General features: G+C 48.3%; 55 protein-coding genes and 1 riboswitch (2 of these 56 running past the window's edge). Of the genes, 19 read left to right on the forward strand and 36 right to left on the reverse strand.

What is annotated here, in order from left to right:
* The 6 genes from BM056_RS12085 to BM056_RS12110 form a co-directional block, all read left to right on the forward strand.
* Nucleotides 1-793, forward strand: the 3' portion of a protein-coding gene (locus BM056_RS12085) for an acetyl-CoA acetyltransferase (RefSeq protein WP_092471669.1). 383 nt of this gene lie to the left of the window's left edge; the window shows 793 of its 1,176 coding nt (coding positions 384-1,176); its start codon lies beyond the left edge, outside the window; the stop codon is at nucleotides 791-793.
* A gap of 10 nt (nucleotides 794-803) precedes the next feature.
* Nucleotides 804-1,022, forward strand: a complete 219-nt coding sequence (locus BM056_RS12090; RefSeq protein ID WP_092471670.1) for a hypothetical protein — start codon at nucleotides 804-806, stop codon at nucleotides 1,020-1,022.
* Nucleotides 1,023-1,377: 355 nt separating this feature from the next.
* Nucleotides 1,378-1,824, forward strand: coding sequence for an FAS1-like dehydratase domain-containing protein (locus BM056_RS12095; protein WP_092471671.1), 447 nt, complete (start codon nucleotides 1,378-1,380; stop codon nucleotides 1,822-1,824).
* 60 nt (nucleotides 1,825-1,884) lie between these two features.
* Complete coding sequence (locus tag BM056_RS12100) at nucleotides 1,885-2,313, forward strand: MaoC/PaaZ C-terminal domain-containing protein (RefSeq protein ID WP_207648181.1); 429 nt, start codon at nucleotides 1,885-1,887, stop codon at nucleotides 2,311-2,313.
* Between the two features lie 30 nt (nucleotides 2,314-2,343).
* Entirely contained in the window at nucleotides 2,344-3,159 is an 816-nt protein-coding gene (locus tag BM056_RS12105) for an SDR family NAD(P)-dependent oxidoreductase (RefSeq protein WP_092471768.1), read from the forward strand.
* Between the two features lies 1 nt (nucleotide 3,160).
* Nucleotides 3,161-4,303: an acyl-CoA dehydrogenase family protein gene (locus tag BM056_RS12110; protein ID WP_092471672.1), complete on the forward strand. Its 1,143-nt coding sequence runs from the start codon at nucleotides 3,161-3,163 to the stop codon at nucleotides 4,301-4,303.
* Here BM056_RS12110 and BM056_RS12115 read toward each other — a convergent pair.
* The 4 genes from BM056_RS12115 to BM056_RS27260 form a co-directional block, all read right to left on the reverse strand.
* The gene (locus BM056_RS12115; RefSeq protein ID WP_238456443.1) at nucleotides 4,300-6,375 is read right to left on the reverse strand and encodes a sigma-54-dependent Fis family transcriptional regulator; all 2,076 of its coding nucleotides are present in this window, start codon (nucleotides 6,373-6,375) and stop codon (nucleotides 4,300-4,302) included. The two genes, BM056_RS12110 and BM056_RS12115, sit on opposite strands and share 4 nt — an antisense overlap.
* A gap of 111 nt (nucleotides 6,376-6,486) precedes the next feature.
* Complete coding sequence (gene deoC, locus BM056_RS12120) at nucleotides 6,487-7,158, reverse strand: deoxyribose-phosphate aldolase (RefSeq protein WP_207648189.1); 672 nt, start codon at nucleotides 7,156-7,158, stop codon at nucleotides 6,487-6,489.
* A gap of 46 nt (nucleotides 7,159-7,204) precedes the next feature.
* Complete coding sequence (locus tag BM056_RS12125) at nucleotides 7,205-7,663, reverse strand: YbaK/EbsC family protein (protein WP_207648182.1); 459 nt, start codon at nucleotides 7,661-7,663, stop codon at nucleotides 7,205-7,207.
* A complete protein-coding gene (locus tag BM056_RS27260; protein ID WP_274377542.1) occupies nucleotides 7,660-7,785 on the reverse strand; it encodes a hypothetical protein in 126 nt (41 codons plus the stop codon). Before BM056_RS27260 ends, BM056_RS12125 begins: the two co-directional genes overlap by 4 nt.
* Before the next feature lie 144 nt (nucleotides 7,786-7,929).
* Between BM056_RS27260 and BM056_RS12130 the strand changes: the two genes are divergently transcribed.
* On the forward strand, nucleotides 7,930-8,367 hold the full coding sequence (locus BM056_RS12130) for a hypothetical protein (RefSeq protein WP_092471676.1): 438 nt from the start codon (nucleotides 7,930-7,932) through the stop codon (nucleotides 8,365-8,367).
* Nucleotides 8,368-8,458: 91 nt separating this feature from the next.
* On the opposite strand, the gene BM056_RS12135 is transcribed toward BM056_RS12130, so the two are convergent.
* Nucleotides 8,459-9,688, reverse strand: coding sequence for a M48 family metallopeptidase (locus tag BM056_RS12135; protein WP_092471769.1), 1,230 nt, complete (start codon nucleotides 9,686-9,688; stop codon nucleotides 8,459-8,461).
* A gap of 91 nt (nucleotides 9,689-9,779) precedes the next feature.
* On the opposite strand from BM056_RS12135, the gene BM056_RS26230 reads away from it, so the two are divergent.
* On the forward strand, nucleotides 9,780-9,944 hold the full coding sequence (locus tag BM056_RS26230; protein ID WP_165613500.1) for a hypothetical protein: 165 nt from the start codon (nucleotides 9,780-9,782) through the stop codon (nucleotides 9,942-9,944).
* 79 nt (nucleotides 9,945-10,023) lie between these two features.
* Here the strand turns inward: BM056_RS26230 and BM056_RS12140 are convergent, their stop codons facing one another.
* Nucleotides 10,024-11,586: a cation:proton antiporter gene (locus BM056_RS12140; RefSeq protein WP_092471677.1), complete on the reverse strand. Its 1,563-nt coding sequence runs from the start codon at nucleotides 11,584-11,586 to the stop codon at nucleotides 10,024-10,026.
* A 413-nt stretch (nucleotides 11,587-11,999) separates the two neighbouring features.
* Here BM056_RS12140 and BM056_RS12145 point away from each other — a divergent pair, with 413 nt between their 5' ends.
* On the forward strand, nucleotides 12,000-13,328 hold the full coding sequence (locus BM056_RS12145) for an aspartate aminotransferase family protein (protein WP_092471678.1): 1,329 nt from the start codon (nucleotides 12,000-12,002) through the stop codon (nucleotides 13,326-13,328).
* A 144-nt stretch (nucleotides 13,329-13,472) separates the two neighbouring features.
* On the opposite strand, the gene BM056_RS12150 is transcribed toward BM056_RS12145, so the two are convergent.
* The 3 genes from BM056_RS12150 to BM056_RS12160 form a co-directional block, all read right to left on the reverse strand.
* A complete protein-coding gene (locus tag BM056_RS12150) occupies nucleotides 13,473-15,290 on the reverse strand; it encodes a monovalent cation:proton antiporter family protein (RefSeq protein ID WP_092471679.1) in 1,818 nt (605 codons plus the stop codon).
* A gap of 157 nt (nucleotides 15,291-15,447) precedes the next feature.
* A complete protein-coding gene (locus BM056_RS12155; RefSeq protein ID WP_092471680.1) occupies nucleotides 15,448-15,909 on the reverse strand; it encodes a YbaK/EbsC family protein in 462 nt (153 codons plus the stop codon).
* Nucleotides 15,910-15,929: 20 nt separating this feature from the next.
* Complete coding sequence (locus tag BM056_RS12160) at nucleotides 15,930-16,643, reverse strand: HAD family hydrolase (RefSeq protein WP_238456445.1); 714 nt, start codon at nucleotides 16,641-16,643, stop codon at nucleotides 15,930-15,932.
* Nucleotides 16,644-16,843: 200 nt separating this feature from the next.
* Between BM056_RS12160 and BM056_RS12165 the strand changes: the two genes are divergently transcribed.
* Nucleotides 16,844-17,167, forward strand: coding sequence for a hypothetical protein (locus tag BM056_RS12165; protein WP_092471682.1), 324 nt, complete (start codon nucleotides 16,844-16,846; stop codon nucleotides 17,165-17,167).
* Nucleotides 17,168-17,301: 134 nt separating this feature from the next.
* Here BM056_RS12165 and BM056_RS12170 read toward each other — a convergent pair whose 3' ends face one another.
* From BM056_RS12170 to BM056_RS12225, 12 genes are all read right to left on the reverse strand, one after another.
* Nucleotides 17,302-17,511 carry an ASKHA domain-containing protein gene (locus BM056_RS12170; protein ID WP_092471683.1) on the reverse strand — a complete coding sequence of 70 codons (210 nt, stop codon included), beginning with the start codon at nucleotides 17,509-17,511 and terminating at the stop codon, nucleotides 17,302-17,304.
* 154 nt (nucleotides 17,512-17,665) lie between these two features.
* On the reverse strand, nucleotides 17,666-18,871 hold the full coding sequence (locus tag BM056_RS12175; protein ID WP_092471684.1) for an NADH:flavin oxidoreductase: 1,206 nt from the start codon (nucleotides 18,869-18,871) through the stop codon (nucleotides 17,666-17,668).
* Between the two features lie 143 nt (nucleotides 18,872-19,014).
* Nucleotides 19,015-20,400, reverse strand: a complete 1,386-nt coding sequence (locus BM056_RS12180) for an MATE family efflux transporter (protein WP_092471685.1) — start codon at nucleotides 20,398-20,400, stop codon at nucleotides 19,015-19,017.
* 243 nt (nucleotides 20,401-20,643) lie between these two features.
* A complete protein-coding gene (locus BM056_RS12185) occupies nucleotides 20,644-20,997 on the reverse strand; it encodes a hypothetical protein (protein ID WP_238456439.1) in 354 nt (117 codons plus the stop codon).
* Between the two features lie 45 nt (nucleotides 20,998-21,042).
* On the reverse strand, nucleotides 21,043-21,522 hold the full coding sequence (locus BM056_RS12190) for a DsrE/DsrF/DrsH-like family protein (protein WP_207648183.1): 480 nt from the start codon (nucleotides 21,520-21,522) through the stop codon (nucleotides 21,043-21,045).
* A gap of 104 nt (nucleotides 21,523-21,626) precedes the next feature.
* The gene (locus BM056_RS12195) at nucleotides 21,627-22,619 is read right to left on the reverse strand and encodes a heterodisulfide reductase-related iron-sulfur binding cluster (RefSeq protein ID WP_092471687.1); all 993 of its coding nucleotides are present in this window, start codon (nucleotides 22,617-22,619) and stop codon (nucleotides 21,627-21,629) included.
* A gap of 13 nt (nucleotides 22,620-22,632) precedes the next feature.
* Nucleotides 22,633-22,932: a 4Fe-4S dicluster domain-containing protein gene (locus tag BM056_RS12200; RefSeq protein ID WP_092471688.1), complete on the reverse strand. Its 300-nt coding sequence runs from the start codon at nucleotides 22,930-22,932 to the stop codon at nucleotides 22,633-22,635.
* Nucleotides 22,932-23,174 (reverse strand): MarR family transcriptional regulator, encoded by a 243-nt coding sequence (locus BM056_RS12205; RefSeq protein ID WP_092471689.1) that lies wholly within the window; start codon nucleotides 23,172-23,174, stop codon nucleotides 22,932-22,934. The genes BM056_RS12200 and BM056_RS12205 overlap by 1 nt, the downstream gene beginning before the upstream one ends.
* Before the next feature lies 1 nt (nucleotide 23,175).
* A complete protein-coding gene (locus BM056_RS12210) occupies nucleotides 23,176-24,915 on the reverse strand; it encodes a CoB--CoM heterodisulfide reductase iron-sulfur subunit A family protein (RefSeq protein WP_092471690.1) in 1,740 nt (579 codons plus the stop codon).
* Complete coding sequence (locus BM056_RS12215) at nucleotides 24,912-27,617, reverse strand: FAD-dependent oxidoreductase (RefSeq protein WP_092471691.1); 2,706 nt, start codon at nucleotides 27,615-27,617, stop codon at nucleotides 24,912-24,914. The genes BM056_RS12210 and BM056_RS12215 overlap by 4 nt, the downstream gene beginning before the upstream one ends.
* Before the next feature lie 4 nt (nucleotides 27,618-27,621).
* A complete protein-coding gene (locus BM056_RS12220) occupies nucleotides 27,622-28,050 on the reverse strand; it encodes a hydrogenase iron-sulfur subunit (protein ID WP_092471692.1) in 429 nt (142 codons plus the stop codon).
* A 2-nt stretch (nucleotides 28,051-28,052) separates the two neighbouring features.
* A complete protein-coding gene (locus BM056_RS12225) occupies nucleotides 28,053-28,307 on the reverse strand; it encodes a sulfurtransferase TusA family protein (protein WP_092471693.1) in 255 nt (84 codons plus the stop codon).
* A 312-nt stretch (nucleotides 28,308-28,619) separates the two neighbouring features.
* Here BM056_RS12225 and BM056_RS12230 point away from each other — a divergent pair, with 312 nt between their 5' ends.
* Nucleotides 28,620-28,958 (forward strand): metal-sensitive transcriptional regulator, encoded by a 339-nt coding sequence (locus BM056_RS12230; protein ID WP_238456440.1) that lies wholly within the window; start codon nucleotides 28,620-28,622, stop codon nucleotides 28,956-28,958.
* Between the two features lie 127 nt (nucleotides 28,959-29,085).
* Here the strand turns inward: BM056_RS12230 and BM056_RS12235 are convergent, their stop codons facing one another.
* The 3 genes from BM056_RS12235 to BM056_RS12245 all read right to left on the reverse strand — a co-directional run bounded on the left by BM056_RS12235 (nucleotide 29,086) and on the right by BM056_RS12245 (nucleotide 33,365).
* The gene (locus BM056_RS12235) at nucleotides 29,086-30,687 is read right to left on the reverse strand and encodes a methyl-accepting chemotaxis protein (RefSeq protein ID WP_238456441.1); all 1,602 of its coding nucleotides are present in this window, start codon (nucleotides 30,685-30,687) and stop codon (nucleotides 29,086-29,088) included.
* A 489-nt stretch (nucleotides 30,688-31,176) separates the two neighbouring features.
* On the reverse strand, nucleotides 31,177-32,631 hold the full coding sequence (locus BM056_RS12240; RefSeq protein WP_092471695.1) for a sigma-54-dependent transcriptional regulator: 1,455 nt from the start codon (nucleotides 32,629-32,631) through the stop codon (nucleotides 31,177-31,179).
* A gap of 20 nt (nucleotides 32,632-32,651) precedes the next feature.
* The gene (locus BM056_RS12245; protein ID WP_092471696.1) at nucleotides 32,652-33,365 is read right to left on the reverse strand and encodes a sensor histidine kinase; all 714 of its coding nucleotides are present in this window, start codon (nucleotides 33,363-33,365) and stop codon (nucleotides 32,652-32,654) included.
* 328 nt (nucleotides 33,366-33,693) lie between these two features.
* Nucleotides 33,694-33,779, reverse strand: a riboswitch (cyclic di-GMP riboswitch).
* 335 nt (nucleotides 33,780-34,114) lie between these two features.
* On the opposite strand from BM056_RS12245, the gene BM056_RS12250 reads away from it, so the two are divergent.
* Together BM056_RS12250 and BM056_RS12255 are read left to right on the forward strand one after the other, a co-directional pair.
* On the forward strand, nucleotides 34,115-34,339 hold the full coding sequence (locus BM056_RS12250) for a hypothetical protein (protein WP_092471697.1): 225 nt from the start codon (nucleotides 34,115-34,117) through the stop codon (nucleotides 34,337-34,339).
* A gap of 282 nt (nucleotides 34,340-34,621) precedes the next feature.
* Nucleotides 34,622-36,475, forward strand: coding sequence for a SulP family inorganic anion transporter (locus tag BM056_RS12255; protein WP_092471698.1), 1,854 nt, complete (start codon nucleotides 34,622-34,624; stop codon nucleotides 36,473-36,475).
* A 57-nt stretch (nucleotides 36,476-36,532) separates the two neighbouring features.
* Here the strand turns inward: BM056_RS12255 and BM056_RS12260 are convergent, their stop codons facing one another.
* The 6 genes from BM056_RS12260 to BM056_RS12290 form a co-directional block, all read right to left on the reverse strand.
* Nucleotides 36,533-36,925 (reverse strand): hypothetical protein, encoded by a 393-nt coding sequence (locus tag BM056_RS12260; RefSeq protein ID WP_092471699.1) that lies wholly within the window; start codon nucleotides 36,923-36,925, stop codon nucleotides 36,533-36,535.
* Nucleotides 36,926-37,274: 349 nt separating this feature from the next.
* Nucleotides 37,275-38,387 carry a 4Fe-4S dicluster domain-containing protein gene (locus BM056_RS12270; protein WP_092471701.1) on the reverse strand — a complete coding sequence of 371 codons (1,113 nt, stop codon included), beginning with the start codon at nucleotides 38,385-38,387 and terminating at the stop codon, nucleotides 37,275-37,277.
* A 72-nt stretch (nucleotides 38,388-38,459) separates the two neighbouring features.
* Nucleotides 38,460-39,710, reverse strand: coding sequence for a uracil permease (uraA, locus tag BM056_RS12275; protein WP_092471702.1), 1,251 nt, complete (start codon nucleotides 39,708-39,710; stop codon nucleotides 38,460-38,462).
* A 55-nt stretch (nucleotides 39,711-39,765) separates the two neighbouring features.
* Nucleotides 39,766-40,407 carry a uracil phosphoribosyltransferase gene (gene upp, locus BM056_RS12280; RefSeq protein WP_092471703.1) on the reverse strand — a complete coding sequence of 214 codons (642 nt, stop codon included), beginning with the start codon at nucleotides 40,405-40,407 and terminating at the stop codon, nucleotides 39,766-39,768.
* Nucleotides 40,408-40,629: 222 nt separating this feature from the next.
* Nucleotides 40,630-42,276: a carbon starvation CstA family protein gene (locus BM056_RS12285; RefSeq protein WP_092471704.1), complete on the reverse strand. Its 1,647-nt coding sequence runs from the start codon at nucleotides 42,274-42,276 to the stop codon at nucleotides 40,630-40,632.
* 82 nt (nucleotides 42,277-42,358) lie between these two features.
* Entirely contained in the window at nucleotides 42,359-42,883 is a 525-nt protein-coding gene (locus BM056_RS12290) for a DUF8052 family protein (RefSeq protein ID WP_092471705.1), read from the reverse strand.
* 363 nt (nucleotides 42,884-43,246) lie between these two features.
* On the opposite strand from BM056_RS12290, the gene BM056_RS12295 reads away from it, so the two are divergent.
* The 5 genes from BM056_RS12295 (at nucleotide 43,247) to BM056_RS12315 (ending at nucleotide 47,319) form a co-directional block, all read left to right on the forward strand.
* The gene (locus tag BM056_RS12295; protein ID WP_092471706.1) at nucleotides 43,247-43,987 is read left to right on the forward strand and encodes a sensor histidine kinase; all 741 of its coding nucleotides are present in this window, start codon (nucleotides 43,247-43,249) and stop codon (nucleotides 43,985-43,987) included.
* Between the two features lie 38 nt (nucleotides 43,988-44,025).
* Entirely contained in the window at nucleotides 44,026-44,727 is a 702-nt protein-coding gene (locus BM056_RS12300) for a response regulator transcription factor (RefSeq protein WP_092471707.1), read from the forward strand.
* A 160-nt stretch (nucleotides 44,728-44,887) separates the two neighbouring features.
* The gene (locus BM056_RS12305; RefSeq protein WP_092471708.1) at nucleotides 44,888-46,207 is read left to right on the forward strand and encodes a Glu/Leu/Phe/Val family dehydrogenase; all 1,320 of its coding nucleotides are present in this window, start codon (nucleotides 44,888-44,890) and stop codon (nucleotides 46,205-46,207) included.
* A gap of 27 nt (nucleotides 46,208-46,234) precedes the next feature.
* Nucleotides 46,235-46,747: a hypothetical protein gene (locus BM056_RS12310; protein ID WP_092471709.1), complete on the forward strand. Its 513-nt coding sequence runs from the start codon at nucleotides 46,235-46,237 to the stop codon at nucleotides 46,745-46,747.
* A 131-nt stretch (nucleotides 46,748-46,878) separates the two neighbouring features.
* Nucleotides 46,879-47,319, forward strand: coding sequence for a GreA/GreB family elongation factor (locus BM056_RS12315; protein ID WP_165613503.1), 441 nt, complete (start codon nucleotides 46,879-46,881; stop codon nucleotides 47,317-47,319).
* 166 nt (nucleotides 47,320-47,485) lie between these two features.
* On the opposite strand, the gene BM056_RS12320 is transcribed toward BM056_RS12315, so the two are convergent.
* Complete coding sequence (locus tag BM056_RS12320) at nucleotides 47,486-48,667, reverse strand: FprA family A-type flavoprotein (RefSeq protein WP_092471711.1); 1,182 nt, start codon at nucleotides 48,665-48,667, stop codon at nucleotides 47,486-47,488.
* Between the two features lie 214 nt (nucleotides 48,668-48,881).
* Between BM056_RS12320 and BM056_RS12325 the strand changes: the two genes are divergently transcribed.
* Nucleotides 48,882-49,304 carry a gamma-glutamylcyclotransferase family protein gene (locus BM056_RS12325; protein ID WP_092471712.1) on the forward strand — a complete coding sequence of 141 codons (423 nt, stop codon included), beginning with the start codon at nucleotides 48,882-48,884 and terminating at the stop codon, nucleotides 49,302-49,304.
* Between the two features lie 63 nt (nucleotides 49,305-49,367).
* Here the strand turns inward: BM056_RS12325 and BM056_RS12330 are convergent, their stop codons facing one another.
* From BM056_RS12330 to addB, 5 genes are all read right to left on the reverse strand, one after another.
* Entirely contained in the window at nucleotides 49,368-49,565 is a 198-nt protein-coding gene (locus tag BM056_RS12330) for a cold-shock protein (RefSeq protein ID WP_092471713.1), read from the reverse strand.
* Nucleotides 49,566-49,644: 79 nt separating this feature from the next.
* A complete protein-coding gene (locus tag BM056_RS12335) occupies nucleotides 49,645-50,967 on the reverse strand; it encodes a TrkH family potassium uptake protein (protein WP_092471714.1) in 1,323 nt (440 codons plus the stop codon).
* Between the two features lie 31 nt (nucleotides 50,968-50,998).
* A complete protein-coding gene (locus tag BM056_RS12340; protein WP_092471715.1) occupies nucleotides 50,999-51,652 on the reverse strand; it encodes a potassium channel family protein in 654 nt (217 codons plus the stop codon).
* Nucleotides 51,653-51,805: 153 nt separating this feature from the next.
* Nucleotides 51,806-55,765: a UvrD-helicase domain-containing protein gene (locus BM056_RS12345; protein ID WP_165613504.1), complete on the reverse strand. Its 3,960-nt coding sequence runs from the start codon at nucleotides 55,763-55,765 to the stop codon at nucleotides 51,806-51,808.
* Nucleotides 55,740-57,671, reverse strand: partial view of a helicase-exonuclease AddAB subunit AddB gene (gene addB, locus BM056_RS12350; protein ID WP_092471717.1) — the 3' portion only. Its footprint extends 1,677 nt past the window's final position; 1,932 of the gene's 3,609 nt are visible here — the last part of the coding sequence; its start codon lies beyond the right edge, outside the window; the stop codon is at nucleotides 55,740-55,742. The genes BM056_RS12345 and addB overlap by 26 nt, the downstream gene beginning before the upstream one ends.

A 57,671-nucleotide genomic window follows, 5' to 3' on the forward strand; every position in this document is an offset into this window, starting at 1 on the left:
CGGAACCGCCCCCAACTACTCGGCTCCGGCCGCCTTTTCCCTGCTGGCCCCGGCTTACTTTAAAAAGTACGGGCTGGACCCGGAAACCGGTAAAAAGGTTTTGGCCAGAATAGCTTACAAAAACCATAAAAACGGCGCGCTAAACCCCAAAGCCCAATTCCGTCAGGAAGTGCCGATGGAAAAGATACTTAAATCACCGGTTGTGGCGGCTCCGCTGGGTGTTATGGACTGCTCCGGCGTGGCTGACGGTTCGGCGGCGGCTATTATCGTGCGGGCGGAAGACGCTCATAAGTACCGCCAAGATCCTATTTATGTCAAGGCTCTGTCGGTGGTGTGCGGGCCCGGGCACGGTGCCATGCACCAGGATTACGATTTCACCTCAATCAGGGAAACATACCATGCGGGGGTTGATGCTTACCGCCAGGCAGGGATTACCAACCCGCGTAAAGAAATTAGTATGGCCGAGGTGCATGACTGCTTTACCCCGACGGAACTGGTCATTTACGAGGATCTTGGTTTTAGCGAGCGCGGCAGGGCCTGGCAGGACGTACTGGACGGTGTATTCGACCTGGCAGGCGAACTGCCGGTAAACCCGGACGGCGGGCTGAAATCTTTCGGCCACCCCATCGGAGCCAGCGGCCTGCGCATGCTCTATGAAATGTACCTGCAGCTCAGAGGCCAGGCAGGACCGAGGCAAATCGACAATCCCAGGCTGGGCCTCACCCACAATCTTGGAGGCTTCCCATGGGAATCGGTTTGCTCGGTTTGCATTGTCGGCAAGGAACCCGGCTAGGGGGCGCACAATGAGAACCCTGGTTGAGAGCACCCGCTTATGCCCGGAGACCGGGCATAAGGTGCGGGTTGAGGAATTATACGAACTTGAGGGCACCTGCACCTGCCAGGTGGATACCCGGCTGCTTTCCTGGCGGTGCCTGGACGAGGCGAACTGCCGGGCCAAAGCGGCCTGCCCCCTGCACCGGGAGTACGCCGGTACGGGGGGAAAAACTATGTTGGACCGGTAAGGCTGGCATTTGGTAAGAGGATACACCTACTTATTAGGAATTTTTTAACGATACTTGTATCTGGCGCTCCGGCGGTTCCCTCCGTGCGCTCCGCAATTTTCATTGTAGTTCGTGTAGTTACTTGTATTTAACGCTTGCAACAATCTGTCTGGCGTAACTTTACGCCCTTCCGGGGTCAAAGCTTTGGGGATTTGACGGGCTACTAACCGCATCCAGTGCTCCGCTTACTCCGGGAAGCCACCGGATCGCCTTGCCTACGGTATCTATTTTAACTTACTGGTAAGGGGCAGATTGCCCCCACTAATTTAGCTTAGTCAAGCACATGTATATTACCGCACAAAGGAGGTATGAAAAAATGAGCGACCGCAGTTCTTTGGTCGGCACCGAACTTTCCCGCTATACTTTTACGGTAGAGCGTGGAAAAATCAGGGAGCTGGCCTTGGCCATCGGCGACGACAACCCCGTGTATACCGACCCGGAATACGCCCGCTCCCTTGGCTACAAGGACGTTATCGCACCGCCCACCTTCGGTACCTGTATTGAGTTCTGGGGAGGGTCCGACTTCATGGAACTCTGCCGCAAGCTGCAGCTTAACCCGGTGCAGGTTTTGCATGGAGGCCAGGACTATGTTTACTCCGGAGTAATTTACCCGGGCGACGTGATCGAGGCCGGCAGCGTTTTGAAAAAACAACTTCAAAAAAGCAAAATGAGTATCCTTGTTTTGGAAACCACCTACCGCAACCAGAACGGTGATACCGTTTTAACCTGCCGCAGCACCATCATCGAACGGGGTCAGGCTTAACCTAACTATAATAACTGCGATAACCACATACGAGAATTACTTGATAAAGAGGTGGTAACTTTGAAAACCGAACTGTATTTCGACGATTTCCAGGTGTCGGAGCAGCTGCCCCCGCTCACCAAGCCTCCGATTGACCAAATACAGCTTGTTAAATACGCCGGCGCATCGGGCGATTTTAACCCGCTGCATTATATGCCGGAAATCGGTCAGATGGCCGGAACAGGCGGCGTTATTGCCCATGGGATGCTGATCATGGGCATTGCCGGCCAGGCGGTGGCGGGCTGGATACCCAACCGCTACCTCACCCGCCTTTCCGTGCGGTTTGTAGATATGACCAAGCTGGGAGATAAAATCACCGTAACCGGCACAATAACCGGCAAACGCGAAGAACAAGGTTCCGGAGTTATTACCGGTGAGGTAATAGCCGCCGACCAAAATGGCGGAGTAAAACTTAAGGGCACCTTTGAAGCGTCACTGCCGAAAAGGTAAAAACTAAAGGGGGAATAGTTAGTGGATTTAATGCTGAAAGATAAATGCTGCATTATTACCGGAGCGGGGCGGGGCATAGGCCGCGAAACAGCGCTGCTTTTCGCCCGTGAAGGCGGCAGGGTAGTGGTCAGCGACCTGGACGAAGCGCCGGCGCTGGAGGTTGTTGAGCAAATCAAAGCCGGCGGCGGCCGGGCCGTGGCCTGCGTGGGCGACGTAACCGCCGACGGCTTTGCGGAAAAAATTGTTGCAACCGCAGTTGAGTCCTTCGGGCCAAGTATTGATGTTATAGTCAACAATGCCGGCTATACCTGGGACGGCGTTATTCATAAAATGACCGACCAGCAGTGGGAAGCCATGTTAAAAATTCATCTAACCGCTCCTTTCCGCATCATCCGCGCAGCGGCACCGTACATCCGGGATGCCGCCAAGCAGGATAAAGAAGCAGGCAGAAGAGGAACCCGCAAGATTATTAACATTTCATCCATTGCCGGTCTGGACGGAAACGCAGGCCAGGCCAACTATTCCAGCGCCAAGGCGGCAGTCGTGGGCCTTACCAAAACGCTGGCCAAGGAATGGGGCTCCTTTAACGTTTGCGTAAATACCGTGGCCTTTGGTTTTATTGAAACCCGGCTGACTCAGGCCAAGGAAAAGGGGGAAGCTATTAAAGCGGAAGACAAAGATGTTTCCATCGGTATACCGGAAAGCGCGCGCCAGATGTTTAAAGCCATGATTCCGTTAAGACGGGCCGGCACACCCGAAGAGGCCGCCGGCGCGATACTGTTAATGGCTTCGCCCCTTGCCGATTATATCAGCGGAGAAGTATTAAGGGTTACCGGAGGTCTGTAATATGGCCCTTGATTTAAATGCCGGCGATTATAAAATTTTTCGTGACGCCTTTAAAAGATTTCTGCAGGCGGAAATAATACCTAATTACCCCAGGTGGGAAAAAGAGGGCATCATACCCCGGGAAGTATGGCATAAGGCCGGGGACAACGGTTTTCTGTGCCCCTGGGTGGAAGAGGAATTCGGCGGGGCGGGCGCCGGTTTTGAATATTCTGTGATCATCACTGAAGAACTGGCCCGGGCCGGAACCCATGTAATGTTCCCCCTGCACAGTGACATAGTAGTTCCTTATATCCACTCCTACGGCACTCCCGAGCAAAAACAAAAATGGCTGCCCGGGTGCGTTTCCGGTGATATTATCGCAGCCGTGGCCATGACCGAGCCCGATACCGGCTCCGACCTTGCCGCCATTCGCACCACCGCCGTTCGGGACGGTGATGAATACGTAATTAACGGGGCCAAAACGTTTATTTCCAGCGGAATCCTGGCTGATTTAGTAATCGTGGCCTGTAAGACAGACCCCGGGGCGAATCCCCCACACCGGGGCATGAGCCTGATTGTGGTGGAGCGGGATACCCCCGGCTTTCTCCGGGGCCGCAAGCTGGATAAAATGGGACTGCAGAGTCAGGACACCTCGGAGCTGATTTTTACCGACTGCCGGGTGCCGGCGGGCAATATCCTGGGCCGGGAAAACGCCGGGTTTACCTGCCTGATGGAAAAGCTGCAGCAGGAGCGCCTGGTCTGTTCGGTAATGGCCCAGGGTGTAGCCGAAAGAATGCTTCAGTACACCGTTGAATACTGCCGGGACCGTAAAATCTTTGGCCGGCCGGTAGCTTCTTTCCAGCATAATTCCTTTAAAATCGTGGAAATGGCCACGGAAATAGAGCTGGGCCGCACTTTCCTCTACCAGTTGGTTGAAAAACACCTGGCCGGGGAAAGAGTTGTTAAGGAAGTCTCCATGGCCAAGTGGTGGATTACCGAAATGGTCAACCGGGTCGCCTACCACTGCCTGCAGCTGCACGGAGGTTACGGTTTCTGCGATGAGTACCCCATCAGCCGGGACTTCAGGGATGTGCGCATATTCAATATTTTTGCCGGCACCACTGAAGTAATGAAAAGCATTATTGCCAAAGAACTGGGGCTTTAAATCCCCAGTTTTTTTAACTTTTCGTATAACCGGGAGCGGCTGATACCCAGCATGCGTGCAGCTTTGGTTTTATTCCCCCCGGAAGCCTTGAGCGCGGAAACAATGATTTCCCTTTCGGCACCCCCCAACCGGTCGCGGTAATTTCCTCCCGGGGGCGGGCCTTCTTGCCCGGGCTTGTCTCCGCGCAGATAGGCCGGCAGGTCTTTTACCTGGATTACACCGCCGGAGGCAAAATTTACTGCCCGCTCGATGATGTTTTCCAGTTCGCGAACATTTCCCGGCCAGTGGTAGCCGCTTAATATCCCCAGTGTTTCCGCAGTGATATCCGTAACCCTGGTTCCAAATATTTCATTATATTTGCGTAAAAAATAATGCACCAGGGGCAGAATGTCTTCCGGACGTTCCCGCAAGGGAGGTATGGTAAGCTGTATCACGTTGAGCCGGTAAAAAAGATCTTCCCGGAACTCGCCCCTGGACACCAGGCCTTCCAGGTCGCGGTTGGTTGCCGCAACCACCCGCACGTCCACCTGAATTGGACGCGTACCGCCCACCCGGTCAAACTCTTTATCCTGCAGCACCCGCAGCAGTTTGGCCTGCAGTCCCGGACTCATATCACCGATCTCGTCAAGAAATATCGTACCCCCATTGGCCAGTTCAAAGCGCCCCGGTTTGCCTCCCCGCTGCGCCCCGGTAAAAGCACCCGGCGCATAGCCAAAAAATTCAGATTCCAAAAGGTGCTCCGGAATTGCAGCGCAATTAACTTTAACAAAAGCGCGGCTCCGCCTGGGACTGGCCGCGTGAACAGCCTGGGCAAAAAGCTCTTTTCCCGTGCCGCTTTCCCCCTGGACCAAAATGGTTGAGGTACCCCGCGCCGCCTGGAGGGCCTCCTGCTTAAGCTGAATCACAGCCGAGCTTACTGATATAATACTGTCAAAGGTATAATAGGTACTTCCTTTCTTCTCCAATTCGGTGCGGTAATAATTAAGCTGATTTTCCAGGGAGTCCATGCGCCTGGCCATCTCCCTGATTTCTTCCAGGTTGCGGAACATCATTTTGCCGACTGCCCCAACCACCCTGCCGTTTTCAACGATGGGCAGGCGGGAAACCATATAATACCCGTCCCTGATCTGTTGCAGCTGCCCCGTTTCCGGAACTCCCGTGCGGGCGACTATATGCAGCCGGCTGTTTTCCAGTACCTTAGTAACATGCCTGCCAATAGCCTCTTGGGGATCAAGGCCGAAAAAATCTGCCAGTGACTGATTTACAAAGGTTATGCAGCCATCTTTATCAACCACAACTATCCCGTCGTAGGCAATATCAAGCACCGTGCGCAGCGTGTGCTGCAGTGTGCGGACACTTTCCAGTTCCGCCGCAACTTTTTCCAGTTCGGTAAGGTCCTGCAGAATAGCCATGGCCCCCGAGGTACGGCCGCGATCAATTACGGGTGTAAAGTTGACCAGCAGCGCCCGGCCGGCCACCATACACTTTTTGCCTATCTCCACCCGGCCCGTTTCCATCACTTCAGTAAAATTCAAGCCGGGCAATACTTGTTCCGCGGAGCTGTTTAGCACTGCCTCTTCCATTACCCCTAACAGTGATTCCGCCGCCGGGTTCAGCAAAGTGATCAGCCCGGACCTGTCGACAGAAACCAAGCCGTTATGCATAGCCTGGTAAACAGCTTTAAGCCTGGCATTCAGCAAATCCGCCCGCCTGAATAAAGCCATAATCATGTCAACTTTGGTAAAAACCCCACGCACCCGGTTATGCCCGTCAACCACTACCCCCATCCCTACCGGACTGGTTTTAACCACGTTTTCCACATAACGATAAGGGGCTTCCATTTCCACAGTTACCACCTTGCGGGTCAGAAACCCGCTTACCGGCCTGTCCAAGGAACAGCCCTCTAAAATAGCATCGTATAAGTTTACTTTGGTCAACAAGCCCGTCAGCTTACCGTTTTCATCTACAGCGGGTATGCCATCCAGCCGGGTCTGGCGGAAAATTTCAACTGCCCGCTTGATACTATCACCCGGATGCAAAGTCGGCACGTCCGGCGTCATAAAATCTCTCATCCGCAACGCATTCACCCCTTTCGCTGCAGCTACCAATATTATATCGCATATCCATGGTTAAGTCTTTTTCACCCTCATGAGTGTAAAAAAGACCGCCGGGTGGTGGTCTTTTTACAATTTCATTTCTTTTAATATCTCTACTCCGGCACTGGCGCCGATTCTATTTGCACCGGCTTCAATCAGCATAAGAGCCTGGTGCAAGGTTTTTATTCCGCCGGAGGCCTTGACACCTATTTGTTGGCCAACTGTTTGGCGCATCAGGGCGACATCTTCCACCGTGGCCCCGCCGGACCCAAAACCGGTACTGGTTTTGACAAAACGGGCTCCGCCCCTTTCGGCCAACAGACAGGCCCGGATTTTTTCCTCTGCGGTAAGAAAACAGGTTTCAATAATAACTTTAACCAAACCATCGGGATTAACAGCATGTACTGCTTCCACCACCGCCGCAATATCCGCCAGAACCAGCTCATCCCGGTGCTCCTTTAGCGCCCCGATATTGATCACCATATCTATTTCGCCGGCACCTGACCGGACAGCTTTGTCCGCCTCAAAGGCTTTGGACTTAATTGAAGCGGCTCCCAGAGGAAACCCGGCCACCGCGCACACTGCAACTGCAGAACCATTAAGCTGCTCCTTGGCCAGCGGCACATAAAACGGATTAACGCAAACTGCTGCAAAACCATATTCTTTTGCTTCTGCGCAAAGTTTAATAATATCAATACTGGTCGCCACCGGTTTCAACAAAGTATGGTCGATTAAACCCGCCAATTCCTGTGCACTGATCAATTTTTCATCTCCTTAAATACAAAAGAGGCACGCCTCTGGTTGGCTACGACACGCTGACGTCAACCAGGCTGCCGCCGGTTATCTCCATTAGTTTTTCAATCGATATCGGCAATAAAGAATTTGCGCTGCCGGCTGAAGTATATACCACCTCAAATCTTTGCATCGTTGCATCAAGGTATACCGGTATGTCTTGGACCAGGTTAAAGGGACAGACACCACCCACCTTGTAGCCGGTCACAGCTTCAACTTCAGTTGCAGAAGCCATTTTGGGTTTGCTGCCGATTAGATTTTTAACCTTTTTCTGATCTATTCGTTTGTCACCCGGTACGACAAATAACCCGTATGTATCCCCCGACCGAAATAAAATGGATTTGGCGATTTTGCCTGTTTCAACTCCCAAAACGTTAGCAGCTTCTTCCACTGTGCTTGTCTTTTCTTTAAAAACAATGGGCTCTATACTGGGATCATAAGACTGCACATATTTACGCACACGATCAATCAAGGTTTTTCCCTCCAAAAATAGCTTTCCTGACCATTATACCCGAAAAACAACAGCTTGTCCTGCAGGACAGCAAAGCGCCTGCCGCCGGTTTCGGCGCAACAAATGCTGTAGTTTTTTTTCATTTGTCTGCAACATGTTATTTTATCAGACCAAATTTTCATATTTTCTTAGCTGCTGTCGCCAAAATAATAGTAAAATTTTAAGCCGCATAACATTGTGTCTTTCTTTAAAAAATAATGTTGAAATAAATCAGGAGGTGTTGAAATATGCATCATGCATTGGGAACCAATCCTTTTTTGCAACACGCAGTTCGCCATGGTCAAATGTTATTGGCGGAGTCCAACAGGTCGGTGGAAGTCTCCCGCAGCCTCGTTTCCGCCTGTGACAATATAATTATGTCTATTAATTCCGGCAACTTGCAAGGTGCGCTTAGCGCGGCCCAAAATGCCAGGAATATGTCGGCTCAAATCGCCCAGGCAACCCAGCAGTTAAACCAAACCATCAATGAGCGCATGGAGATGGCCGGATATATTTTAAACCGCATCCAATTCAGGCTTAATGACCTGTCCAGAGCGCTGCAAAGCGTCAGGGAATCCAATACCGGCTACGCCAACCGGGGTGTGTATCCCAACCAGGGGGCATATTTTACCCAGGGTATGCCTAACCAGGGCTTTTATCAACAAACACAGCAGCACATGATGTAGTAAGGAAAAAAAAGCCGCTGGTATAAGCGGCTTTTTTTGGCGCTGTAAGGGCGATCGAATATGTCCGCCCGCCCCGTGCTCATTTGACAGTTTACTTTAACTCCCGGCCCTCCTGTTTGATATCACTGATCCTGGTTAAAGCCGGCGGGTGGCTGTAACTAAACCACCGGATGAAGTTTGGCGGGGACACGTCGGAAAGGTTCTTAACGGCCAAATTAACCTCAAGCTGAACAGCCCCGGGAACATCGCCGGTGAGCATCACGGAAACCCGGTCGGCTTCACGCTCCATGCCCCTGGAAAAATAGTTTTGCAGGGGGCTCCCTACAAAAGACACCAGTAAGAAGAATAACAAAATCACCGCCCAGGTGTAGGGTGGATAATATCCGGCTGAAGGCACCATGCTCCGCAAAACCAGGAACAGCACCAGCCAAATTAAAAAATTGGCGGCAACACCCATTAGCAAACCTTTGATGATATGCCCCTGCTTCCAGTGAGCCATCTCGTGGGCCACAACGGCCTTCACCTGATTCATAGGGTAATCGGACAGCAGGTTGTCATAAAGTACGATTCGTTTAGTACCAAACAGCCCGGTAAAGTAAGCGTTGGCCCTGGTGGTCCGCTTGCTGGCATCCATCACCAGTACCTGGTCAACCGGCAGCCGGGCTTTTTGGGCAAGCTGTTGCACCATCGCCGTTACTTCGGGGTCACGAACCGGCTCAAACCGGTTGAATAAAGGAGATATAAGTACCGGCCAGAGCAAGCTCTGCAGCACCAGCCAGAGTGATACCAGAGCAGCTGTAATTAACCACCAGAAGCTCGGCCAACGCCCGATAATGCCAAAGAGTATTGCCACCCCGGCGGCGGAAAGAACCAGTTCCAGCCCGGAACTTTTAATATAATCAGACCACCACGCCCCCAGCGTCTGGGTTGAAAACCCCCAGTGATGCTGCCAAAAGAAACTGGTGTATAAATCAAAGGGAAGTGAAATCAGTTTTAAGATCAGCCATAAAACTAAAAAAAACAATACATACGACCAGATGGACCGGCCGGTAATTTGCTGGAAGAAACGGGAAATGGCAACGGCCCTGCCCCCAAAGACCAGCCAAATCAAAAAAGCAGCCTGGGCTAAAAAACTTAAGGCAAACAATAACCCGGGCACAAAACTGTATGCCCGGCCGTCATGCACCTGCTGTTCGGAAAAATAATTTAAAACTTCCGGATTTACCCGGCCCGGGAATAGTGTAAACCAAATATAAAGCAGGCAGAAAAAACCGGCAGCAACGATCAGCAGCAGCCACAATCCGTTAATTTTTAATTGCAGTTTAATCACTCCCAAAATGACTTTTCATTACCTCCGAAATTCAGGCATAGCAAACCTGTGCGATGAAACAATAATAGCAGGAGGTGAAATAATGAAAGGCAATACGACAAACTGGGCAGTTCTTGTTACAGGCGCAGCTGTAGCCGGATTAGGCAGAGTCATAGGCGGCACCCTTGGTGCAGGAATAACCGGATTTGGACTTGCACACGTCGCTCGAGGTGTTCTTGACCAATTCCGTCCCAGCGTCAAATACTAGATAAAAATAATTTCCATCATTTAACATTATATCATATAAAAAAGCCCCCGGCTAAATATTATTTCCAGCCTGGAGGGCTTTATTTTCCTTTTAATGTTTCCATCCGTTCCAGTACTAGTTTTTTCCTATCTTCTCCCGTCTCTTCGTTTAAAACCCCCTCACCCAGCAGTTTTTCCACCGCCTGGTGTTCAGCGTAAAGCAATTTTTTACGAACAGTGTACTCCTGCTCTTGAAGCAGCTCAGGATTTTTCTGGTATAAAGCCGCTAATTCCTCGTTAACCCTTGCAATGCGATCACTGTTTTCTTTTCTAAGCCGGTCAAATACAACAGGGGAAACCCTGCCGCCGGCACGCATGCGGACAAGCTCTTTGTCAGCAGCCAGAGCCTGCTGCAGTTCAAAGGACAGATGTTCATATTCAGACAGTCCCCGGACAGTTTTTTGCAATCCCAACAGCCGGATAAAAGGCGATATAGTGGTACCCTGCACCACCAGCGAGAAAAAAACCACTCCGAAAGTCATCGCGATAAGCATCTCTCTGCCGCTGGTACCAAGTGGCAAACTCAGGGCCAGGGCCAGGGAAAGCGAACCCTTTAAACCGCCCCAGTTTAAAATGTGTTTCCAGGTGCACGGCATTTTTAGCCGGGAGGTGGTCAAATATACAGCTGCAGCACGGCCCAGCACGACCAGCAATATTCCGGTGGCAATGAAAGACGCGTGATCTGCCATATTGATGCGTGAAATCTCCAAACCCACCAGAATAAATACCAGTGAATTGGCAACCAGGGTAATGATATCCCAAAATACGGAAATACTTAAACGGGTTGTGGGTGTCATCCCAACATCTTTGCCGTAGTTGCCCAGCACCAGTCCGGCGGCAACAACGGCAATTACACCGGAAACATGCAAGTATTCGGAAACAAAATAAGCGCCGTAAAATAAAACCACGGAAAAGGCAATTTCCAGGGGGTAGTCGTCGTAGTACTTAAACAACTGCGATAAAATAAAGCCCATAGCCAGGCCTACCACCATGCCTCCGGCCGCAACCTTGAAAAACTCGGTCAGGCCGGCCGCTATACCCCATGGCCCCATTGCCACCATGGAAGCCAGAGAATATGCGGAGATCTTAAACAGCACCACCGCCACCCCGTCGTTAATCAGGCTTTCCCCTTCCATGATCACTGCCAGGCGGCGGTTTACCCCCAGACTTTTAAAAACCGAAATCACGCTGACCGGATCGGTTGCGGCCATCAGCGCACCAAAAACCAGGGCTGTTTGCAAAGGCAGGTTTAATGCCCAGTGAGCCAGTCCCCCCGTTACCAGATAGGCGATCAAGGTACCGCCAAAAGCCAGTATAATTATGGGGCCGCGGTTCTCACGGACATGTTCAAAAGACAGTTTAAGGGAAGCTTCACCCAGCAGCGCGGGCAAAAAAACGGCAATTATTGCCGTTCTAAAGACTTCATCAGAAGCAAAATAATCCCTTAATTGGTCAAGCACCCCCCAGGCGGGAATAACTCCGATCACCGCGCCTATCAGCACCAGTGCTATGGGGTATGGTTTGTTCAGCTTTTTGGCTATAGCCGTAACGCCAATTGATATGGCCATTAGGATTAAGATCATTTCAATACTGTGCTCAATCATTAAAAGGGACTCCTAACATTTTAACGATTTTTAATAATTACAGGAGACAGGCGTCAGGAGTCAGAATAAAAAAATGGTCACTAGTCTTTAGCATTCTGACTCCTGACTCCTAGCCTTTTCATTATATTATTGCCTTTGATCTTAATGTCAATTAAATGTTTCATTGATATTCCCGTTATCGTCGTTGATTTCCATAATTATAGCATTTACACATTAGAGGTGTCAGCCGCCACGTGAAATTTAATCAATGCAATAATACAGAAAATTTGTTAATCTATATTTAAAGCAGCTAACTATATAGCACCTGTAACTACTTTTGGAATCGGGAGTCAGTATGAAAACCGGCTTACGGGATTCCGAATACCTGAACAGCAGCATTAAAAGTACCAGAAACGAGAAGGGGGCAATTGGTTTTGGAAGACTATATCAGGGAGTACAGTGAAAGAACACCCGGTTCCCGTGTCATGTACCAGCGGGCTGTTAAAGTCATGCCCGGAGGGGTTTCCCACAATATGCGCTACTTTGCGCCTTACCCTATATACATAAAGGAAACTGCCGGCTCCAAGATTAAAGACCTTGACGGCAATGAGTACATTGATCTGTGGATGGGGCATTACACGCACATCCTGGGCCACCAGCCCGAAGCCATAGCCGGGATGGTGCGGGAAGCCGTGAATAGGGGCACGCACTGGGGATTTGTAAACCACTACCAGGTTGAACTGGCTGAAAAAATTAGCCAAATCGTTCCCTGCGCGGAAATGATGAAATTCGGCGTATCGGGCACCGAGGCCACCATGTACGCGGTAAGGCTGGCCCGGGCCTACACGGGAAGGAAAACTATCCTTAAAGCACGGGGCGGCTGGCACGGGGCAAATTCCGAATTGAGCAAAGCTGTCCATGAACCAATGGATGTTCCCGAAAGCGCGGGTATATTACCCCAAGCAGTTCAATATACGGAAACATTTTCCTACAACGACCTGGAGGGCACCATAGCAGCCATCAGGAAGGCCGGGGACGACCTGGCCGGAATTATTATCGAAGGTGTGGGGCAGCTGTTCATTCCTCCCAAGCCCGGCTACCTTGAAACAGTGCGTAATGAAATACAAAAAGCCGGTGCTTTATTTATCCTGGATGAAGTTATAACCGGACTTAGGCTGTCACTGCAGGGCGTCCAGGGACGGTTTAACGTCAAACCGGATCTTTGTACCATGGGCAAAGTGCTGGGCGGCGGTATGAATATCAGCCTGGTGGCAGGCAAAAAAGAAATACTGGGACTTGCCAGCCCCACTTCCGGACTACCCAAAGGGCAGGGGGTGTTGATGGGCGGCGGCACTTTCTCCTGTATGCCGCTAGCCATGCTTGCCAGCCTGGCCATGGTCGGCCACCTGGAAGCAAACGCCGCGGCAATCTATCCCGCTCTGGAGAAAAAAGGCCGCCGCGTGCGGGAAGGGATGGAAAAAGCTATGCATGCAACCGGTATTAACGCAAAATGCACCGGCATCGGCTCGCTGTTTACCGTCTGCTTTCCCAAAGATGATACAGCGTTGAATAATATTGAAGCAGTAGAATCCAGTACCGACGTAAAGAAACGAGATCAGGAATTCCGCATCCGCATGATGAACAAAGGCATCTATACGGTTTATGGCGGTGGGGCCCTTTCCATGGCCCATACCGACGAAGACATAGACAGAATCATCAACGCCGCGGGAGAAACAGGCCGGGAGATGGCGGCAAAACTTTAGCTAACTAATTCCCACAATACCAAAAGCCTGCTCAAGCTTTTGCTGAAGCAGGCTTTAATTTGGGTTTTCCAGGTTTCAAACTCTAAACATTTAATATCTAAAGCGGTAGTTATTATTACGGCCAAGTTCTAAACTGGATGATGTTTACCTGAATTTTCTTTTTAACTGCCTGGTATCCCCCGGGCTGCCGCTGACTATTAATCGATCGCCCAGTTGGAGAACGGTATCTCCATGAGGAACTATAATCTCATTATTCCTGAAAATACGGATGACAAGGATATCCCCAAGAAAAGGGATTTCTCTAAGGCGCGTGTAGTGATATTGCTGGTTACCCAATTCTATCTCCTGAAGGTGTCCTTCATGACTAACCAAATTAATTAAGGTAGGATATTCAACAAATGCCTTAAGCAAAGTTTTGTTGGAAAAAAAGCTTGAAAACATCTGTATTTTCGAATCACCGGGCAGTTCCCGGTTAGTTTGATTTTCCACCCTGGCAATTACCTGTTTTACGCCGTTTTGTTCCGCTGCCTCCGCTACCTGTAAGTTCCACTCATCATGTGACGTAAAAGCAATGACAATATCGCTTTGAAAAGCGTTATGCTTATCAAGACTATCAAGGTCAAATTCCGGCAGCGTTATCACCTGATATGGACGTTGTGGCAATGCCTCGAGATTCGGATCATCCTGACCATAAATAGTCACCTTATACCCGTCTTTGATTAAATCCTGAGCGAGGGACAATGTCACGGTATTTCTCCCGACCAGAGAAACCTTGGTTGCTTCTTGATCTTCCACCGCAGGCAGCAATTTTTGAAAAATCACCGGCGAAACCATAACTGTTATTACTGCTGCCAAAACTAACGTGGTATTCAAGGTAGTGCTTACAATGCCCATTTTCATTCCTACAGCTGAAGCCGCTATGACCAGGCTAAGCGTTGAAGCAAGCAAAAAACCGGAACTAAGGGATTCCTTCCAGTTGAACCATAGCTTAAAAACCGGTACTAATACCAGTTTAGAAAGATAAAAAACCAGCAGCAGCAAAGGAAGCATGGACAAAGCGTTGGGATCGGCGACCAAACCTTTTAAATCCATGGCTGCCCCGACCATTACAAAAAAAATCGGTATCAAAAACCCATATCCGAAAGCATTTAACTGGTGAAGAAATTCTTTTTTGGGAGCAAGAGAGGATACTATCACTCCGGCCAGAAAGGCTCCCAAGATACTTTCAGCGCCTACCTTTTCTGAAAGTACAACAAAAAAGAGAATCAGGGCGAATACTCCCCGGGTACCGATTGAAACTGTTTCTTTCTTAATGTTTAATAACTTTTTGGAGCGGAAAGTATTGATGAGACGGTATGCGCCTAAAAATACAACAAAAAGGAGCAGCAAAAGAAAAAATTTAGTCATTCCTCCCTGGGAACGTAAAGAAACATAAACCGCGAGCAGAATCATAGTCATCAAATCAGCAATTATCGCCGTTAGCAGTACTATCTGACCATAGGAAGTTTCCAGTATTTCTTTTTCTTTCAAAACAGGCAAAATCACTCCGAGAGAAATGGTGGATATAATTAGGGTCATAAATACAGGTTCTTCTATTAACCCCAAACTTTTCAGACCGAAGGCAAGCAAAACGGAAGTTCCCAGAATTACCATAAAATTTATGATGCTAATCAGCAGCGGGTTAGGGCCGGTTTTCTTTTTTCCGGAATTTTGAATAGCTTCAAAATCAATTTCCAGCCCGCTAAGAAACATCAGATATATAATCCCGAACGTTGACAGCAAGTCTAACCAGTTATCCCGAACAATGACCCTTAAACCACTTTCGCCCAGTACTAATCCAACAATGATTTCGGCAACGACAACCGGAATGGCTTTTAGTCTTAATCTATGCAGAATTATTGGAGTAACAAATGCCGCGATTACAACTATCATCAGCGGGGTGACAGAGTGCTGACCTTCCATATACTTCCCCCATAGACTTGGCTTGTCAATGTTTTATCAAGCTTATCTTTATCTGTATCATCTCCATTTTTTAAAAACCAATTAAAACTGACTGTTTTCAAACAAAGAAAAAGCCTGCTCCAGCATAATACTGAAGCAGGCTTTTTCTTTTTATGTTTTAAGCGGGCAACACATCCACTACCGAGCCACTGGTTATTTTACAGAGCTGGTCTAAGGTTATCGGCAGCGCCGAATGCGGGGTACCCGCCGCAATATATACCACCTCAAACCGTTTCATTGATTCATCAAGATAAACAGGCACAGACTTTTTAAGAGCAAACGGGCAGACCCCGCCGATGGGATGGCCGGTAACCTCTATTACCTCTTCGGCAGAGGCCAGCTTGGGCTTGCTGCCCAGCAAAGCTTTAACTTTCTTGGTATTGGCCCGTACATCCCCGGCTGTAACAAACAAGGCGTAATTATCACCCGCCCTGAATAAAATTGTTTTGGCAATCATGGCAGGTTCCACGCCCAGCGCCCGGGCCGCTTCCTCAACTGTCGCCGTCTTTTCGTTAAATTCAATGGGAACAAGCTTCGGATCAAATTTACTTATGTAGTCTTTAACGCTGTCAATAGACACCTTTTACTCTCCTCGTTTCATTATTTAAAAATATCCGTTTCCTTCATCCAAACTGCCAGTTCATCAAGTTTTCCGGCCCAGTCCGGTTTTAAGTCCGATTGGTCGTTATCAATAACATAATCAGTCACCAGGTAAGTTTTAAAACCTAATGAGCCGGCAACAATATCCTTACCAACATCGTTACCCACCATCAAACACTCTTGCGGGGCCAGCTTTAACCTGGAGGCTATTTCGTCGTAGTATTCCAGGTATGGTTTGCAAAAGTGCATGTCCTCATAGCTGGTGACAATTTCCCACGGCAAGTCTTCAATCCCGGCCCAGGCCATCCGGTCCGTAATGGCCGAGCGGGGGAATAACGGATTTGTTGCCAGCACTATTTTGGCCCCCTTATCCAGCACGGCCTGAACAACTTCACGCGCACTTTCGCTGGGTTTGGCCAACCAGGACAGGTTGCGGAACTTCTCCGCATAAAAATTTTCAATCAATGGTGTAAGGTTATCAATACAGTCACTCAACCTTTCAGTGAAGTCAGCCCAAAACACGTCGGAATTTGTCCTTTGCGGGTTACGATCATGTATCATTTGATATGTGCTCTCAAGCAGAGCGTCAGTAAACCGTTGCGGTTGTACTAACGGCGCCGCTACGTTGGCAACTTCTTTAAAGTAGATTTTCATAAATTCTTGGGTCTCCAATTGCAATAGAGTTCCGTCAAGATCAAACAAAACCGCTTTCACCAATCTGTACCTACCTCCTGTAACTAATCCTATAAAAGAAAGTATAGCATAATTTGCAACACTTTTTTAAAGCCTAAACAAACTTTAGGTTTGCATGAACAGGCCACGGACTTTGACCGCTGAAAATTTTTAATACCCTAAATGCCGCCGAAAATCATGTTATAATAATACTTACTAACCAAACGGGGGGGGGGTAACACATGGAAGAAATACTAAAACAAATATTGGGCGAGGTCAAAGGCTTAAAGCAAGATGTTGGCGAGCTTAAAGGTTTAAGGCAAGATGTACAAGGCTTACAGCAAGCTATGCGAGGCTTAAAACAGGATGTGGGCGAGCTTAAAACCAGCATGGTTAAAATAGAATCCCGCATTGAAAACGAAGTTATTGAAAAAATCCGCGCTTTGTTCGATGCCAGGGAAGTACAGCAGGATGTTAACCAGCGGGTAATCTCTACTTTGGATCGGATTGAAGCAAAGATAGACGTGTTACAGCTTGAAACCGCACATATCCGCCGGGTAAAATAAAAACCCTTAGAAAATTGCCGGGAGTTATTCCCAAAAATACTTTCCGGCGTGTGAGCAAAAGCTAAAATATGATGAAAAAATGCGGCTTCCCTTAATTGAAAGTAGACTCCCATAATAAGTTAAGGGCCAGGCCTTTAACCTATTTTAAGTGGACAAAATTTTGCTCCTTCCTTAGCCCTATTACCAACAAATTCGATAGGGGCATCCAGTCCTGCCGGTAATAACCCGATGTTCCTCAGAGTCTCCAGCTTCAGATGAAAACCAAATGCACCGGTAATGTAAAATTTTTCCACATATCCCAAATCTGAGTTCAGGCGGTCAACATAGATATTATCCAAAGGCACGTTGTTTCTAATCTAAGATGTAGTGTTAAATCTTGATTTTTTTACAGTAATCCTCAACAACATAGCTATAAACATGATTAACATTGGGTCAGGCGTCTAACTATAAAGGCCCGTCATGCAACGGGCCTTTTCTTCCACTGTTGTTTTAAGCGGTTTATTTAAAACCTTCTCTCCAGTCTTTAGCAGATAGCATACTTTCAATGGCTTCCTTATCCATTCCGGTTTTCTTGATAACACAGCAGAATTCACCTTGCATCAGGTAAACCAGGCATGCATTGCAGGATACGCAGTCAGCATTCTCTTTTCCGATTCCCTTTAGCCAGCGATTTGGCAGGTCCGGCTCAGATATCAGAGGACGGCACAGTGAAAGATAATCGACCTTTCCTTCACTTAGCAGATTTTCCATTCGCTCAATGTTCCGGTGACCGCCCACCAGTATTAACGGCAATCCCACATCTATATTTTTTACATAATCATAATAATAAGACTGCTTCTCCGGGGTAGAAATCCTGACTCGTGATTCAGGTATCGGCACAGGGAAAAATCCCAGCTCTTCTTCAGAGCGCACCAGGCAATCCCACATGCCCCCGCTAACTTCGATGGCATCAACTCCCGTGGTTTCCATCTCTTTAATTAATTCAGCAAAATTGTCTTTAGAAATACCGCCTTCAACAAAATCATCACAGTTCATTTTTATTAATATAGGAAAACTGCCAACACTTATTCTTGCCTGGGAGATTATATCTTTTACTATATTTACCCTGTTCTTAGCGGAGCCCCCAAATCTATCCGTTCGCCTGTTGGTATATGGAGAAAGAAAAGAGCTCAGCAAATACCCATGACAGGCATGGAGCTGCACACCGTCAAACCCCGCTTTCTTTACTCTTACAATTGAGTCCGCAAAGGCTTTTATCAATGAGTGAATTTGATTTACAGTAAGTTCCCTGGCTTTTTTAACCAGAATGGGGGATTCTACGACCGATGGCCCGACACAATCGGCGAGGTTGTTATGGTCTAATACCTGCCGTCCGGCATGGTTGAGCTGAGCTATAATTGCACACCGGTTATCGGTTTGGTGGACAATATCAGCGATTTTAGATATTTCCGGAATGTATTCATCACTGTAAATGCATATTTGTCTGGCCATGGTTTTGTTTGACGGTATAACCGCCATTACTCCGGTTATAATCATTCCTACTCCACCCGCTGCAAGATCTTTATATATTTTCAGCACCTCATCAATTGTCTTTCCGTCAGTGGTCATTTTACTATCGCCGGTTGCAGACCTTACAAGCCTATTTTTCAAAACCAGATTGGCAATCCTTCCCTCGGAAAATACTTTATAGCTTTCCCTGCTCATTTACCTACCCCCTTATCATATTAAATATTAGCTTTGAAGTATTGGCCTCATTTGAGTCCAATTTGTCCTCCCCCACATCTAAATCATAGCTGAAGCTAAGGGTATAATCTTGAGGTTTTTTACAGTATTTATAAGGAAAAGAATTACCTGGTGTGCGCCTTAATATCAATAGTTTGTTTTTTATCAAGGCTCCTTAGTTCCACAAATAACCAAATTCCTGTTATAACCGAGGCTAAAAAATCCGATAATGGGATAGCTACCAATACTCCAAACAATTGAAAATACTTCGGCAGGATAAGCAGGGCCGGAACCAAAAAGAACACCTGTCTTGACAAAGTCAGAAACATGGCTTGTTTTGGTTTCCCCACAGCTTGAAAATAACCTGGAACTATTATCTGTAAACCTAAAAGAGGTAGGGCGATCATTGAGAATCTCATGACATAGCTCCCAAAAGCGATGAATTCTTCGTCATGGCTATTAAATAGAGACATTATCTGTTGGGGAAACAGCATTATAATAAAAAATCCGGATATTGTCAGGATAGTTGCCACAGCAATGCCAGACTTAATAGTTTTCTTTATTCTTTCGGGCTTTTGGGCTCCATAGTTAAACCCTATGATTGGCTGAATACCCTGGCTGATTCCTAATACCGGCAGTATCATGAGAAAAAAGATACTAAAGGATGCCCCCATAGCTGATACAGCCACGTCACCCCCGTAATAAGCAAGTTTTTTGTTCATAATGATACTGGAAAAGCAGCCAGCTATCTGCATTATGAAAGAAGCAGCGCCAATTGACAGGATTGATGCTGCTTCCTTAATTAGGAGCCTTATATTTTTTACCCGGATTTTAAGGTAGCTCTTTCCGCCGAGAAAGTGACCCATGACCCAGGCAGCCGATACCGCCTGAGAAATTATGGTTGCCAGCGCCGCTCCCTTTATTCCCCACTTAAAGGAAAAAATAAATATAGGCGCCAGTATTGTATTAATAACCGCTCCGATAAGCATGGTCAACATTGCCTTCCGGGGTCTTCCCTCTGCACGGATAAAATAGTTCATACCCAATGCGGTCATCTGAAATATGGTTCCTAACATAATAACTCTCATATAATCCCCGGCATAGGGCAATACATAGCTGCTTGCTCCAAAGACTCTTAAAATTGGATCTACAAATGACCGGCCTAATATTGTTATTATAATGGCGAGTATTATCAACAGAGCCAGTGAATTCCCTATTATACTCTCAGCTTCTTCCACTTTCTTTTCACCAAGTTTGATTGAAACCAGCAAAGCTCCCCCTGTACCGATCATGGCTGCACACGCCCCCATTATCAGCATAATTGGGAATACCAGTGTAATACCTGCGATACCAAGGGAACCGGCCCCATTGCCAATGAAAATCCTATCTATAATATTATAAAGGGCGTTAATAAGCAGAGCGACAACCACCGGCAGGGAGAATGTCAATAACAGCTTTGGGATGCTCTCTTCGCCTAACTGCCTTATATTATCCTCATGGATACCTTTCACAAAAAACCCCCCTTCCGCAATATCTAAAATGATACCCGAGAAGGGGGGGAAAAATCTTGAGTTTTTTTACAGTAAACCTAAAATAACAGACAGAGGGACAGGGAGTTGTCTGTATCTGTTTTGAAATGGGATGTATGTATTTGCTGTTCCGCTTATCGCTTTTTTGATGTCGCTTAAGGTGTTAACGGTTATCATGTTATCACTTTCTTTTAGAGCAAGCTTAAAACTTACATCTAGTTTTCTTTACTCTGTCCAATGTCTTTCTTTCACGTTCAACGCAGGGCGTGAAGTATGAACAACATAGTATTCCTTTTCAGGATGGGCTTTGTGGAGTTGCACATATTGGCGTAATGCTCCGTTATTATCCTCACCAAATACTTCAACAAGCTGAATGCTTTCTATGATACGATTGTCACCTTCTGTATAAGCTTCAACTGCTTCAATAATTAGGCAGTTAATCCCTGAAACAACGGCATCTTTCAATCTTATTACTACAGTACCTGATGACTTTGAGTCGCCAGCTGCAAGATGTGGCTTTAACATTTCAAGACCAACCTTCATCGTTTGTGCAGCTCTCAGCATCTCCGGCACAAACAAGGTTTAATACCCAAAAAAAAATAGGGCTTTTTATAGCCCCATTTTTTATATGAACAGGTTAACATTGGCCTCATCCGCTTCGCCCAGGTAAGTTGCCACCCCGGCATACTCCAGACCGTCCATCAATTCTTCTTCTCTGATCCCCATCACATCCATGGACATGGTGCAGGCGATCATTTTAATACCTTGGTCCTTAGCCGTTTGGATCAGTTCCGGCAGTGAAGTTACATTTTGCTGTTTCATTACCATTTTCATCATTGTGGCGCCCATACCGCCGAAGTTCATCTTGGAAATTCCCAGCTTGTCGGCGCCCCTGGGCATCATTTTGCCGAACATCCACTGCAGGAAGCTTTTCTTGGTTGTTGCTACATTCTCGGGCTTCCTTAATGCATTTAAGCCCCAAAAGGTAAAGAACAGAGTTACATCGTCGCCCATGGCGGCGGCCCCGTTGGCGATAATAAATGCCGCCATAACTTTATCCAGATCGCCGCTGAAAACGATGATCGTTTTTTTGGTGGTGTCCATCACCATTCCTCCCCAGGATTTGTAATATATTCAAAAAACTAAACCAGGCTATTTAGAAAAGTTGAAGTCAGTTTTATTACAAAATACTCCAGGTGCCTGACACCTCAGCAACCTTGCCTTGTCGCGCGTGCTTTGCCTGCGCCGCAGTAGGCCTGCACCAGGTAAGTTGAGATATCGCCCAAGTGCAACCGGTCACCGGCGGCTTTTTGCAGGTTCACGAAACAAATCGGGCACATGGTTACAGCATTGCTTGAAACCTTAATTAACTGGTCAAACCGTTTTTGGGCACCCGCCTTGGCTTTTTTGGGATAAAGGGATTCCGCCGGCCCGCCGCAGCAAAGGGTGAATTTTCCTGAATTCTCAGGCTCTTTAACGTCCATGCCGGCATTGGTCAGCAGAGTTCTTTGTTCATTTAAAACGTTTTCATAGCGGGCATAAACACAGGAATCATGAATTACAGCTTCCAGGTTCAGGCTGTTTTGGGGCTGGATTTTACGCTCAACTAAAACTTCCAGGTAACTTTTAACCTTCAGGTCGTATCCTTTGATCATCGTCGGGTATACCGATCTGAGCATATTGGTGGTATGGGGGTCCACGGTAATGACATTTTTAACGCCATGTTTTTTGAAAGTGTTGTATACCTTATGGGCATGTTCATTAAGCAGGTCATCTACGCCAAGGTCATAGATCAGCGCGCCCGAGTACAGCTCTTCCTCATAAAGATAGCCAAACTGCACTCCCGCCTGCTGCAGCAGCGTGGCGATGTTGACCAGGATCTGGTTGTAGGCTTCCTTCATACTCTTGGACGGCATCGCCATAAAGGCGGAGATATTGACAACCTTGTTGACCTGCCTGCCCAGCTTAATGAAGTTTACTAAAAAAGAGTCTTCAAGGCCGGCCTGGGCCTTGCTCATCGCCGCTATATAGGGGATCAGCTGGTACATCATTCCGGTGTAAAGCACTGTTTTTGTTCCCCTGGGCAAGCTCAGTCCCGAGGCCCATTTCGTGGCATTCCCGGCTGAAATGGGCAATACTGATTTCCTTTTCCTCAGGTTATCCGCTAAAATTCCTATGGTATCGCCAGTTGGCAACGGCATGGCTTTACTCTCCTTAAAGTTTAAAAACTTTTTTATTAATGTAGTATCTAAGGTACCTGACATTTTCCGCTATGCGTACCTGGGCCGGGCAATTGGCCTCGCACATTTTGCACAGCAGGCAGGAATAAATCGTTTCGGTGTTATCCAAAACCCTGTCTTCAATACCCAGCAGCACGTACCTGAACAGCTTCCTGGGGAGAAGCTCGATACCCATCGGGCAAACCGCGCTGCATACCCCGCAGTTCATACATGCTGAGGCATTGAATTCACCCTTGCTGACCGCATCAACAAATTCGGGATTAACCAGCGCCATTATTTCCCCTCCTCCGGAACCGCCCGGTATTTAAAATAACCGTCGTCTTCTTCCGTTTCTGCAACCTGACCGTATTTGCGCATGCCCATCACCCAGTACATAACCTCATGGGAAGGACGACCTATGGCCTGCGCGATTTCCGGCACGGTCATAGGCTCATCTTGCAGCGCGGCCAATATTTTCACCCGCATCAGCATTTCATCTCTGATGATTTCCCTTACATCTCTAATTACACCCTTCATCTCAGACAATCTCCTTTAACATGGCGTCGATCATCGACTCCATCTGATCGTCGGTAAAACCTTTAAGGTTAATGGCGTTGGCCGGACACATCGGTGCACAGCCGCCGCAGCCCTTGCAAACCGCCTCATTTACAATAGCAGCTTCTTTACCCTGGTGCCGCCCCTTTTCAATAGCCGAATACGGGCAGGCGCCAATGCATACGTCACAGATCCGGCATTTGTCCGGATCTATCGCAGCAATTAGCGGCTCGAGCTCCACATAGCCTTTCTTCAAAATAGAAGCGCTCTGGGTAACCGCCGACAGCGCGGAGGCCACGCTTTCAGCCGAATTTTTGGGCCCCTGGCAGGTGCCGCAGATAAACACTCCATCCACCACGGTTTCCACCGGGCGCAGTTTGGGGTGAATTTCATTAAAGAATTTATCCCTGCCTACAGGCAGTTTTAACACGTCCACCAGGGCATTGTTGCTCCGGGGCACCATACCCGTTACCAGCACCACTATATCTGCCGGTATCACAATTTCCTCCCCAAAGGTTAACAGGTCTTTAACAGTAACTTTCAACCTGCCGCCGGCATCCTTCTCAACCTTGGGAGGCTCAGCGTAACTGTACCTGATGAAAACCGATCCTGTATCCCTGGCCTCGGTATACAGGGCTTCGAATTTGCCATAGGTTCTCATATCCCGGAACAGGTGGAACTGGTGCATGCCCTGGTCGATTTCAGCTGACTCGATGGCTGCGTGCACCGCTGCGTTACAGCAGTAGCGGGAGCAATATTTGTTGGGATCATCCCCGGTTTGCTGTCTGCTGCCCACGCAATAAACGTAGACCACGTTTTTAATTTCCCGGCCGCCTTTCACCAGCTTGCCTCCTGAATTGTCCAGCATTGTCTTGTATTCGGCCAGGGTCACCACGCCGTCAATTCCGTAGCCGAACTCACCGGCGGCGGGCTGATAATCCTCAAAGCCGGTGGCCACAATAATTGAACCAACCCGGGCTTCTATCGTCTCAACAGTCTCAACTTTTTTGCCGTTAATCTGAATTTTGGCTGTGAAGTTTCCAATACTGCCGGCTTTCCCAACCAGTTCCGCACCGGTAAAGAGAGTTATATTTTTTCTTTTTTTGACCTCATCAACGAGCTGGCCAATTATTTTTTGCCCGTTCTTGCCATGGGGATACATTTTCCCCAAACCCGCCACCCTGCCGCCCGGGACAGCTGACTTCTCAATCAGGATGACGGAAATGCCCAGGTCCGACAGGCCTACTGCCGCCCGCAAACCGGCAATTCCAGCACCAACGATTAGCACCTTGGGCACGGTATCGAGTTTCATCGGCTGCAGCGGCTCGGTTAAAACTGTCCGGGCAATCCCGCCCCTGATCAGCCTGATGGCCTTTTCCGTGGCCCCTTGCTTGTCGTCGGTGTGAGTCCAGGAGCACTGCTCCCTGATATTCACCTGGATGTACTGGTAAGGGTTTAAACCCGCCCGCTTGGCAACTTCGCGAAAAGTAAACAGATGCAGCTTGGGAGAGCAGGAAGCCACTACCAGCCCGTCAAGTTTTTGCTCCTGAATATCCTGAACCATCTCCTGCTGGGTGGCGTCCGAACAGGTGAACATGGCGGTTTTGGCGACCACCACACCCGGTTCGCTCTGCACAGCCTCCCTGACCCTTTCCACGTCAACGTAATCCGAAATATTTCCGCCGCAGTGACAAATGTATACACCTATTTTCCTGTCACTCATTTGCTCATCCTTGTCCTTTCAACGTAAGCGGCCGCCTGGGCTGCAGCCGCCCCCGCATGCAGTATGGAATCCGGTATGTCCTTGGCGCCGGAAGCAGTCCCGGCTACGAACACGCCATCTATGCTGGTTTGGGCCGGATTGATATCTTCATTAATCTCTTTAACATAAGAGTAATCATCCGCTTCCAGTTTCACGCCGCTGAACAGGTTAAACACTTCCGTATTGGGCAGCAGGCCCACAGAAAGAACAACCATGTCGTGCTCAGCCTGGCTCAGCTTGCCGCCGTTGTCGATATCCTCGTAATAAAGCACCAGATTGCCGTCTTCTTTTTCGTCCACTTTGGCCACCCTGCCCTTGACAAAGTTGGCCCCCATGCCACTGGCCTGCTGATAAAACTCCTCATAGCCCTTGCTGAACGCCCTGACGTCAATGTAATAGACAGTTACGTCGGCCAGGGGCAATGCGCCCATGATCAGCTGGTTTTGCTTTACCGAGTACATGCAGCAAACCCTGGAGCACAGCGGATTGTCAACAGTGCAGTCCCTGGAGCCGGTGCAGAGAACAAAAGCTATATTATCGGGAACTTTGCCGTCGCCCGGCCTGAGGACGGTGTTGTAAGGCCTGGTGGGAGCAAGCAGCCTATCCATCTGCATACCTGAAATCACGTTTTTGTGCTTGCCGTAGCCGTATTGGGTTTTTAAGTTGGCGTCAAACAGCTTGAAGCCTGTTGATACGATAACGGAACTGGCTTCTACCTCCACCTGCTCCTCTTTCATGGTCATATCAATGGCATTGGCCGGACAGGTAGCGATACACTGGCTGCACTCGGAACAAACGCCGCAGTCCAGGCAGCGACCCGTGCTGTACCAAACATCCTCTTCGCTCAACGGGGCCTCAACTTCGGAAAAGTCCCTGACACCCCTCTTTAAATTTTCAGCGGCAGCAACCGGCTCCAGTGTTTGGTAACTTTTTTGCCTGGCCAGCACCTTTTGCCGGTCAACCGGAGGCAGCCTGTAATCATACCCGGCTCCGTCAAGTTGCTCACCTTTAAGGAACCGGTCGATGAAGAAAGCGGCTTTGCGGCCCTGGCCCGCTGCGTTGACAATCATGGAAGGCCCGGTTACCACGTCGCCCCCGGCAAATACATATGGCACCGAAGATTGCAGAGTATCCTGGTTGACCATGATAGTTCCGTTTTTATTTAACTCCAGCTTATCTTTAAAGGACCGGGTGTCAGGCCCAAGCCCCACGGCGGTTATTACCAGATCAGCGGGAATTTGATGCTCCGACCCCTTAACCGGCACCGGCTTTCTCCTCCCGCCCGCATCAGGATTGCCCAGTTCCATTTGAATTGCTTTAACGGCGATAACCCTGGCGCCGTCGCCGATGAATTTTTGCGGAGCGCTCAGATATTTAAACTCAACGCCTTCCTTTTCCGCACCTTCAATTTCCCAGTGGTGGGCAGGCATTTCTTCCCGGCTTCTTCTATATTGCACAATAACTTTTTGCGCGCCCAGGCGCACCGCCACCCGGGCCGAATCGATGGCCACGTTGCCGCCGCCTACAACTACCACTGTCTTGCCGGTTAAATCAATTTTTTGCCCCAGGTTTACTTTGCTTAAAAACTCCAGTGAGTTCATCACGCCATCCAAATTTTCCCCGTCCACCTGCAGGTCCCTGGCAGCCGGTGTTCCGGTAGCCACAAACACTGCGTCATAACCCTGTTCCTTTAAGGACGCAGGGCTTTCCACACGTACTCCTGTTGCAATTTCCACACCCAGGGCGGTAACATTTTTAATATCCCTGTCAACAACGTCCTTGGGCAGCCGGTAGGAGGGAATAGCCAGCCGCAGCATACCGCCGGCCTGCTCCGCCGCCTCAAATATTTTAACCTGGTAGCCTTTGCGGGCCAGGTGCAGCGCGGCAGTCAAACCCGCGGGGCCGGAGCCGACAACGGCCACTTTTTTCCCCGTCGTTTCAGGAAGCGCGCGCAGCGGCTCGGGGTTTTCTTGGTAATGGGTATCGGCAATAAACCGCTTAATTCTTCTAATTGGCAGCGGCCCTTCCAGGCCGCCTCTGGTGCACTCGCCTTCGCAGGGGGCGTAACAGGCCCGGCCCAGACTGCCGATGACCGGAGTGGTCTCCAAAATCAGGTCAAAGGCTTCCTTATATTTGCCGCCCCTGGCCAGGGCCACGTAGCCGTGGGCCTTGATGCCGGCCGGGCAGGTATAGGAACAGGGCGAAGTGCCTGCCCTTTCAATAACCGCCTTTTTGGGAACGGCCTGGGGAAAAGCGATATAAGCCGCCCGCCTGGCCACCATGTCGGAATTGTACTGGTCCGGCACGGCAACATTGCAGTTCATTTCGCACTGCCGGCAGCCGGTACAGGCCGCAGCATTAACAAAGGTAGGCTTTTTCCGCACTTTGGCTGTAAATTTGCCGTTTTTACCCCGTTTGATCTGGTCAACTTCCGAATAAATCATGACGTCGATATTAGGATGGTGCGTGGTAGCCGCCATTTTGGGGGTGGAAATACAGCTGGCACAGTCCAGTGTGGGGAACACCTTGCTAAGCAGGACCATTTTACCGCCTACACTGGGTTCTTTTTCCACAACCAGCACCTTGTAACCCATATCCCCCAGCTTCAGGGCGGATTCCATCCCCCCGATACCGCTTCCTACAATGAGAATGTCATAATTCATAGCTTTATCCCTTCCTGGCAGGTCCGAGAGTTTTTATCTTCTCGGAAAAGTCTTTAATCTGGTTGGTAAAAGGCTCGGCGCAAACGGAACATATCGCCGCCATTTTAATTCTTTCCGCTTCAAACCCGTTTTCCATGAGCATTGCCTGTGCTCTTTTGACAATGTGGGAAGCTCTTTCCGCACAGTCCGGCAGATAAGCGCACTCTTCACCGTCAGAGGCAATAAATATTCCGTCGAAGCCTTTTCGCACAGCGTGTAATATCCACTCGGGCTTGATGCCGCTGGTGCAGGGCATGCTGATTACCATTACCGTAGGGGGGTAGTGCATGTGGGAGCTGCCCGCCAGGTCAATGCCCGGGTCGGAAATGTTGTTTGTTGAAAAGGCAAGGATTTTCGGAGCAAAACCCTTGCCTGCTTTGGTTGTTTCAGCCATATTTACTTCATCCTTTTAATGTACAGTTTAAGGTCACCGGCGTCTTCAACCATGCCGAGGAACTCATTGCCGGTCTTTTTGCACCAGGCCGGCAGATCTTTTTTGGTGCCTGCGTCGGAGGCCAGTACCTCCATGATTTGTCCGGGCTGGATTTCCGCGATTGCTTTTTTCGCCGCCAGGATCGGACCCGGGCAAGATGTGCCTCTTGCGTCCACAACCTTGTCCGCTTTAATGTTTTTCAGCTCTTCAGGTGTCATTTGATCGTCCTCCTTAATTAGTTAATTAAATTTAAGATTTGATACCTTACCAGGGTATCCAACACTATTCTTTTTTGAAGTTTCTGTCATTGGGGTCGTGGCCCAAACATATTGGACGCTTATTTTTTCTATACCCATACCCCTATGGGTATCTTTATATAAAATTACTACACCGGACATACTATTGTCAACCCCAAATTATCTATATTATAGTTGGAGTTTTATATTGTATTGGTTACAGATTTTGTTTATAATTTAATTGATACCCAGAGGGGGTATTCTTAAACCATAACTTAGCAGGAGAGTGTTATTATGCCCAGAGCTAAAAGCAATGAAAGTACCGGGGAAACATCAAGGGAATGTATAGATAAGATGATAACTGCCGGCGACCCGTCCATGCAGGCCGAAGTGCTCAGCAGGTTGAAAAAGATTGAAGGACAGGTTCGTGGTGTGCATAAGATGGTACAGGATTGCCGCGATTGCGGTGACATCGTAATCCAGCTTACAGCCATCAAGGCGGCGGTCAACCGGGTAGGCGCAACTGTGCTAGCCTGCCACCTGGCTGATAAAATTAAAAGCGACCTCAGCCAAAATAACGACATTAATGCATCGCTGAACGAGTTTATGAGTATTTTTAAAAAGTTTTCTTAACATAAAATCCTTCATTTGGTTTCCTTTACCACCTGAAGGATTTTACAAAAATTTATTCAAAAGTTTTGTTTAAATACTTTTATGTCAAATACATGGTACCGGCTAGGTCACATAGGCGTTCGGTGCCCTACACGCGGAAGCGCTCCGCCAGCCTGTCCAGCTCGCCGGCCAGCACGGTAAGTTCCTCAGTTGAAGCAGAGACTTCCTCCATTGCTGATGTTTGCTCTTCTGTTGTGCCGGCAACGTTCTGCACGCCGGCTGATATTTCTTCCGTTGCAGCAGCCATCTCCTGGACCTGCCGCGCAACATCCTCAATGGCAAAGTTAATTGCCTTGATGTTGGCCCCAACTTCGCTGATCACCTTGCTCCCCTCCGCAACCTCCGCCGCCCCGGCAGCCATAACTTCAACCGCCTTCCCGGACTCGTCCTGAACCGTGGTAATCAGTTCGTAGATCTCCTTGGCGGCGCTGGCCGACTGTTCGGCCAGCTTGCGGACTTCTTCGGCGACGACGGCGAAACCGCGGCCGTGCTCCCCTGCGCGTGCGGCTTCAATAGCGGCATTTAGGGCCAGCAGGTTCGTCTGGTCGGCAATTTGGGTAATCAGGTCCAAGATCTGGGTAATTCGGCCTGTCGTATGATTAAGAGCATTGATGGCGGTAGAAACATTGGCTGCTGACTGCTCAATGGCCTTCATTTGCCCGATAACCCGCTCAACGCCCCCGGCACCTTCAGCGGCCCGGGACGCGGCCTGCTCGGCCGCTGCCGAAACATTCTGCGCGTTCCCGGTAACCTGATCGACAGTCGAGGCCATTTCACTCATAGTAGAAGCCGTATCGTTCGCCCCGGCAGCGGTCTGCTCAGCCTGGGCGGCAAGCTGGGAGGATGATTCGGCCACCTGCCCGGCAGATTGGATTATCTGGCCGACAACCTCGCGCAAGTTTGCCCGCATGCGGTTGAACGCCTCGGCCAGGCGGGCGATCTCGTCACGGGTGCGCACCACCAGCTCCTCACCCGTCAGGTCGCCTTCGGCAATACGGCCCGCCTCATGCACAGTGGCCAGGATCGGGCGGGTGATCATGCGGGTTATTAACACTGCGATGAGGATACCGGCAACCAGGGCCAGCACGCTGATCAAAATGACCCGGGAGCGGCCGCCGGCGGCACCGGATTGCATTTTATCCACAACGCCGGTGGTCTTTTGTTCATTTTCCTTAATCAGTTTGGCTAGAATCTCTTCAGCGTCACTGGCATACGAAGCAACGCTTTGGGCCTCAATAACAGCTTCCTGGAGCTTACCTTCCCTGACTAGAGGAATGGCGCGGCCATCAATCTGCCGGTTGTATTCGGTGACTTTAGAGAGAACTTCCTCCAGTTGGGGCCGGGCCTGGGCGGTACAATTATTGAGCCGTTTCTCCAGCAGGGACTGCGTTTCCTTGATATCCTGTTCGTATTCGTTATAGTACTTCTGGTCGCCGTAGAGAAGATAAGCCCGTATATCTCTTGACAACTCTTTAAAAGTATCGTTGATCTGATAGTCCAGACTCAGGCGTACCACACGCTGGCCGACATCGGAGGCATTCGAGATCGTATTCCCCATTATAAGGAACGACTGGATCGCTACGGCAGCCATAAAGAGAATCAGCAAAGCAAAACCGCCGCCGATTTTCATCCCGATAGTCATTTTCATTTTAGGATCCCCCTCGCATAAAAACATAACTTGTTTTATCAATTCATTATCTCGTGAAGCGCAAATTTAAACTCATAACAGTAATTTCTTAACTATAGCCTTTTTTGTATCTCATTACTTTGCTAAATGCTTGTACCAGTTGAGGGTCAAATTGAATACCGGCGCACTTGATTAACTCGTCCAGAGCTTTTTCACGGGACATAGCCTCCCGGTAAGACCCTTTGGCTGGTCATGGCATCATAGGCATCAGCAATGGCCAAAATACAAATTCCAAAGGTATGTCCTCTCCTTTCTGTCAACAAGCCAATTTTCACTGCTAAGAATAAGGTTGCAAAGGTTTTTCATCAGCAATCCTTCCTGTTTTGAAAAGAATTATTTTCAAGAGGCTATCTATTGCAAAAAGCTCGCCACATGGCGAGCCTTGCTATATCTTGTCGTTTTTTGTTTATAATGAATCATGTATACAAGTTGGTAAAACAAAATTGTACCGTCATACAATTTTGCCCCGGGGCGGGATTTCATTTTCACTCATCATTTTCCCAAACGATCCAGCCGGTATTGTAGCATACGCCTTGACATACCAAGATATTCGGCTGTTTTGGTCTTATTCCCGTTATGCATATCCAACGCCCGGCGGATAAGCATCTTATTTAAATCAGCCAAATCCAGCCTGTCCGGCGGAAGTGGGCAGTTGTCAAAAGTAACGGGAGTCACGCCGCTGTCACTAGCATCACGCGCGTTTTGAAACTGAGGTATAGCGTTAAGGTGCCCGATTTTCAATTCATTGTCATCATACATAAAAACAATATATTCAATAGTGTTTTTCAGCTCCCTGACATTACCGGGCCAGTGATAAGACTGCAGAGCGGATGCTGCTTTATTGCTGATACCAACAAACTTTTTGTTTCTTTTTTGGGCAAACCTTTTGATAAACATTTTAGCCAGCGGCAATATCTCATTTTGTCTTTCTCGCAGCGGGGGTATTATAATTCGGCCAATATTTATGCGGTAATAAAGATCCTGCCTGAAGCGCCCCTGCTCTAGCCTTTTTTCAATATCCGCGTTGGTCGCGCAAATAATCCGCAAATCTGCCTTCATTTTTTTCAGCCCGCCTACCCGGTAGTACTCTTTTTCCTGGATCACACGCAGCAATTTGGCTTGAAGTTCCAGTGGCAGTTCAGTGATCTCATCAAGGAATAATGTTCCCCCATCGGCCAGGTCCAACTTGCCCCTTTGCCCTTTTTGCAGACCTCCTGTAAAAGCGCCCGCCTCATAGCCAAATAATTCACTTTCGAATATATTGGGGGGAATCGCTGCGCAGTTGATATCCACAAACGGTAAAGTGACGATATCCTTGCCATAATGGATGTATCTGGCCACCGCTTCTTTCCCTATCCCCGTTTCTCCCTGGATCAAAACGGGTATTGACCGGTCACTGTTAAACTTTTTTGCCTGTTCAAAAATACCCGTCATTACTTCGGAAAAAATACCGATTCCGCCGATACCCGCTTGCTCGGCATGGGACTTTTTAATCCGGACTAAATCATTCCTTGTTGCTCCGGCAGCGGCTTTAACTTTACTTTTGAACCTTTCAGTTAAAACTATGTTTTCTTTTTTCGAATTTTGATATTTGGCAATACGATCTACTAAAACCGCCAACTCCTTAATATCAACCGGTTTAAGCAGATAGTCGTAAGCCCCTGCTCTTATAGCTTCAATGGCCGAATTTAAATCACCGTGACCGGTAAAAAGAACCATGGCCACTTCCCGGTCCGGATAACCTGTTGCAATATTTTTCAGCAGGTCAATACCAGACATTTTAGGCATTTTTAAATCAGTAAGAATCATGTGGAAATATCCGTTATTAAACAAACTCAGCGCTTCCAACCCGTCATCAGCCTCCTCCACATAGTGGCCGAGCCTATGTAAGAATTTAGACAGGGTAACGCGGCTGTCTATATCGTCTTCAACTAAAAGGATATTCATAAGCTAGCAACTCCCGCAAATCAAGGCTTGGCCACAGGAAATTTAATTCTGAATGTGGCGCCGCCCATGTGGTTTTCTTTAACATAAATCCGCCCTTCAAAGGAGGAGACAATGGAATGAGCAATTGATAATCCCAACCCCATGCCTACTCCCGCTTCCTTGGTGGTAAAAAAGGGCTCAAATATTTTATGCGCAATATTTTTATCCACCCCTGTAGCATTGTCACTGATTTCAAGTATTACGTTATCTTCAACATAGGTGGCGATTAAAACTTCTTTATTTGGCTTACTCGTTGTATCCAGCGCCTGCATGGCATTTACGGTCAAGTTAATAACCACTTCTTCCAGTTTCTTTTTGTCGGCCATAATAAGTGGGATCGGGTGAAACAAAGTTTTTCTTACCTTAATTCCGTGCGAGGAAAGTTGACATCCGAACATGGTTAAAGCGTCCTCCACCGCTTCATTCAAGTCGCAGTGATCAATTTGCGCGTTGTTTTCACTTCTTACAAAGCCGCGCATGCGGTTGATAATCTCTCCGATACGTTCAGCCTGGCTGGATATTTTACTTAGTTCTTCAACCACCTCGCTTAAATCCAGGGTTCCATCGATTGAATACCAGTAAAGCAGAGAATCGGCCATCATTTTTAAAGAATTTAAGGGCTGGTTGATTTCATGAGCCACCCCGGCGGCAAGAGTTCCCAGAGAGGCCAGCCTTTCCGCCCGGTTAGCTTTCATTCTGGCCTCGGCCAGCGCCGCTTCATAAGCTGCGAATAAAAGATTTTTTTTTATAACCTTTTTGCAACTCTTTTATTATTTGATCTTTTTCCAGCAAATCATTGATAAGCTGCTCCTTGGACATATCAGCATAATTCAAACAAAATTCCCCCTTAATTCTACAATTATTCCTTAATTTCTTGAAAAAGCTGTAAATACCCTTTGGAAAACCGGGCATTTACAGCTTATGGTAATAGGTTATTAAAAAAATCCTACTGTCTATTAGAACTGTAAGATTTTTACTATTCAAATGTAAATGTTTTTGTATTTTTATAATCCTTTTTAATGTTTTAGCAGCCTGGTAGTCATAGCTTTTAAAGCATTAGGTCCATAGCTTTATACCTCAACCTTACGGCTGGGTTACCCAAACCGCTATTAATGCAAAAAACTCGCCATATGGCGAGTTGTAGCATTTCGTGTCGACAAGCTATCATAACAAATAAGCTATATACAATATTGTAAAACAAAATCGTATACTCGCACAAAAATTGGACATTACTATTAAACGACTATAGCAATATACATTCATCTCTTTGTGATTGTAACGTTACGTTTGTTCGATCCCTCTATCTTAAAATTGCCTGTCCAAAATTCTATTAATTAAGAAAAATTTAAAGAAAACAACTTTGGTATTTTGTATACAAAATACTTGCACATCACCACCATGTTTGTTACAATTATCACAGGTTAACAAAAAGAAGGTGATGCAAGTGCTATGCAAAACCAAAAAAATTAAGGCTCCTTGTGAAACATGTATGTATAAGAACGGGGTAGAATGTTTTAGCGTGCTGGCAATGCTGAAAACAGCGCGGGCAATGGAAATGGAATTGTTTAATCATGGTGTTGAAGGCATGGTTGGCGAAATGACTTTACCCTGCGAAAACTATGCGGCGGATAACGCAGTGTTAGCTAAAAAATTGAAAAAGATTATTTGATTATGTGAAGTTGAAATCCTAAAGGCTATTACGCAGTGCAGCGTAGATAGCTTTTTTTGCTTTCCGGTATATTCACTTTACTTTTTTATTACAAATACAGCGCGGCAAATCTTGAGCCAGCCACATCGCTTTACTCCTTGCAATAAAATAGGCTGCAATTATGTACCAACCTTCACAATACAATAAAAACCTATGATTATTTATGAGTTGTTGCAGGATTATTGAAATTCATTCAGTAATGCTTAAAGTGAATTATTTAACCCGTTAAGGAGGCGCGTTTTTTTGCAAGGTGTTTTAAAATTCATCCCTATTGTTGAAACAATAAGTACATACAAAAAGGAACATTTCAGGTTTGACTTCATTGCCGCATTAACAGTCGCCGTAGTTGCGCTGCCACAGTCAATGGCTTATGCCATTATTGCCGGTGTAGAACCGGTTTACGGGCTTTATTCCGCGATTGTCCTTTCAATTTTAGGCTCCATGTTCGGCAACTCTAATCATTTGGCGACAGGGCCAACCAACGCCATCTCGCTGCTCATAGCCAGCAACATGAGTGTTTATGTCGGAAAGCCCAATTTTTTTGAAATGCTGTTTATGCTAACCTTTCTGGCTGGCGTTATCCAATTCTCCATGGGCGTTTTTAAACTGGGAAAACTGGTTAATTATGTGTCCCATTCCGTCATCGTCGGCTTTACTGCCGGGGCAGGTGTTATTATCGCCCTTGGCCAGCTTAACCAACTGCTTGGCATATCACTGGAGAAAGGCAGTCACTCCACCCTGGATAAAGTTGCAGCAACTTTCGGGCACATCGGAGAGTTAAATTATTACGCCCTGGGCCTGGGATTGCTTACAATAGTTGTTTCAGTAACCGCTAAAAAAATTAATAAAAATATTCCCGGTGCGCTGCTTAGCCTGGTTATATGCGTAATCCTGGTGATGACGCTGGGTCTGGACCGTTACGGCATTAAGTTGACGGGAGAAATACCATCGGCAATCCCTCCCTTCACTATGCTAAACTTTAACTTGCATAATATCGGGGAACTGATGAATGGCGCGTTGGTTATTGCAGTTATCGGCCTGGTGGAGGCCGTCTCTATTTCCAAGGCTATATCAGCACAATCAATGCAAAAACTCGATTCCAACCAGGAATTTATCGGACAGGGCGTAGCTAACATGGGTGGAGCCTTTTTTGGCTGCATCGCAGGTTCCGGCTCATTCACCCGTTCGGCCATCACCTTTCAAAACGGAGCCGTAACCAGGTTGTCCGGAGTGCTGGCAGGCGTTCTGGTCATGGTGATTCTGTTATTTATGGCTCCATTTGCCAAATTCATACCAAATGCGGCACTGGCTGGCGTAATCATGGTCGTTGCCTACTCCATGGTCGACAAAGAAGCATTTAAAAAAGTTTTTAGATCCAACAAAAATGACGCAGCAATAATGACAGTTACTTTTGTTACAACCATCCTGGCACCTGAACTGGAATATGCCATTTACGGCGGCATTTTGATATCACTGTTTTTATTCCTCAAAGACAATGGGAACGCTTCAGTCCGCATGCTTTCGCCGCTGAAAAAAGATGACAGTTTTATCGAAACCGACATCCAGCGAACCGCTCATGCACCAATTTCCATTATTCAACTGGAAGGCAATTTGTTTTTCGGCAACTCATCCGACCTTGATGAAAAGCTTGCCAACGCCTATGGCACCGCAGGGGTATATATTTTAGAATTTAAAGCAGTTACCATGATGGACATCACCGCCATGGAAACACTGGAAAACTTTATCGCCCGTGTTCATAGAGAAGGAAGAAAAGTTTTACTGTGCGGCGTCCGCCGGGAGCTCAAAGAAAAAATGGAGCGGTGCCATATGATTGGCCACGTTGGAGAAAGCAATATCTTTTTTGCTGAAAACGAAGTTTTCAAGTCACTGAAGAACTCCTTGCGCCGGGCCGAGGTTTTATTGAAGGGTATCAGCCTGCCCGAACCGGTTGTCCAAACAGCCGAAAAAGTCGCGGCAATCCCCGCGGCTGCAGCAGTTTCACCGTTTAAAAGGATCTCCGGCTGGATGGAAAAGTTCCTTCAGGAGCCCTTCTACCAGGCTGAGATGTTAAAAACCCAGGCTTTCGGCAGGAATTAACCGTCAATTAACAAGAAAACCCTCCCGCGTTATAAAAAAGGGAGGGTTTTATGTTAATTACCTAATTACTATATAAGCTTTGTGCCAGCTGTTGTTATAATAGTACTGCACATTGCCGTTGTGGTCGCGATAACGGTACCATTTACCGTCACGGTCGGGGTCCATGTAGAAATAATGGTGCTGCCCATTGTCATCAAGGTAGTAGTAGAAATCGCCGTCTCTATCCCAGTCAGTCCAGCGATTACCTGCATAAATCACATTACGACCGCCGAAATCAAAATAACTACCGCTGCCATAGTCACCGGACCAATAATGGCCGTGCTGGCCATTGCTAACCCAACCGCTATTGCCGTTAACATAACCGGAATAATTATTGGAATAAGCGAACGCGGCTGACGCGATACTTAGTGAAAACACCAAAGCCAGTACTAAAATCAAAACTTTTTTCATTCTGCCTCACCTTTCTGTCAATTAGTTTTTGGGCCTGGCTAATTAATTTTCGGCCTGCTTATATATATTAAGTGATTTGAATATAACAAGCAAACTTTTTACCATTGATTTGCCATTGTACTTTCTTGCATAAAAACCAATTCCTGCAGCCGGCCAAACAAAAACGGGCCGGCAATGCCGCCCGGCGCCTGTTGACAATATCTTCCTATAGCAATAGTGCCAAACAAGGCAATAATAAGCCTAAAAGTAAATAAATAATTAAATAAAAAGTGGTTGGAAAAAAAATATTCCTCCAACCACTTTTTGTATGGCTCTAAAGCCCTAGTTGTTTTGTTTTATACCGTTAATTTTAAAGCTTGCCTCTCTCTTTGGCGATGCGCAGGAACTGTTCCTGCTTGTTGGCCGGGGGAACATGCAGCACCGCCCGGCGGGACATGGTCAGCGCGCCGGTGGGACAGGCCGATGCGCAGGCACCGCAACCGATGCACAATTCGTTATTCACCGCCGCTATTTCATCACCGTCCGCTCCTGTCGCCAAAGCAACGGCATTTATATGACAGCTCTCGGCACAGGTGCCGCAGCCTGTACATTTATCAATATCGACTTCAGGAATAAAGTTACTGGGGTGTACCGACATGATTCCTGCTTTGTTGATGGAGCTTAAAACTCCACAACAACAGCCGCAGCAGTGACAGATATACGTGGGCTTATTCAGCACATTATCGCCAAGGTGCACCAGGCCCAGCTTTTCAGTCCGGTCCAGCACCCTTAACAATTCATCAACAGAAGCCGGCCTGGCCAGCCCCCGGCTAATCAGCCATTTGGCGGCACCACCCAACGAAGTGCAAACGTCTTCTACAGGGGCATCACACGCCTTGCCCAAGTGACTGGCTTTATGCCGGCAGGAGCACATGCCCAGGGAACCACCGCCCGACTCGCGTATAATTTGAGAGGCTTTTTCGTAATCCAATACCTCGGTTTCGACAGCAGCGGGAATAAGGCTCTCATAAACCAGTGTTTTAAACATTTTGGTTTCCCCGCCGAAAAATTCTTCCCGCACAGCTTCGTTGTTAAAATATTTTTCAAAAAGCTCAGCCATTTCTTTCATATTAAGGTTTTCCCTGACCCGCATAAAGGTGTATTCAAAGAATCCCACCACCATAGGCGACAGCATGTAATACGTTCCGTCCCGGCGCGCCAGGTCCATCACCAGGCCTTTATCCGCCATGCCGTTTAGTATCCCGGCCATGTCCTGTTCTTTATAACCGGCGGCGCCTGCGATTCTTTCCAGCGTCATCGGCAATAGAGGGAATTTACCGCCCACCTCGGCCTCGCTTTCGCTAAACAGCCGGTAAAGTATTTCCATCAGAGTTTCATTTACCGGAGCGCCAACAGGGTTTTTATTCAGCCGCTCTGCCAGAGCCCGGTAGACCGCTTCCTTGGAATCAATTAAGTGACCCATACAACCAACCTCCAGACCGCTTTATATTTTAATTAATTATATTGTAAACAACAAAGGCATAAAAGGATTTTTTTACCTATCCGAAGTCAAGCCTACCGTATCGAGAATTTTAATTAATAAGCTGAGCATAATTGATACCACCGTAGCCAGCCCCATCCCTTTTAAGCTCACCGCACCTAATTCCACATGGGCCCCGCTGATCCCGATAATCAATACGATAGAGGTTAAAATTAAATTTCTGGGCTTGCTGTAATCAATTTTGGATTCCAGCAAGATACGAATGCCTGAGGCCGCGATGACACCGTAAAGCAACAAGGATACGCCGCCGATTACCGCCCAGGGAATACTCCTGATAGCCTCGGCCAGTACACCGACAAAAGAAAGTAAAATAGCCAGGATTGCGGACCCGCCAATTACCCAGACACTGTAAACCCTGGTAATGGCCATAACACCTATGTTTTCACCGTAAGTGGTATTGGGAGTGGAACCGAAAAAGCCGGAGAGCATGGTGGAAATGCCGTTGCCCAACAGGGAAAAATGCAGGCCGGGCTTTTGGGACAGGTCCCTGCCCACAATATTTCCGGTAACAAATAAATGGCCGATATGCTCGGCAATAACTACCAGCGCGGCGGGAATGATGATGGCAATGGCGGCAGGGTTAAACTCCGGCTTATAAAAAGTGGGAACAGCAAATAGCGGGGCCTGCAAAATCGGCGTGACATCCACCAGGCCCACGAAAAAAGCCAGAATATAACCTGCGATCATACCAAACAAAATAGGGATAATCGCCAGAAACCCGCGAAATATAATCGAACCCAAAATAGTTACCGCCAGCGTAAACATGGAAACGGCAATAACTTTGGGATCAGGGGTTTGGGCAAGCAGTCCGGCACTTTCCGCCGCAACCGGAGCCAGTTCCAAGCCTATTACAGCCACAATGGCGCCCATGGCCGCAGGTGGAAAAACAACATTAATCCAACCGGTACCGGCAACCCAAATGATTAAGGCCACCACAGAAAAAACAAGCCCTACGATGATAAAACCACCCAGAGCCGCTTCATAACTATATTTGGACAATACCAGAGTAACAGGGGAAATAAAGGCAAAGCTGGAGCCAAGGTAAGCGGGAATACCGCCCCGGCAAATTAATAAATACAGCAGCGTACCGATACCGTTAAATAAAAGTATGGTGGCCGGGTCGACTTTAAATAATATCGGCACCAGAACAGTGGCCCCGAACATGGCAAAAAGGTGCTGCAGGCTGAGGGGCAAGGTTTGTAAAAACGGCAGTTTTTCCTCAACCTGGATGGTCCTCTTGGTCAAATTTCATCCCTCCAATGATATGTAACGACGATTATCTGACGATTATCAATAACGCTTAAAGCAAGTAAAGCCTGTCCCCGGCGTCCCCGAGGCCCGGCACGATATATGCCTTTTCGTTCAGTTCGGCATCAACCACTGCTGTTAAAATTTTGATCTCAGGATAGCGGCTGTGCACCTGATTGATACCCTTTTTAACTGAAACTGCGCAGACCAGCTTAATTTGCCCGGGCTGATATCCTTTTTCAATGATCATTTCCAGAGTTTTAACACTGCTGTTGCCGGTCGCCAGCATTGGATCAAGCACAAAGATGGTGTCGAAACTACCATCAGATTCCGGAGGAACCGAGTTGCAGTAAGGGCAGGCTTCAAGGGTATCATGGTCCCTGGATACTCCGATATGGGCAACTTTTGCTTCCGGGAGAACTTGCAGGAAAGAATTCAAGAAACCCAGCCCCGCCCTTAGAATTGGCACCAGCAGCACCCTGTCATCCTGAACCCGCAGGCAGTCGGCCCCGGTATCCAGCGGCGTAATCACAGTTTCTTGGGAATATTTTAAATCCTTTGTAGCTTCTACGGCTAAAACCAAGCTTAGTTTATCCATAGCGCTGCGGAAATCCCTGGTGCCGGTCTGCCTGTTGCGAAGAATCCTCAGGCAGTCACCCGCCAGCGGGTGATCAATAATGTGCAAAGAACTCATTTTTTACCTCCGTTGAATAATTATTATTAAACAAAAATCATACTTTAATTCGACAATAGCTACCATTATCCTGTTGGCCAAACAAGTTTTACATCTAAATATTCTCCTGGAAACCCCGGATCAATTCCTTAAAGATAAAAAATCATGCCAGACAAACATATAAAAAAAGGGACAGAGTTACTGTCCCTTTTTCCCTGCTTTGTTCACGGGTAACACTACTGTTTAGGCGCCTATGGTATTCTGCCCCGACGCGGCATCCTTAAGGGCCACGTTGGCGAGGTAGGCCAGCACAACAGCCAGTATGAACAGGAGCACGGCAATTATCATCAGCAGGTAATTACCAGCGTTTAAGGTTTGCATTATCGTTATGCCTAGCGCACTTAATGTAACCAAAAACATAAAGACCATCGGATACTTGGTGAAGCTATTGTCCTTACCCATCCGGGCCAGCCAGACGGATACGGCCAGCAGGGCCAGAGCCGCCAACAGTTGGTTAGCAGAACCAAAAATAGGCCAAATTTTATTCCACTCACCGCTCAAGGCCAGCAAAGCTCCCAAAAACACCGAAATTCCCGTTCCTACAAACATATTAGAAAGCACGCCGCCTTTTGCTGAACTGACGGCGTCTTGAGAGTCCTGCTTGACTTCGGTAAAAAATTCCTGAAAAATAAACCGTGCCAAGCGGGTGGCGGTGTCCAGGGTGGTCAAAGCAAAAGCTGAGACCACCAGGGCAGCAAAGGAGGTGCCTACCTGCTGAGATAGGCCGAGCTTGGTCAGAAAACCGCCCACACCTGCAGAAAACAGGGCCACCGGACCGCCGGATTTCATGGCTTCGACATAATTATCCTGCAGCAAGACGGCCGCGGTGATGATGGCTATGGTGGCCAGCACGCACTCAATCAGCATGCCGCCGTAACCGATCACCCGAGCGTCCGTTTCCTTGTCCAGCTGCTTGGCTGTGGTCCCAGAAGCCACCAGTGAGTGGAATCCTGAGATGGCACCGCAGGCCACGGTGACAAACAACACCGGGAACAGGTAGCCCAACCCGGTTTTAAAGCCAGTGTAGGCGGGCAGTTGAATGGTGGGGTTGGAAATTAAAAGTCCGACTAACGCACCGGCAATCATACCGTAGAGCAAAAATGAATTCAGATAGTCCCTGGGCTGAAGTAGTATCCACACCGGTGTAACCGAAGCGACGAACGCGTAAATAAACAAAACGACCACCCAGATGTTAAAGCTTAATGCCAGGGGAAACATATTTCCCAGCCAGATAGCCACAATCAAAAGCGCAACACCGACAATGGAAGAAACAGCCAACGACGCGTTGCCCCGGTAAATTGTAAAGCCGAAAATAATAGCGATAATCATGAAAAGAGTAGAAGCAGAAGCAGCAGCGGGCACCGCAACAAAGGTATTGGCAATTACAATAGCAAAAACTGCGATAATCAAAACCAAGGTCAGCCAGGCGAAGATACCAAACAGCCTTTTACCCGTAGGACCCACATTGTCATTGATGATTTCTCCGATAGACCGGCCGCCGTGGCGCACCGAGGCCACCAGCGAGGTAAAGTCGTGCACTGCACCGATGAATATTCCGCCAAAGATGATCCACAAAGCTACCGGAACCCACCCAAAAGCCGCCGCAGTCACCGGACCAATAATGGGGGCAGCCCCGGCTATAGAAGCAAAGTGATGTCCCAACAACACCGGTGCCCTGGCCGGAATATAGTCCACCCCGTCGCGCCTGCTGTGTGCAGGAGTTTGTTTTGTTGGATCCAGGCCCAGTTTTTTGGCCAGAAATGCACCGTAAGTAAGATACGCCAAAAAGAAGGCACATATGGACACTATTATCAGTATACTGGCACTCAATTTATCACTCCCCTTTATTTATAATCCCGCAACACCGTTTCTGTCAGGCAATTGGTTGTGCCCGGTATATACCTCCTTAATATTACCTGCCGACCGTTTTTACCGATGGCGGCATCAGGTAACTACGTGCCACCTCCCTACCTTTTTTATTTGCGTGGATCTGACCTGCGGCAAGGTCCACGAGAATCAGGTGTACCTGACTCCAACCCTGCAAGCCGAAACGATAAGTGCGGCCAAAACTAAATCTTTTCGACTGGTTGATTATTTCCGGTACAAAGCCCTTTTCCGACACAAGTACCCCAGTAATCATAGTGGACATGTGCTCGTGATGCGGTGTAACCAGTTCGTTAGCAGCCTTGACTAACAAGTGGATAAAAGCCTCAAACCCATTGGAATCTACTTGCTGACGGTGCCCGGCCACCAGGCAGTGTTCTATGTTTTCATAACCACCCAGGGAAATCTTTTTTGTGGCAAAATACTTATCGCACCTGATATTCGAGAAGGCATAAATGGATAAGCTATGCCCCAATATAACACTCTCTCGCTCCACGTCGAAATAACCGGCGTACCTATCCGCCAACCAGTTAAGATATTGTTCCAGATTCATCTGCAATCCCCCACTTGGATACGCATTTAGTAATATAAGTAAAGATTTCAGAATATTATATTAATTATTTACCTGCAATATGACCCGGAAAAGTGTTTATAATGTTGAAATAAGCACCTTAAAATTCAAAAAACCTGCATCAAATGCAGGCTTTTTGAATTTTAACAACTCCCTAAGTTTTTTAACCTTGGAGGCGGCTTACGCAAACTGGACGCTTTTAAATTTAAGACCGGAATTTTGTGACTGGCTTGTAAAAACCGCGTTGACACCTTCCTTATATTGTGTTACGTTTTGACGAGTAGCTATTCCGGCACGCCGCACTTGCAGGGTGTTTAATCTAACAAAGAGGGGGCGCATTAAAGTATGAATATCCATAAAGAAGTTCGCCAGAGCACGTCAGATAATAGCCTCTTTGAGAACATTACCCAGATGTGGCTGGAAATACTGGCCGGGCTTTCCCATGACATGAGAACGCCTTTATCCTCCATAAAGGGCTATGCCACCACCCTGCTGAGAGAAGATGTATCATGGGATGTTGAAACCCAAAGAGAGTTTTTAAAAATCATTATTGAAGAAACAGATTTTCTGGAAAGCCTGATCTCTAAATTGCTGGAATCCACAACCTTAAGCTGGAAAGGCGAAATTGAACTTAATAAAAAACCAATATCACTACCACAAATGATAAAAAGAATACTTAATGACGCCATATATCAAAACAAGCAGCATACTTTTCATGTCCTGATACCGGAACCTTTTCCACTGGTTAACGCCGATGCTTTACTAATCGAACGGGTATTACGCAACTTAATTGAAAACGCGGTTAAGTACTCTATGGCCAACACCCTATTAGTTATTAAAGGTGAAATAACCTTTGACGAAGTAATCATATCTATAGCCGACCAGGGAATCGGTATTGACGAAGAACACCTTAATATGCTATTCGAAAAATTCTTCAGGGTCAATAACGGTACCGATGAGCAGAATAAGGGCCTTGGATTGGGTTTACCCATGGCACGCCAAATAATCATTAGCCATGGCGGTCGAATCTGGGCCAAGAGCAAGCCAAATGAAGGAGCCATTTTTTACTTTTCGCTGCCTTACTAACTATTAAAGACGGCATGTTCGTATTGGGGGGGGTTTCTTTGAAAAAAGCCAGGATTCTGGTGGTTGACGACGAACCGCGTCTTGTACGACTGGTTAAAGTTAATCTTATCGCCAGCGGATATGAAGTAAATGAAGCATACAACGGCAAAATGGCCTTAGACCTTCTCGAAGCTGCCAATTACGATTTAATCATACTGGATATCATGCTGGCCGGTGATATGGACGGCTATCAGGTTTGCAGCAGAATCCGCCAATTTTCAACTATTCCCATCATCATGCTGACAAGTAAGGCCCGTGAACATGACCGGGTTCGTGGTTTTGATGTCGGCGCGGACGATTATTTAACCAAACCCTTTAGTGTTCAAGAATTGATCAGACGTGTCAAGGCTGTATTACGCAGATCCTCGCCAATAGCCACTACTGTCACGTGCCCCAGATTCATTTGCAATGATTTGGTAATCAATTTTGCACAGCGCAGGGTATTTGTTAAAGGCATTGAAGTTGGACTTACAGCTACCGAATATCAGGTTTTATATCACCTGGCTCAGCATGCCGGCAAAATAATTCCTCATGAAGATTTGCTGACATGGGTCTGGGGACCTGAATACCGTAATGAGGTACAATATCTAAGGGGTTACATCAGTAACCTGCGCAAAAAAATAGAAGATGATCCATCAAATGCCCGATATATCATCAGCAAACACGGTATTGGCTATTACCTGTCAAATGACAACGACTAACAACAATATCACGCTTATTTTACACTCTACTTATTACTAAGTAGGGTTTTTTTATGTATTCTTTATACTTTCGTTCATTTATTTATGATTTATTTATGACAATTTTCCTATAATGAAAATGAAATTTTTAGAAGAAACCGGTGTAGGAGGATTTGTCATAATGTTGGAAAACGCTTTAACGCAAAAACCTTTGTCATTGGAAGTCCTTGATTTGGAAGCTGGTGTTAATAAATATTTTAATAGTGCGGCTGAATTTCTCAAACTGAATGATAGTTCTAAAATCTTGTTAAGCACTGCGGAAAAAGAGATTAAAGTATCGTTTCCGGTCACTATGGACGACGGGTCCACCAGCATATTTACCGGTTATCGTGTTCAGCATTCAAGCGCCAGGGGACCCTACAAGGGCGGCATCCGTTACCATCCTTCAGTGACAATGGAGGAAACAAAAGCCTTGGCCTCTTTGATGACTTGGAAGTGCTCCCTGGTTGATATCCCTTATGGAGGGGCCAAGGGTGGTGTAATTTGCCATCCCGCAACCATGTCCGTTTGCGAGCTGGAGAGAGTAACCCGGCAATACACAGACTCAATTATGGCATTCATCGGGCCCAAGAAAGATATACCCGCACCTGATGTGGGAACGAATGAACTTGTCATGTCCTGGTTCTTAGATGAGTATAACCGGCAAAGCGGCTGTCATCACCCGGCAGTGGTGACCGGCAAGCCCATCAGTATTGGAGGAAGTCTGGGGCGGCTTGAGGCTACCGGATATGGTGTAGCTAAAATCGCTTTGGCGATGCTGGCGGAGAATAACATTTCCCCCAGTCATGCCACGGTTGCCATTCAGGGGTTTGGCAAAGTAGGTTCATGGACTGCAGCCAGACTCGCTCAGGCAGGCTGCAGGATTGTGGCGGTCTCGGATATCACCGGGGGTTATTATAAACCGGACGGGGTATCCATTGAGAAGGCCATGAAATATGTTAATGCTTCACCCCAAGGAACTCTCAGCGGTTATTACGAAAAAGGACTTACAAAGATTTCCAATGATGCTTTGTTAGGCCTTGAGGTTACTTTGCTGATCCCGGCTGCTATGGAAAACCAGATTACTGAGCAAAACGCCCGGTCGGTAAAAGCTAATTTCGTGATAGAAGCAGCTAACGGGCCGGTTACTCCAGCCGCCGACCTGGTTTTAGAGCAGAAAGGTATTCAGGTGGTCCCCGATATACTGGCTAACGCAGGCGGAGTTGTAGTGTCCTACTATGAATGGACTCAAAACTTAAGTGGCCTGAGTCTAAGCCACAAGGAAGTAATCAACCGTATGGACCAAAAAATGCTGCAAAGCCTGAACACTATACTGAAAGTTAAAAAAGAAACCGGTCTGAGTTTGCGCCAAGCCGCCTATGTAATTGCCATGGGCAAGGTAGCCGATGCAGCCATGCTGCGTGGCTGGAACTCAGCTAAAAAGAATGCAGATAATTATTAGAACAGTATTCCTGGGAGGTTATGATTCATGTCGGAACTATGTAACAGCGTAAAGGCATCAAATTGCTATCAGGAAATTATTGAACACGCCATTAAATACGCTGCTGAAAAGACAACCCAGGGCAATATGGAAGAAACAGTAGATAAGTTGCGCCAGCTTAATCCATTAACTCATAGCTATTTTAGATACGCCGTAGCTAAAAAGACCTGGGAATTGCTATGTAAGGCAGATCCTTTACTTGTTAACGGATATATATTGGGTGAACATGAGGAGCGAAAAGTCTCACACAGTGAATCACTATACCTGGTAATATTAGCGAAACGAAAAACAGCGGCCATCAGTTCATTGATCAATGACCTATGTCAGGGATTATTGACTGAATATAAACGGGTCATGGAGGAGCGGGCCAAGGATTTGCAGATATTTATGTTGATTGAGCTCATTGACCGGCAGGACTTGTTACAACGCTCCGGGATGCTGTTAGGCATTCACTTGCCACCGGCAAAATTAAATACAGATACTTCTATTATTGGGATGTAGCATGGCAAAGTGTATTTAACTTGTTCTTTATATCTTTCCTTTACGTGGGCGCTTGGCTTAGAAGCAGGTGCCCATTTATTTTAAAGTAATAAATGCTAATTTAATGTAGAAAATCAAGGGGAGGATTTATTGTGAACAAAGAACTTACTTTAACACCTTCGGCCTTTTCCAATTTATTGTCGCAGCTGCTATTCCTGGAGGAAAACAAAAAAAATATCCTAGATGATTTTTTTCCCCGCAAAACAAAAGAAAAAATAGAGTTAGAGGAATTAATTGACGAATATGTTAAAAAGGTCGACCAGCTTATTAAAAACATTAAAATAACCGACGAATCTGAAAATGTATTTCCTTTTGTCAGCATCGGCAGCATAATCAGTATTAAGGATACTGAAACGCATGAAACATATCAACATCTTATTTGTAATCCTTACAACATCAATACAGATAACAGCATCTCTTATTTATCGCCGATGGGCAGGGCGTTACTTTTAAAATGCCCCGGAGATAAAGTTTCTGTAAATACACCCAGCGGAGTATACAATTACGTCATTGAATCAATTACTTTTAATTAGGAACAATCCTACACATAACCCTCAATGAAAACCTGCGGCTTTCCGCTTAGTGATAGAAGTACAAACAGACAAGAGAGCCAAAGGTTATTAATTAATCTGCACCCAGAATAGCGATAAAAAAAAGTGGAACACGCTACCCGCCCCCGTATTCCACTTTTGTCATATTTTAATTAGTAATCATTTCACCCAGCTTTTTACCTGTTTCCCGTACACCCTGCAATTCTTGTCCATCGGGGCGGTACTGGATGTTGATAAAGTCAAGCGGTGTTTCCCAGCCCATGTCTTTAATGACGCCGGCAACCTCCTTGGCGCCCTGGCCGCCCCAGCCATATGAGCCAAAAGCAAGTCCAATGCGTTTTTTAGGCCTTAGTCCCCTGATATAGGTGAGGAAAGCGCTCACGGTGGGCAGCATGCCGTTATTTAAGGTAGGCGTCCCAATTAAAATGGCCCGGGCGGTTAAAAGGTCGGTCATAATTTCAGAGATGTGATTGGTTTGCAAAAACCGCATGGTAACCGGGACGCCTGCGTCCTCCAACCCGTCCTGCAGCGCCAGGGCCACCCTCCTGGTGGAATCCCACATGGTATCATAAACAATCAATGCTTTGGGATCGGTTTCATTACCGGCCCATTTGCGGTAGACCGGAACAATTTTAGGAATCAAAGAGCGCCAGATGACACCGTGGCTGGGGGCAACCATATCGATATCCAGCCGGGTAACCACATCAAGGGCTTTGTTTACGTTATCGCCATAAGGAAGTACGATATTGGCGTAATAAGTTGCGGCTTCCTCGTGCACAATCTCCCAGCCGAGTTGGTCATCAAAGCGCTCGGCGCTGGCAATATGCTGGCCAAAAGCGTCATTGGGCAGCAGCAGTTTTTCTTCGGGGATATAGGTTACCATAGAGTCCGGCCAGTGGACCATCGGCACGTGAACAAACTTTAAAGTGCGGGAACCGATGCTAAGCTCCTCACCGGAATTAACCACCTTAAAATTCCAATTGTCTTTTTTGTAGTACCGCTTAAGCCCTTTTTGGCCCTGGGGAGAAGTCACCAGCTGGGCATTGGGCGCAAGCTCCATTATTTTGGGCAGGCTGCCGGAATGGTCCATTTCCACGTGATTGGAGACCATGTAATCTATCTTGGACGGGTCAATGATTTGCTTAATCCTGTCCAGCATTTCATCGCAAAGGTAATGCTTGACCGTGTCCACCAGCGTAATTTTTTCATCTACTATTAAATAAGCGTTATAGGTTGTCCCTCTGGGTGTCACATAACCGTGAAAATAACGCAGGTTCCAATCGATTCCTCCCACCCAGTAAATCCCGGGCTTTAATTCAACAGGTTTCATTTATTGCTCCTCCTTTTAGAAAGACTGGCGAATTAATGGTAGTATAATGGGCAAACATTAATGATAATTTGCAAAAACCTTAAAGTTTTCTTAACTATACCCAGGTTAGTCCTTATATTATCCTAAATATGATTTTTAAAACATGGCAGGATTTAAAGCCTAAATCAAGAACATATTTAATAATTTTTGTTCGGCAAAGGAAGGAAGAAAAGCTATGTATATTAACAAGCTTTTTGTTTTCGGCACCCTGCTCCCCGGCCTGGATAACTACAAACGGTTTTTAGAAAAATGCCAGCCGGAGTATTATCCAGCCAGGGCGGAAGGAATCATGTATTACTTGCCCGAAGACGGTTACCCGGTTGTGCTGGAAGGCAAGGGTGAGGTTAAGGGAGTGCTTTATGACTCCGACGAATTGCGCGTAGTCTTACCGGAAATTGATGATATTCAGAAATTTACGGGTATAGAAAGCCAAAGTTACCTGGTAAGAAGGATCGTGGACGTGGAAAACCTTGAAACAGGTGCAAAAGTTAAAGCTCACATGTACCTGTGGCCTCCTTCTAAAGCCCTGTGGCTTAAGGAAAACGGTGTGATCATCTATGATGGTGACTGGATGAACTTTTTAAAAACAAAAAAATAGATCTCGGGGGATGATATCCCCGGGATCTATTTTATTTTTTGTATCAATAGTTTTAGATCTGTTTTAGATCATCTGAACGTTGGAAGCCTGCTGGCCGCGTGGGCCGTCAACTACATCGTATTCAACTCTTTGTCCCTCGTTTAACGATTTGTACCCTGCTGCTTGTATGGCAGAAAAATGGACGAATACATCCGTACCGTCTTCATTTTCAATGAACCCATAACCTTTTTTGTCGTTGAACCATTTTACAGTACCCTTCAAAATCAATTCCTCCTGTAGTTTAAACTACCAATAGTATTGCCCATTCTAACAAATTTATTTCATCCAGGTGAAAATTACTTTAGCCTAACATAATTTTCCCCTCAGGGTAGCGCACTTCCGGCTGCCTTTGGCGGTAAGCAAGGGCATAGCCGATTGTCAGCGGCCCTAATCTGCCGAAAAACATAGTAACAATAATCAGGATTCGGCCAAGCTGGTTTAATTCCGTAGTAAGTCCCAAAGACAGCCCAACCGTGCCCAGGGCCGAAACTACTTCAAACAGCACCTTAATAAAATCGGCCTGGTGCGTTAAAGCAACCAGAAAAGTCACCACAAAAATTAAAAACAAACCAAGCAGCGCTATCGCCAGCGCCCTGGCAACTTCCTGGTGGGCAATTCTTCTCCCCAATACTTCGGTATCCCGCTTACCTTTTAAAATGCTGTAAATAGCCAGCCCCAGAACAGCAAAAGTGGAAGTTTTAATTCCTCCCGCAGTTGAGCCCGACGAACCACCCACGAACATCAGGGAAATGATCAATAATTGGGTGGATAAAAGCAGAGAATTCAGATCTACGGTATTAAAACCGGCAGTCCTGGGAGTTACCGCCTGGAAAAAGGAGGCTAAAAATTTTCCTTCCAGGGTCATTTGACGAAAAGCATGATTATATTCGGAAACAAATATTATCAGCGTTCCGGCAATGATTAAACCGGCAGTGGTGATTAAAACGACCCGTGAGTGTAAAGAAAATCTTTTGTTTTGTTTATACTTATAAATCTCGTATATGACGACAAAACCTATGCCGCCAATGATAAACAGGCTTGATATGACCAAATTTACCACCGTGTCCGCGGTGAAAGCGGTGAGGCTGGAAAAGTTACCGAATATATCAAACCCCGCGTTGTTGAAGGCCGAAACCGAATGAAACAGGCCGAACCACAAAGCCCTGGGAAATCCCATGGCCGGCAGCCAGTGCAGAGCCAGAATAAATGCTCCCGCCAATTCGATACAAAAGGAAAATATTAGTAGGTACCTGAAAATATTGACAATACCTTCAATGCTGCTTTTGCCCAGAGCTTGCTGCATAATCAATCTTTGCCTTATTTGAATTCTCTTGCCCAACAGTAAAGCAAAGAAGGTGGCAAAAGACATAATTCCGAGACCGCCCACCTGGATAAGGAGCAAAATCACCAGCTGCCCAAAAAAGGTCCAGTGAGTTCCCGTATCAACCACAACCAAACCTGTTACACAAACCGCAGATGTTGCAGTAAAAACCGCAGCAGATACATCAATATTTCCGTCCGCTACCGCCCAGGGCGTGCTGAGCAAAACACTACCTGTAATAATAGCTGCCAGAAAGCCTAAAACGAGTAATTGTTGCGGGCTTAAACGGTTCAATTTTAGCATAAATGCGACCTCTTTTGCTCTCTTTTGCTGATTATTCCAGTTCGATCAAACGCTGCAATTTTTCGTTTTTTCCCAGCGCCACCAGAACATCGCCCTCATTTATTAATTGTGCCGCAGTAGGAGCCACAATGATATCACCGCCGCGCCTGACGGCCAGCACGGTTACTCCCAATTTGTTGCGAACCCCTATATCCACCAAACTCTTGCCGGCAAACGAATTGGGGGCCATCATCTCCATGATACTGTAGTCCGGCGACAGCTCAATCTGGTCAAGTATATTGTTCGAAACCATCGACCGCGCCAGTTTTACCGCCATATCCCTTTCAGGGTAAATCACCCTGGCCCCGATTCTTTCCAAAACTTTACCATGCATGGTGTTCTGGGCCTTGGCCACCACTTTTTTAACCCCAAGCTCGTTAAGGATCAAAGTCGTCATGATACTCGCCTGAATATGTTCGCCTATGGATACCACCACCACGTCAAAATTTCTGATACCAATTGACTTTAAAGCCTGTTCGTCGGTGGCGTCCATCTGCACGGCATGGGCGGCTATTTCAATAGCCGCGTTGACAGTATTTTCATCATTATCTATAGCCAGTACATCATAACCCATTCGGCTTAGCTCCGAAATAAGGCTCGTTCCGAAACGCCCCAGCCCAATTACAGCAAACTGCTTATCTTTCATTAAATATCCTCCGTGCTAACCAAGTATTCAGAATTCAGGAGTCAGGAGTCAGAATTCAGAAGATTAAAAGATGATACTAAAACTACTACGTTATCTTACGAACTTCTGTCTCCTGATCTATTATTCTCAATGTTTATCATATAATGACAAATATTACAATAAGACAGCCTTATTTATGGAGAAAAAATGCAAATATTTTTCCAGCACCGGCGCACCGGCAATGGAGCCGGCTGCCCGGGCATAAAGCTCCAACTGAACTTTATATCTGTTTGCAGCCTCTTCAATTTGATTTTCTGACAGCCTGTCGGTTTTGTAATCGATGACAACCAGGCCGTCCTTTTCTACGAGCAGGCAATCAATAACACCCTGCAGCAAAATAATTTCTCCTGCCGGGATTTTTCCCGCCTGATCCGGATACAGCTCAGCGGCTTCAATTCCCGTGGTAAAAGGCACTTCACGCCACAAACGCCCTGCCCCTGCCGCATTGATTAACCTGAGCCCCAGCGGGGTTTTAAAAAATCGAGCTATCTGCCCCACCGGCACCAGCCCGCGCTGCCCGGCGCTGATTATTTTCCGGTTAACCATGCTTTCCAGCTGTTGTTCTATTCCGGCTTGATCCAGGGGCCGGTCCAACGACAGGTTCTGCATAATCAGGTGCGCCACCCGGCCTTTTTCCGCGCCGTCAAACCCGCTGCCCGTATAAAACGCCGGCAGGTTAAAGCCGGGCGGCAGCTCCGCCGCACCGGTTGCATCCGGGGTCTCCCGGCCCGGGAGGGGCAACGCTATTCCGGGTTCCGCTTCCATTGAATCTTCTTCCAATTCTTCCTGCCTGTGCCGCCATTCCGTAACTGTTACTTTAGTTGGCAGTCCGGCCAGCTCAAGGTGAGGATACATCCATAACAGCCGGTCGTGCAATTCCCCGGCGCCAAGCAGCTCTTTGTTCTCCCCGGACCAGCTTTCCTCTTGCTGCCGCAGCCATTCCTCAGGCAGCGGCTCAAGGCGCCGCAGGAATTCCAGCCACGTTTCCGACTCCGGTTCGTCTCCGGCTTGATCAGTCTCCCGCAAATATTTTAGTGCGACAGCCGGCCACAGAAAAACCCTCCAGTCACAGGTACCGGCCCCGGCAGTCTCATGCGGTTGGCTTAACATTTGGTTCATTACCGGGCTCATGGCTGCATGGCTCCACAGAGCCGGTCCCAGCCAGCCCACCGGTGTTTTGGCGCCAGCCAGCAGCGGGGCGCTCAAAGGGCCTTCTGCCGGAGCGGCCAGGCCGCGCCTGTCCCATTCCTGCACCGCTTTGTCCAGATCTTTAATGGCCGCGGTTATAATTAACTTTTCCCTGGCCCGGGTCAGGGCCACATAGAGGAGGCGCATTTCCTCCGCCAGCGTCTCAAGCCGCATGCGCTGCTTAATTACCCTTTGCAATACCGTGGGATACTTAATTCCCCGCTCCAGGTCCACTATTACCGGCCCGCACCCCAGGCGGCGGTGCAGCAGCGGGTTCCGGCGCAAATCCATAAAATTGAAGCCCCGCCCCAATCCCGCAACCACCACCACCGGAAATTCAAGCCCCTTGGACCTGTGTACGCTCATCAGACGGACCACATCTTCATTTTCACCCAGGGAACGGGCCGCATCCATGTCGCCGCCGGTTTCCCGAACCTGCTCCACAAAACGGAGGAACCGGAACAATCCACGGTAGACAGTCCCTTCAAACCGCCTGGCCCGGTCCACCAGCGCTCTCAAGTTGGCCTGACGCGCGGCCCCGCCGGGCATGGCCCCAACCAGGTCACAGTAGCCCGTCTGGCGGTACAGCTCTTCCAGTAGTTCGGCCGGGGATATGCGGGACGCCAGATCCCGCCAGCCATCAAGCCGCTCCAGAAAACGTTTTAAATCATGCATTAATTCCCGGTCAACCTCACCGGCCCCGGAAGCAACCTGCCTCACCGCACTATAGAAATCTCCCCGGGGGCAGGCCAAACGGATTTGCGCCAGCCGGGCGGCATCCAGACCGACGATCGGGGATCGCAGCACCGCCGCCAGAGGTATATCACGGACCGGGTTATCGATAATCTGCAGTAAGGCAATTACGGTTTGCACTTCCGGCGCGTCGAAATACCCCCCGCCGCCGTCCGCGTAGGCAGGAATACCGGACCGGCGGAACTCTTCAAGATAGATTCCGGCCCGGCCTCTGGGCGATCTCATTAAAACCACTATATCCCGCCAGGTGACCTGCCGCAAGCCGCCGGCACCGCCTTCCCGCACCATTCGGTTAATACGGTCCGCCACCCAGCGCGCTTCCAGCCGCACCAGGTCCAGATCATCCAAAGCCTCCGTTTCAGCTGCAGCATCCTCAGCTTCCGCGCTTTCCTCACCCATGCCGCTGTCAGGCTGCCCGTAATGTTCCAGCAGGTGAAACTCTACCGGGGATTCCTCTTCTTCTTTTCCTGACGCTTTTCCTCCCCCTTCACCCGCATTTTCGCCACAGTTCTTTTTCCCGCTGTCTCCGCCGGGACTGCCTGCACCGGGGTTCAGGCGGGCCCGGTCATCATAGGCCAGCTCAGCCACTTGCTCATTCATTAACCTGCCAAACAGGTAATTAACAGTATTTAGTATTTCCGGGCGGCTGCGAAAGTTTGAGCGCAGGTCCAGGCGCAAACCTGCTCCCCCGCCTGCGGCTTGATCATCAATACTGCCAAAACTGTGATAATAGCCGAGAAATACCGTGGGGTCGGCCAGCCGGAACCTGTAGATGCTTTGTTTTACATCCCCCACCAGAAAACGGTTGTCCCCCCGGGCTACCAGACGCAGCACAGCTTCCTGGACTCCGTTGATATCCTGGTATTCGTCGACCAGCACCTCGCTGAAATACTCCCGGTACTCCAGGGCCACGCCGGACGGCAGCAGCGGAGCGGCAGGGTCGTCAAGCGGCTCCGCCCCCCAATTGGATTCTTCGGCGTTTTGGGCTAAAACCGCCAGGGCCAAATGTTCAAGATCGGAAAAATCCACCACGGCCCGGTCCAATTTTTTATTCAGGTATGCTTTTTTAAAACGCAGGGTTAAATCCACCAGTGCCCGCACCAGAGGAGCGGCCCGCAGTAGATCACCGAGCATATCGCCGGTGGAACGGCTAAAACAATCTTTATATATGGCGGCCGACCTTTTTTTAACCCCGTCCCGCAGCTCCTGGACTTTCTTCTTAATTTCTTCCTGCGACTCCCCTTTACGCGCCCTGGGCAACGCAGACCAGTTGGTCAGCCTTTCCAGAGCACTTTTAAGCCCATCAAACGGCCCGTCCAGCAGCTGCAGCACCTCACACACCCCGGCAGCATCCTCCGCCAGCCTTGCTGTATAACCGGACGGCCCGCCCGGCCCGTCTGCCAGCCTTAAAGCCTGCTCCAGATCATCCCGCCAGTTTTCAAATTCCAGGCGCAGCATGTCCCGCCAGTCCTTGACCCAGGCTTGTTCTTCCCAGGACCGGGCAACGGACTGCTCCAGCATGGCGGCCACACTGTTGAGCCACGCCCCCGGACGGGGCATGCTGTGGGCAAACTCATACAGGCGGAGAATCAGCTGAACCAGCTCACGGTCGTCTCCATGCCGTCCGGCCATGGTCCGGGCCAGCTGCAAAAACGGCGATTCCGGTGGTGCATCCCGGTGCTCTTCGTAACATTCCTCCAGCATCGCCTCAATAATTTCAACGCGCAGCATAGCGGCTTCATTTTCATCCATGACCCGAAAACCCGGGTCCAGCTTCAAAAGGTAAAAGTGGCTCCTGATGACCTCACTGCAGAAGGAATGAAGCGTCCCGATATTGGCCCGGGGCACCAGGAACAGCTGCCGCTGCAGCAGCTCGCTGTCCGGCTGCTCCTGCAGGGCCCCGGCCAAAGCCGCACCAACCCTGTGGCGCATTTCCCCCGCGGCGGCATCGGTAAAAGTAACCACCAATAACCTGTCCAAATCCACCGGATTTTGCCGGTCCAACAGCATTTGGATGATTCTCTCCACCAGCACGGCAGTCTTGCCGGAGCCGGCGGCAGCTGAAACCAGCAGGTTTCCGTTCCGAGTCTCTATCGCTTTGCGCTGCTCACCGGTCCAGCGAATAGAAGTCAAAGCAGGCACCCCCTTTTCGTCCGACTTCATATTGTACGCGGCGCCTGAGTTCCTTGGCATCAAGGTTTAAACTGCGAAACCGGTTTTCCGGCAGCCATAAATCAAACCGGCAAACCGAACCATAGACGCAAAAATCACAGGCCCCGGCCTTACCCACTTTTAGCGGGGCGATATCAACCCGCCCGGCGGCTATGTCCTGCCCGATAATTTTCAGCAGCTGCCCCAGGGCATCCAGCAGCCACTGAAACTCTCCCGGTGTATATACCGAAGCCGCACTGCGGCCGGAAATACCGCCGTCCTTGTTTAATGAGGCGGGCACCAGCAGCGAGGAGCAGCCCGGCGCCAACCCTTGATCCAACAGCCGGTACAGTTCAGCTCCGCAGTCAACCAGCAAACCGTTTAATTTAAATTGTTTCAACCATTCCCGTTCTAATTGAGGAAGAGGCACATCCGGAACAGACAGGTTTAAAATGGGGCGCTGCACTCTCAGGTAAAATGCCCCTGCAGGTTCAACTATCTGCCCGGCGCGGGCACAAACCGCCGCAAAGTATTCCAGGGCCACCTGCAAATACACCAGCAGCTGAAGCTGGGCCCCCGCCAGCACCCGGGGCAGCTCAAGCTTTTCCGGTCCGGACTTGTAATCGATAATCCGCAAATAATAGCCTTCCCGGCCCGGCCCCAGATCCACCCTGTCGATGCGCCCGCTTAAGGTTAGCTTCACCCCGCCGGCAAGCTCCACTTCCAGCGACGGCAGCAGCAGCTCAGGCCCCAAAGGCGCCGGGCCGGTTATCCCCCCGGCTTCCGCCGGAATTTTTCCCTGCGGCCCGAAATATACTTCCAAGGCCGCGGGGCGAAAGTTACTCTCCCTCATCTGCCTGGTCATGGCCAGAGCAGTGTCGTTTAAACGCTCCAGCAGACGGTCTTTTTGCCGGTGCATACGGGCGCTGCTCAATAAAATCTTGCCCTGCAGGCGTGGGGCCAGAGTATCTACAATTTCGGTGCAAATACCTTTAACCTGTTCGTCGTCCAGTTGATCCCAGTGGGCTCCGGCATCGGTTACCTTTTCCACAAAAATTCGCAAAGCCTCGTGGTAGAGCTGGCCGGTATCAGGAGGCGCCAGCCGGTAGACAGCCCTTTCTTCGAGCTGCAGCCCGTGGGCTAAAAAGTGCGCAAAGGGACACCGGACGAACCGTTCCAGGCGCGAAACGCTGCTGGTAAAATATTTTTGTTTACGATTGCCGCGGCTCCATAAACCAAGCGACAGGTCCTCGCCCAACGGAGCTTCTGTGTTTCTGCCGGACAGACTGTTAACCAGCAGCTTCATTTTGGGCCGCCACTCGGCCTTTGCAGCCAGCAGGTTGTACAGCCTCCACCACGCCGGGTGAATCTGATGTCCCCAGGCCGCTTCCCGCCAGCGCAGCGCAAGGCGGGGCAGCAGTCCCGCCGGGTGCTCCATAAAATCCAGGTCAGCCCAACCTCCGGGAGGGTCTGTCGGCATTAATTCGGCTTCCAGCCAGGGGAAAAGTTCCCGGACCCGCCTGATGACCATTGAAGGGGAAGCGGCCCTGCCTTCATCGTCGCCCAGGGGGTAGCTTAAATAAAGCGCGCCGCCGGTGCGGGTAAGCGCCCGGTACACCAGAAATTGCTCCTGGTACAGGCTGTCCCTGGTCCCCGGCGGCAGCTCCAGCTCTTTTGCGGCCAGGCGATCGGCCAGCAGCTCCCGCTCCCGCTCGGTGAAGACACCGTATTTACGAATGGCAGCCGGCAAAACACCCTCGGAAAGCCCCGGGATAAAAAGAGCTGCCACATCGCGCGGGGGACGGGAGCGATCCAGGCTGCCTATGGTTACCGCATCCAGCCCGGGTGGAATCATACTCAGGCTCAGCGCCTCAAAGCCCGCGTCAAG

This window comes from Desulfotruncus arcticus DSM 17038, from assembly GCF_900113335.1.
GTDB lineage: Bacteria > Bacillota > Desulfotomaculia > Desulfotomaculales > Desulfallaceae > Desulfotruncus > Desulfotruncus arcticus.

Excerpts from the sequence above, each read along its gene's own strand:
- BM056_RS12090 (WP_092471670.1), top strand. The coding sequence starts at position 804 with ATGAGAACCCTGGTTGAGAGCACCCGCTTATGCCCGGAGACCGGGCAT.
- BM056_RS12095 (WP_092471671.1), top strand. The coding sequence starts at position 1,378 with ATGAGCGACCGCAGTTCTTTGGTCGGCACCGAACTTTCCCGCTATACT.
- BM056_RS12105 (WP_092471768.1), top strand. The coding sequence starts at position 2,344 with ATGCTGAAAGATAAATGCTGCATTATTACCGGAGCGGGGCGGGGCATA.
- BM056_RS12110 (WP_092471672.1), top strand. The coding sequence starts at position 3,161 with ATGGCCCTTGATTTAAATGCCGGCGATTATAAAATTTTTCGTGACGCC.
- BM056_RS12115 (WP_238456443.1), bottom strand. The coding sequence starts at position 6,375 with ATGAGAGATTTTATGACGCCGGACGTGCCGACTTTGCATCCGGGTGAT.
- BM056_RS27260 (WP_274377542.1), bottom strand. The coding sequence starts at position 7,785 with ATGAAAAAAAACTACAGCATTTGTTGCGCCGAAACCGGCGGCAGGCGC.
- BM056_RS12130 (WP_092471676.1), top strand. The coding sequence starts at position 7,930 with ATGCATCATGCATTGGGAACCAATCCTTTTTTGCAACACGCAGTTCGC.
- BM056_RS26230 (WP_165613500.1), top strand. The coding sequence starts at position 9,780 with ATGAAAGGCAATACGACAAACTGGGCAGTTCTTGTTACAGGCGCAGCT.
- BM056_RS12140 (WP_092471677.1), bottom strand. The coding sequence starts at position 11,586 with ATGATTGAGCACAGTATTGAAATGATCTTAATCCTAATGGCCATATCA.
- BM056_RS12150 (WP_092471679.1), bottom strand. The coding sequence starts at position 15,290 with ATGGAAGGTCAGCACTCTGTCACCCCGCTGATGATAGTTGTAATCGCG.
- BM056_RS12165 (WP_092471682.1), top strand. The coding sequence starts at position 16,844 with ATGGAAGAAATACTAAAACAAATATTGGGCGAGGTCAAAGGCTTAAAG.
- BM056_RS12175 (WP_092471684.1), bottom strand. The coding sequence starts at position 18,871 with ATGAGCAGGGAAAGCTATAAAGTATTTTCCGAGGGAAGGATTGCCAAT.
- BM056_RS12190 (WP_207648183.1), bottom strand. The coding sequence starts at position 21,522 with ATGGACACCACCAAAAAAACGATCATCGTTTTCAGCGGCGATCTGGAT.
- BM056_RS12195 (WP_092471687.1), bottom strand. The coding sequence starts at position 22,619 with ATGCCGTTGCCAACTGGCGATACCATAGGAATTTTAGCGGATAACCTG.
- BM056_RS12200 (WP_092471688.1), bottom strand. The coding sequence starts at position 22,932 with ATGGCGCTGGTTAATCCCGAATTTGTTGATGCGGTCAGCAAGGGTGAA.
- BM056_RS12205 (WP_092471689.1), bottom strand. The coding sequence starts at position 23,174 with ATGAAGGGTGTAATTAGAGATGTAAGGGAAATCATCAGAGATGAAATG.
- BM056_RS12210 (WP_092471690.1), bottom strand. The coding sequence starts at position 24,915 with ATGAGTGACAGGAAAATAGGTGTATACATTTGTCACTGCGGCGGAAAT.
- BM056_RS12215 (WP_092471691.1), bottom strand. The coding sequence starts at position 27,617 with ATGAATTATGACATTCTCATTGTAGGAAGCGGTATCGGGGGGATGGAA.
- BM056_RS12220 (WP_092471692.1), bottom strand. The coding sequence starts at position 28,050 with ATGGCTGAAACAACCAAAGCAGGCAAGGGTTTTGCTCCGAAAATCCTT.
- BM056_RS12225 (WP_092471693.1), bottom strand. The coding sequence starts at position 28,307 with ATGACACCTGAAGAGCTGAAAAACATTAAAGCGGACAAGGTTGTGGAC.
- BM056_RS12230 (WP_238456440.1), top strand. The coding sequence starts at position 28,620 with ATGCCCAGAGCTAAAAGCAATGAAAGTACCGGGGAAACATCAAGGGAA.
- BM056_RS12240 (WP_092471695.1), bottom strand. The coding sequence starts at position 32,631 with ATGAATATCCTTTTAGTTGAAGACGATATAGACAGCCGCGTTACCCTG.
- BM056_RS12245 (WP_092471696.1), bottom strand. The coding sequence starts at position 33,365 with ATGAAAGCTAACCGGGCGGAAAGGCTGGCCTCTCTGGGAACTCTTGCC.
- BM056_RS12260 (WP_092471699.1), bottom strand. The coding sequence starts at position 36,925 with ATGAAAAAAGTTTTGATTTTAGTACTGGCTTTGGTGTTTTCACTAAGT.
- BM056_RS12270 (WP_092471701.1), bottom strand. The coding sequence starts at position 38,387 with ATGGGTCACTTAATTGATTCCAAGGAAGCGGTCTACCGGGCTCTGGCA.
- upp (WP_092471703.1), bottom strand. The coding sequence starts at position 40,407 with ATGAGTTCTTTGCACATTATTGATCACCCGCTGGCGGGTGACTGCCTG.
- BM056_RS12290 (WP_092471705.1), bottom strand. The coding sequence starts at position 42,883 with ATGAATCTGGAACAATATCTTAACTGGTTGGCGGATAGGTACGCCGGT.
- BM056_RS12295 (WP_092471706.1), top strand. The coding sequence starts at position 43,247 with ATGAATATCCATAAAGAAGTTCGCCAGAGCACGTCAGATAATAGCCTC.
- BM056_RS12305 (WP_092471708.1), top strand. The coding sequence starts at position 44,888 with ATGTTGGAAAACGCTTTAACGCAAAAACCTTTGTCATTGGAAGTCCTT.
- BM056_RS12310 (WP_092471709.1), top strand. The coding sequence starts at position 46,235 with ATGTCGGAACTATGTAACAGCGTAAAGGCATCAAATTGCTATCAGGAA.
- BM056_RS12320 (WP_092471711.1), bottom strand. The coding sequence starts at position 48,667 with ATGAAACCTGTTGAATTAAAGCCCGGGATTTACTGGGTGGGAGGAATC.
- BM056_RS12325 (WP_092471712.1), top strand. The coding sequence starts at position 48,882 with ATGTATATTAACAAGCTTTTTGTTTTCGGCACCCTGCTCCCCGGCCTG.
- BM056_RS12335 (WP_092471714.1), bottom strand. The coding sequence starts at position 50,967 with ATGCTAAAATTGAACCGTTTAAGCCCGCAACAATTACTCGTTTTAGGC.
- BM056_RS12340 (WP_092471715.1), bottom strand. The coding sequence starts at position 51,652 with ATGAAAGATAAGCAGTTTGCTGTAATTGGGCTGGGGCGTTTCGGAACG.